The sequence below is a fragment of the Halorubrum amylolyticum genome (genome assembly GCF_004114995.1).
Taxonomy (GTDB): Archaea; Halobacteriota; Halobacteria; order Halobacteriales; family Haloferacaceae; genus Halorubrum; species Halorubrum amylolyticum.
The window spans coordinates 1-54,651 of sequence record NZ_SDJP01000012.1; the positions used below are offsets into that span (position 1 = coordinate 1).

Annotated in this window: 55 protein-coding genes, 2 tRNA genes and 1 pseudogene (1 of these 58 only partly in view); 25 read left to right on the forward strand and 33 right to left on the reverse strand. The window is 69.4% G+C overall.

What is annotated here, in order from left to right; genetic code table 11:
- Window positions 1–525: 525 nt before the first annotated feature.
- On the reverse strand, window positions 526–1,116 hold the full coding sequence (locus ESO89_RS09805) for a 50S ribosomal protein L15e (protein ID WP_128905340.1): 591 nt from the start codon (window positions 1,114–1,116) through the stop codon (window positions 526–528).
- Between the two features lie 338 nt (window positions 1,117–1,454).
- Window positions 1,455–2,069, reverse strand: a complete 615-nt coding sequence (locus ESO89_RS09810; protein WP_128905341.1) for a TetR/AcrR family transcriptional regulator — start codon at window positions 2,067–2,069, stop codon at window positions 1,455–1,457.
- Between the two features lie 105 nt (window positions 2,070–2,174).
- On the opposite strand from ESO89_RS09810, the gene ESO89_RS18780 reads away from it, so the two are divergent.
- The 3 genes from ESO89_RS18780 to ESO89_RS09820 are packed head-to-tail and all read left to right on the forward strand — an operon-like array spanning window position 2,175 to window position 6,475.
- Window positions 2,175–2,321 carry a hypothetical protein gene (locus ESO89_RS18780; RefSeq protein WP_206731745.1) on the forward strand — a complete coding sequence of 49 codons (147 nt, stop codon included), beginning with the start codon at window positions 2,175–2,177 and terminating at the stop codon, window positions 2,319–2,321.
- Complete coding sequence (locus ESO89_RS09815; RefSeq protein WP_241686186.1) at window positions 2,318–4,000, forward strand: COG1361 S-layer family protein; 1,683 nt, start codon at window positions 2,318–2,320, stop codon at window positions 3,998–4,000. Before ESO89_RS18780 ends, ESO89_RS09815 begins: the two co-directional genes overlap by 4 nt.
- A gap of 3 nt (window positions 4,001–4,003) precedes the next feature.
- Complete coding sequence (locus tag ESO89_RS09820) at window positions 4,004–6,475, forward strand: efflux RND transporter permease subunit (RefSeq protein ID WP_128905342.1); 2,472 nt, start codon at window positions 4,004–4,006, stop codon at window positions 6,473–6,475.
- An 84-nt stretch (window positions 6,476–6,559) separates the two neighbouring features.
- Here ESO89_RS09820 and ESO89_RS09825 read toward each other — a convergent pair whose 3' ends face one another.
- Window positions 6,560–6,829, reverse strand: a complete 270-nt coding sequence (locus ESO89_RS09825; protein WP_128905343.1) for a hypothetical protein — start codon at window positions 6,827–6,829, stop codon at window positions 6,560–6,562.
- 156 nt (window positions 6,830–6,985) lie between these two features.
- Between ESO89_RS09825 and ESO89_RS09830 the strand changes: the two genes are divergently transcribed.
- Window positions 6,986–7,210 (forward strand): ribbon-helix-helix domain-containing protein, encoded by a 225-nt coding sequence (locus ESO89_RS09830; RefSeq protein WP_128905344.1) that lies wholly within the window; start codon window positions 6,986–6,988, stop codon window positions 7,208–7,210.
- Window positions 7,203–7,925, forward strand: coding sequence for a queuosine precursor transporter (locus tag ESO89_RS09835; RefSeq protein WP_128905345.1), 723 nt, complete (start codon window positions 7,203–7,205; stop codon window positions 7,923–7,925). Before ESO89_RS09830 ends, ESO89_RS09835 begins: the two co-directional genes overlap by 8 nt.
- A 35-nt stretch (window positions 7,926–7,960) precedes the next feature.
- Here ESO89_RS09835 and ESO89_RS09840 read toward each other — a convergent pair whose 3' ends face one another.
- A complete protein-coding gene (locus ESO89_RS09840) occupies window positions 7,961–8,992 on the reverse strand; it encodes a WD40/YVTN/BNR-like repeat-containing protein (RefSeq protein ID WP_128905346.1) in 1,032 nt (343 codons plus the stop codon).
- An 81-nt stretch (window positions 8,993–9,073) separates the two neighbouring features.
- On the opposite strand from ESO89_RS09840, the gene ESO89_RS09845 reads away from it, so the two are divergent.
- Window positions 9,074–9,805 (forward strand): DUF5781 family protein, encoded by a 732-nt coding sequence (locus tag ESO89_RS09845; RefSeq protein ID WP_128905347.1) that lies wholly within the window; start codon window positions 9,074–9,076, stop codon window positions 9,803–9,805.
- A 31-nt stretch (window positions 9,806–9,836) separates the two neighbouring features.
- Here the strand turns inward: ESO89_RS09845 and ESO89_RS09850 are convergent, their stop codons facing one another.
- A complete protein-coding gene (locus tag ESO89_RS09850; RefSeq protein ID WP_128905348.1) occupies window positions 9,837–10,970 on the reverse strand; it encodes an ABC transporter ATP-binding protein in 1,134 nt (377 codons plus the stop codon).
- A gap of 207 nt (window positions 10,971–11,177) precedes the next feature.
- Between ESO89_RS09850 and ESO89_RS09855 the strand changes: the two genes are divergently transcribed.
- The 6 genes from ESO89_RS09855 (at window position 11,178) to ESO89_RS09880 (ending at window position 19,086) form a co-directional block, all read left to right on the forward strand.
- Window positions 11,178–12,449: an extracellular solute-binding protein gene (locus ESO89_RS09855; RefSeq protein ID WP_128905408.1), complete on the forward strand. Its 1,272-nt coding sequence runs from the start codon at window positions 11,178–11,180 to the stop codon at window positions 12,447–12,449.
- A 16-nt stretch (window positions 12,450–12,465) separates the two neighbouring features.
- Window positions 12,466–13,461 (forward strand): carbohydrate ABC transporter permease, encoded by a 996-nt coding sequence (locus ESO89_RS09860; RefSeq protein ID WP_128905349.1) that lies wholly within the window; start codon window positions 12,466–12,468, stop codon window positions 13,459–13,461.
- On the forward strand, window positions 13,458–14,525 hold the full coding sequence (locus ESO89_RS09865; RefSeq protein ID WP_128905350.1) for a sugar ABC transporter permease: 1,068 nt from the start codon (window positions 13,458–13,460) through the stop codon (window positions 14,523–14,525). Before ESO89_RS09860 ends, ESO89_RS09865 begins: the two co-directional genes overlap by 4 nt.
- A gap of 487 nt (window positions 14,526–15,012) precedes the next feature.
- Complete coding sequence (gene mutL / locus ESO89_RS09870) at window positions 15,013–17,379, forward strand: DNA mismatch repair endonuclease MutL (RefSeq protein ID WP_128905351.1); 2,367 nt, start codon at window positions 15,013–15,015, stop codon at window positions 17,377–17,379.
- Between the two features lie 79 nt (window positions 17,380–17,458).
- Window positions 17,459–18,619 (forward strand): thiolase family protein, encoded by a 1,161-nt coding sequence (locus tag ESO89_RS09875; RefSeq protein ID WP_128905352.1) that lies wholly within the window; start codon window positions 17,459–17,461, stop codon window positions 18,617–18,619.
- Window positions 18,616–19,086 carry a Zn-ribbon domain-containing OB-fold protein gene (locus ESO89_RS09880; RefSeq protein ID WP_128905353.1) on the forward strand — a complete coding sequence of 157 codons (471 nt, stop codon included), beginning with the start codon at window positions 18,616–18,618 and terminating at the stop codon, window positions 19,084–19,086. Before ESO89_RS09875 ends, ESO89_RS09880 begins: the two co-directional genes overlap by 4 nt.
- Window positions 19,087–19,114: 28 nt before the next feature.
- Here ESO89_RS09880 and ESO89_RS09885 read toward each other — a convergent pair whose 3' ends face one another.
- From ESO89_RS09885 to ESO89_RS09895, 3 genes are read right to left on the reverse strand one after another with little or no spacing between them, the layout of a single operon-like run.
- Window positions 19,115–19,891: a metallophosphoesterase gene (locus ESO89_RS09885; protein ID WP_128905354.1), complete on the reverse strand. Its 777-nt coding sequence runs from the start codon at window positions 19,889–19,891 to the stop codon at window positions 19,115–19,117.
- Window positions 19,891–21,507: a hypothetical protein gene (locus ESO89_RS09890; RefSeq protein WP_128905355.1), complete on the reverse strand. Its 1,617-nt coding sequence runs from the start codon at window positions 21,505–21,507 to the stop codon at window positions 19,891–19,893. The genes ESO89_RS09885 and ESO89_RS09890 overlap by 1 nt, the downstream gene beginning before the upstream one ends.
- Window positions 21,504–22,778: a Single-stranded DNA binding protein gene (locus ESO89_RS09895; RefSeq protein WP_128905356.1), complete on the reverse strand. Its 1,275-nt coding sequence runs from the start codon at window positions 22,776–22,778 to the stop codon at window positions 21,504–21,506. Before ESO89_RS09895 ends, ESO89_RS09890 begins: the two co-directional genes overlap by 4 nt.
- Window positions 22,779–22,953: 175 nt before the next feature.
- On the opposite strand from ESO89_RS09895, the gene ESO89_RS09900 reads away from it, so the two are divergent.
- Window positions 22,954–23,271 carry a DUF7510 family protein gene (locus ESO89_RS09900; RefSeq protein WP_128905357.1) on the forward strand — a complete coding sequence of 106 codons (318 nt, stop codon included), beginning with the start codon at window positions 22,954–22,956 and terminating at the stop codon, window positions 23,269–23,271.
- 40 nt (window positions 23,272–23,311) lie between these two features.
- Here ESO89_RS09900 and ESO89_RS09905 read toward each other — a convergent pair whose 3' ends face one another.
- Entirely contained in the window at window positions 23,312–24,340 is a 1,029-nt protein-coding gene (locus tag ESO89_RS09905) for a glycosyltransferase family 4 protein (protein ID WP_128905409.1), read from the reverse strand.
- A gap of 203 nt (window positions 24,341–24,543) precedes the next feature.
- Entirely contained in the window at window positions 24,544–24,822 is a 279-nt protein-coding gene (locus tag ESO89_RS09910) for a DNA-directed RNA polymerase subunit L (RefSeq protein ID WP_128905358.1), read from the reverse strand.
- A 113-nt stretch (window positions 24,823–24,935) separates the two neighbouring features.
- On the opposite strand from ESO89_RS09910, the pseudogene ESO89_RS09915 reads away from it, so the two are divergent.
- Window positions 24,936–25,533: pseudogene (locus tag ESO89_RS09915) on the forward strand (GNAT family N-acetyltransferase).
- A 485-nt stretch (window positions 25,534–26,018) separates the two neighbouring features.
- Here ESO89_RS09915 and ESO89_RS09920 read toward each other — a convergent pair.
- The 4 genes from ESO89_RS09920 to ESO89_RS09935 all read right to left on the reverse strand — a co-directional run bounded on the left by ESO89_RS09920 (window position 26,019) and on the right by ESO89_RS09935 (window position 28,924).
- Entirely contained in the window at window positions 26,019–26,666 is a 648-nt protein-coding gene (locus ESO89_RS09920; protein ID WP_128905359.1) for a 30S ribosomal protein S3ae, read from the reverse strand.
- Complete coding sequence (locus ESO89_RS09925) at window positions 26,663–26,992, reverse strand: KEOPS complex subunit Pcc1 (protein WP_128905360.1); 330 nt, start codon at window positions 26,990–26,992, stop codon at window positions 26,663–26,665. Before ESO89_RS09925 ends, ESO89_RS09920 begins: the two co-directional genes overlap by 4 nt.
- Window positions 26,989–28,338 (reverse strand): exonuclease RecJ, encoded by a 1,350-nt coding sequence (locus tag ESO89_RS09930; protein ID WP_128905361.1) that lies wholly within the window; start codon window positions 28,336–28,338, stop codon window positions 26,989–26,991. Before ESO89_RS09930 ends, ESO89_RS09925 begins: the two co-directional genes overlap by 4 nt.
- A 115-nt stretch (window positions 28,339–28,453) precedes the next feature.
- Window positions 28,454–28,924: a 30S ribosomal protein S15 gene (locus ESO89_RS09935; protein WP_128905362.1), complete on the reverse strand. Its 471-nt coding sequence runs from the start codon at window positions 28,922–28,924 to the stop codon at window positions 28,454–28,456.
- 377 nt (window positions 28,925–29,301) lie between these two features.
- Between ESO89_RS09935 and ESO89_RS09940 the strand changes: the two genes are divergently transcribed.
- The 4 genes from ESO89_RS09940 to ESO89_RS09955 all read left to right on the forward strand — a co-directional run bounded on the left by ESO89_RS09940 (window position 29,302) and on the right by ESO89_RS09955 (window position 33,608).
- Window positions 29,302–30,957 (forward strand): Na+/H+ antiporter NhaC family protein, encoded by a 1,656-nt coding sequence (locus ESO89_RS09940; protein WP_128905363.1) that lies wholly within the window; start codon window positions 29,302–29,304, stop codon window positions 30,955–30,957.
- Complete coding sequence (locus ESO89_RS09945; RefSeq protein WP_128905364.1) at window positions 30,954–31,220, forward strand: DUF7513 family protein; 267 nt, start codon at window positions 30,954–30,956, stop codon at window positions 31,218–31,220. Before ESO89_RS09940 ends, ESO89_RS09945 begins: the two co-directional genes overlap by 4 nt.
- Window positions 31,221–31,701: 481 nt before the next feature.
- Window positions 31,702–32,385 carry a PHP domain-containing protein gene (locus ESO89_RS09950; RefSeq protein WP_128905365.1) on the forward strand — a complete coding sequence of 228 codons (684 nt, stop codon included), beginning with the start codon at window positions 31,702–31,704 and terminating at the stop codon, window positions 32,383–32,385.
- A 5-nt stretch (window positions 32,386–32,390) separates the two neighbouring features.
- Window positions 32,391–33,608, forward strand: a complete 1,218-nt coding sequence (locus tag ESO89_RS09955) for an asparagine synthase C-terminal domain-containing protein (RefSeq protein WP_128905366.1) — start codon at window positions 32,391–32,393, stop codon at window positions 33,606–33,608.
- Between the two features lie 359 nt (window positions 33,609–33,967).
- On the opposite strand, the gene ESO89_RS09960 is transcribed toward ESO89_RS09955, so the two are convergent.
- Window positions 33,968–34,657: a uracil-DNA glycosylase family protein gene (locus tag ESO89_RS09960; protein WP_128905367.1), complete on the reverse strand. Its 690-nt coding sequence runs from the start codon at window positions 34,655–34,657 to the stop codon at window positions 33,968–33,970.
- A 347-nt stretch (window positions 34,658–35,004) separates the two neighbouring features.
- Here ESO89_RS09960 and ESO89_RS18545 point away from each other — a divergent pair, with 347 nt between their 5' ends.
- Window positions 35,005–35,178 carry a hypothetical protein gene (locus ESO89_RS18545; RefSeq protein ID WP_164932775.1) on the forward strand — a complete coding sequence of 58 codons (174 nt, stop codon included), beginning with the start codon at window positions 35,005–35,007 and terminating at the stop codon, window positions 35,176–35,178.
- A 207-nt stretch (window positions 35,179–35,385) separates the two neighbouring features.
- Here the strand turns inward: ESO89_RS18545 and ygfZ are convergent, their stop codons facing one another.
- From ygfZ to ESO89_RS09975, 3 genes are all read right to left on the reverse strand, one after another.
- The gene (gene ygfZ / locus ESO89_RS09965; RefSeq protein ID WP_128905368.1) at window positions 35,386–36,561 is read right to left on the reverse strand and encodes a CAF17-like 4Fe-4S cluster assembly/insertion protein YgfZ; all 1,176 of its coding nucleotides are present in this window, start codon (window positions 36,559–36,561) and stop codon (window positions 35,386–35,388) included.
- Window positions 36,562–36,661: 100 nt separating this feature from the next.
- Complete coding sequence (locus ESO89_RS09970; protein WP_128905369.1) at window positions 36,662–36,961, reverse strand: DUF6432 family protein; 300 nt, start codon at window positions 36,959–36,961, stop codon at window positions 36,662–36,664.
- A gap of 87 nt (window positions 36,962–37,048) precedes the next feature.
- On the reverse strand, window positions 37,049–37,570 hold the full coding sequence (locus ESO89_RS09975; RefSeq protein ID WP_128905370.1) for an archaemetzincin family Zn-dependent metalloprotease: 522 nt from the start codon (window positions 37,568–37,570) through the stop codon (window positions 37,049–37,051).
- A gap of 39 nt (window positions 37,571–37,609) precedes the next feature.
- On the opposite strand from ESO89_RS09975, the gene ESO89_RS09980 reads away from it, so the two are divergent.
- Window positions 37,610–38,083 carry a UPF0146 family protein gene (locus tag ESO89_RS09980; protein ID WP_128905371.1) on the forward strand — a complete coding sequence of 158 codons (474 nt, stop codon included), beginning with the start codon at window positions 37,610–37,612 and terminating at the stop codon, window positions 38,081–38,083.
- 74 nt (window positions 38,084–38,157) lie between these two features.
- A complete protein-coding gene (locus ESO89_RS09985) occupies window positions 38,158–39,021 on the forward strand; it encodes a TIGR01548 family HAD-type hydrolase (RefSeq protein WP_128905372.1) in 864 nt (287 codons plus the stop codon).
- 88 nt (window positions 39,022–39,109) lie between these two features.
- On the opposite strand, the gene ESO89_RS09990 is transcribed toward ESO89_RS09985, so the two are convergent.
- Entirely contained in the window at window positions 39,110–40,147 is a 1,038-nt protein-coding gene (locus ESO89_RS09990) for a tyrosine-type recombinase/integrase (RefSeq protein ID WP_206731746.1), read from the reverse strand.
- 373 nt (window positions 40,148–40,520) lie between these two features.
- Between ESO89_RS09990 and ESO89_RS09995 the strand changes: the two genes are divergently transcribed.
- Both ESO89_RS09995 and ESO89_RS10000 read left to right on the forward strand, forming a co-directional pair.
- Window positions 40,521–40,889 (forward strand): replication/maintenance protein RepL, encoded by a 369-nt coding sequence (locus tag ESO89_RS09995; RefSeq protein WP_128905373.1) that lies wholly within the window; start codon window positions 40,521–40,523, stop codon window positions 40,887–40,889.
- Window positions 40,882–41,523, forward strand: coding sequence for a hypothetical protein (locus ESO89_RS10000; RefSeq protein WP_128905374.1), 642 nt, complete (start codon window positions 40,882–40,884; stop codon window positions 41,521–41,523). The genes ESO89_RS09995 and ESO89_RS10000 overlap by 8 nt, the downstream gene beginning before the upstream one ends.
- Window positions 41,524–41,535: 12 nt before the next feature.
- Here ESO89_RS10000 and ESO89_RS10005 read toward each other — a convergent pair whose 3' ends face one another.
- The 4 genes from ESO89_RS10005 to ESO89_RS10020 all read right to left on the reverse strand — a co-directional run bounded on the left by ESO89_RS10005 (window position 41,536) and on the right by ESO89_RS10020 (window position 44,486).
- Window positions 41,536–43,440, reverse strand: coding sequence for a hypothetical protein (locus tag ESO89_RS10005; RefSeq protein WP_128905375.1), 1,905 nt, complete (start codon window positions 43,438–43,440; stop codon window positions 41,536–41,538).
- Window positions 43,441–43,596: 156 nt separating this feature from the next.
- Entirely contained in the window at window positions 43,597–43,848 is a 252-nt protein-coding gene (locus ESO89_RS10010; RefSeq protein WP_128905376.1) for a hypothetical protein, read from the reverse strand.
- A 323-nt stretch (window positions 43,849–44,171) separates the two neighbouring features.
- Window positions 44,172–44,246: transfer RNA gene (locus ESO89_RS10015), tRNA-Ile, on the reverse strand.
- 132 nt (window positions 44,247–44,378) lie between these two features.
- Window positions 44,379–44,486 (reverse strand) — tRNA-Asn (locus ESO89_RS10020).
- Between the two features lie 173 nt (window positions 44,487–44,659).
- Between ESO89_RS10020 and cca the strand changes: the two genes are divergently transcribed.
- A complete protein-coding gene (cca, locus tag ESO89_RS10025) occupies window positions 44,660–46,048 on the forward strand; it encodes a CCA tRNA nucleotidyltransferase (protein WP_128905377.1) in 1,389 nt (462 codons plus the stop codon).
- 41 nt (window positions 46,049–46,089) lie between these two features.
- On the opposite strand, the gene ESO89_RS10030 is transcribed toward cca, so the two are convergent.
- Genes ESO89_RS10030 through ESO89_RS10045 form a run of 4 tightly spaced genes read right to left on the reverse strand, consistent with a single transcriptional unit; the run spans window position 46,090 to window position 48,339 of the window.
- A complete protein-coding gene (locus ESO89_RS10030) occupies window positions 46,090–46,395 on the reverse strand; it encodes a hypothetical protein (protein WP_241686190.1) in 306 nt (101 codons plus the stop codon).
- A 51-nt stretch (window positions 46,396–46,446) separates the two neighbouring features.
- Entirely contained in the window at window positions 46,447–46,803 is a 357-nt protein-coding gene (locus ESO89_RS10035) for a fluoride efflux transporter FluC (RefSeq protein WP_128905378.1), read from the reverse strand.
- The gene (locus ESO89_RS10040; protein WP_128905379.1) at window positions 46,800–47,147 is read right to left on the reverse strand and encodes a fluoride efflux transporter FluC; all 348 of its coding nucleotides are present in this window, start codon (window positions 47,145–47,147) and stop codon (window positions 46,800–46,802) included. Before ESO89_RS10040 ends, ESO89_RS10035 begins: the two co-directional genes overlap by 4 nt.
- A 19-nt stretch (window positions 47,148–47,166) precedes the next feature.
- Window positions 47,167–48,339 carry an ATP-binding protein gene (locus ESO89_RS10045; RefSeq protein ID WP_128905380.1) on the reverse strand — a complete coding sequence of 391 codons (1,173 nt, stop codon included), beginning with the start codon at window positions 48,337–48,339 and terminating at the stop codon, window positions 47,167–47,169.
- A 147-nt stretch (window positions 48,340–48,486) separates the two neighbouring features.
- On the opposite strand from ESO89_RS10045, the gene ESO89_RS10050 reads away from it, so the two are divergent.
- Window positions 48,487–48,963, forward strand: a complete 477-nt coding sequence (locus tag ESO89_RS10050) for a DUF7382 domain-containing protein (protein WP_128905381.1) — start codon at window positions 48,487–48,489, stop codon at window positions 48,961–48,963.
- Here the strand turns inward: ESO89_RS10050 and ESO89_RS10055 are convergent, their stop codons facing one another.
- The 6 genes from ESO89_RS10055 to ESO89_RS10080 all read right to left on the reverse strand — a co-directional run.
- Window positions 48,964–49,770 (reverse strand): protein-L-isoaspartate O-methyltransferase family protein, encoded by an 807-nt coding sequence (locus ESO89_RS10055; protein ID WP_128905382.1) that lies wholly within the window; start codon window positions 49,768–49,770, stop codon window positions 48,964–48,966.
- A 99-nt stretch (window positions 49,771–49,869) separates the two neighbouring features.
- Window positions 49,870–50,502 carry a protein-L-isoaspartate(D-aspartate) O-methyltransferase gene (locus ESO89_RS10060; RefSeq protein WP_128905383.1) on the reverse strand — a complete coding sequence of 211 codons (633 nt, stop codon included), beginning with the start codon at window positions 50,500–50,502 and terminating at the stop codon, window positions 49,870–49,872.
- Between the two features lie 160 nt (window positions 50,503–50,662).
- Complete coding sequence (locus ESO89_RS10065; RefSeq protein WP_128905384.1) at window positions 50,663–51,211, reverse strand: Hsp20/alpha crystallin family protein; 549 nt, start codon at window positions 51,209–51,211, stop codon at window positions 50,663–50,665.
- A gap of 93 nt (window positions 51,212–51,304) precedes the next feature.
- Window positions 51,305–52,813 (reverse strand): stage II sporulation protein M, encoded by a 1,509-nt coding sequence (locus ESO89_RS10070; RefSeq protein WP_128905385.1) that lies wholly within the window; start codon window positions 52,811–52,813, stop codon window positions 51,305–51,307.
- Window positions 52,814–52,865: 52 nt separating this feature from the next.
- Entirely contained in the window at window positions 52,866–54,296 is a 1,431-nt protein-coding gene (locus ESO89_RS10075) for an MATE family efflux transporter (protein WP_128905386.1), read from the reverse strand.
- Between the two features lie 106 nt (window positions 54,297–54,402).
- Window positions 54,403–54,651 carry the end of an ATP-binding protein gene (locus tag ESO89_RS10080; protein ID WP_164932776.1) on the reverse strand. The gene runs 909 nt beyond the window's last position, so only the last 249 of its 1,158 coding nucleotides appear in the window; the start codon falls outside the window, past its right edge; the stop codon is at window positions 54,403–54,405.

Genomic DNA, 54,651 nt, shown 5'->3' on the forward strand with positions numbered 1-54,651 from the left:
ATTCGAGGCACGTTCGAGACGTTAACGCGCCGCGTGAGCTTTGCACAAGACTGGATTGATCGCTTCTTGAATATCCAAAAGTTATCTTGAGTACTAAGGCGACCGACGAGGCTGGGGAGGCGTGAGGCTGCGGTCTCGTGAGCGACCGAAGGGAGCGAGCGAGAGCACGGAAGTCGTAGCCCGCGCAGCGAACGGAGTGAGCGAGCAGGACCGTCTTCCGACGGTTGCGGTGCGGACGGGTGGACTCAAAGGGGCAGCCGCGAGGACGAAGCACGGCGACGCAAGCACCGCAAGGAGCGAGTGGAACGAGCGACTGAGGAGCGCAGCGAGCCGCGCGAGTCGTCGCGGCGGGGGCTTTGGAGGTGTTCACCGCGGAATTGTCGATCACGTATCGCCGAGCGGCTGGGGCTTTAGAGGTGTTCACCGCAGGTTGTCGATCACGACAGCCGAGGATCGCTTCGACGACGCCGGCGTCGTCACTCCGCGACTGATAAGCGAGAGAAGTCGATCGAGACCGCGTCGGGCTTACTTGCCCTGGCGGTCGTTGCCGGTGACGCTCGGGCGGGTCTTCTCCGTCCCCTTGCCGCGCGTGCGCTGGCCGCGGCCCTTGGTGCCGGCGGAGGTGAGCCCGCGGAAGGCGCGCCCGCGGTGGTCGTCGGACGTGATCCAGCCGAGATCGTCGTCGTTCTCGATCGCGGGGTGGGCGGGGTCCACCAGAATCACTTCGTGCCACTTCTGGGAGCCGTCCTCGCCGACCCAGTAGGAGTTGAGCACGCGGAGATTCCGGTACTTGCGGGAGGACCGCTCCTCCGAGATGCGCTGGATCGACTTGCGGCGCGAGAGCCGGTTGACACCCTGGCGCTTCGAGCGGCGGCCGGCCTTGTGGCGCTGCTTGCGCGAGCCGCCCTTGCGGACGCTCACGCGGGCGACGATGACGCCCTGCTTCGCCTTGTAGCCCAGCTCGCGGGCCTTGTCCAGACGAGTGGGACGCTCGATGCGCTCGATGGCGCCCTCGTCGCGCCACTCCTGTTTGCGCTGCCACTGCAGCTCTGCCAGTTTCCCCTCCTTGGGGGACCGCCACGCCTCCTTGATGTGCGAGTAGAAGCTTCGTGCCATATGTTGTCCGCGGACGGTTGCGATTCAGCCGCGAGGCGGCCACATGTCGTCTCGTCCCGGGGCTCGGCGTCGGCGTCGATAGCGACGCCGACGGCCGGTCCCGGCGGCGAGTGCCCGCTGTGTCCGCACCAGCGAGTTGCCCGTACTTCCCGCGGTTCGCCCTTAACCGCTTCGCTACGGCGTTCGCGTGCGGAGTGATGACACGCGGGGTGCTGGCAGGCAGAGCGATGGCCTGCAAACGGGACGGAGCGCGAGGTGATGGCCTGCGGACGGGACGGAGCGCGGCGGCCTATCCGTCGAGCCCCTGACGGGGACGCTCCGGCCGGAGACGGTCCGTCTCAGTTCGTGAACAGCCCGTCGACGATCGTCTCGATCAGCGCGTCCTCGACGCGCTCGGCGGCGGCGTCGCTGTCCGCGCCGATCGGGGCATTTCTCGCGCGCGCGGTGAAGACGAGGGCGACGAACAGGCCGTTGATCAGTTGGGGGTCGTCGTACCGGAACGACTCGGTCTCGGCCCACCGGCTTGCGTACGGGAGGTCAGAGTCGTGCGCGTGCGGGGCGATCGGTTTCCCGTCGTCCTCCACGGCGGCGATCCGGTCCTGCAGCTCGCGCAGCTCCCCGTCGACGATCAGCGTCGAGATGAGGGGGTTCGTCCGAACCTCCGCGAACAGCGTCGACAGGAACGCGCGCACCTCCTCCCGGGGCGTGTCGACCGCCCCGACAGCCGCCTCGATGCGCTCGTCGAGCTCCGCGCGCTCCGCGAGCAGCACCTCCACGTACAGCGCCTCCTTCGAGTCGAAGAACTGGTAGAACGTGCTCGTGCCGATCCCGACCGCCTCGGTGACATCTCTGATCCGCGTGCGATCGAACCCGAACTGCTCGAACAGCTCCCGGCCGGCCTCGATCAGCCGAGTTCGAATACGCTCCCGATCGCGGTCGGTGAAGCGGCTCATGAGTGTGGCGAGCAAACGGTGGTCGGCGAGCGGTTTGCGTCCATCGATCGCCGGTTCGGAATACAGAAACAAAATGTTTATTGATTCGTGAGCGTCAGGGACCCCATGGACTGGCCACGAGATTCGTCCGACGACGGACCGTCCGATCGACAGCGGCGGTGCTGCGGCGCGGCGCGCGATCCGACCCGGATCGCGCCGGTGCGCGGGAGCGCCGGCGCGCGACCCGTTCCCTCGGGGAGGGGGTCGGCGTGAGACGGACGCGGGTCCTCGCCGTGATCGCGGCCGCGCTGCTGGTAACGAGCGGGACCGTCGGGTTCGTCGCGGGCGCGGCGCCCGGCGGGACCGCCGCCCCGGACGGCTCGGCCGCGGCCCTCGACGGCGCGGCGCCGACCGACCCGACCGCGCGACCGCAGACCGGAGGACTCGTCCGCGGGTCGCCCGACCTGAGCGTGACCACGACTTCGCCGCGGGTCACGCCGGGCCGGACGAACGAGGTCACTCTTCAGGTCTCGAACAGCGGGGACATGGATCTCGGGACCGCACAGACGCGGGACATCGTCACCACCGCGCGAAACGTCCGCGTGACGGCCGAGGCGGACGACAACGCCCTCGACGTGGAGACCAGAACGGTCGCGATCGGCGCCGTCACCGAGAGCGCGCCCGGCGAGACGCCGATCGCCGTGACGGTGCCCGAGGGGGTCGAGGAGGGGACCTACGAGCTCGACGTAGAGCTGGAGTACTCGTACACCCACAAGCAGTCGAGCGGCGTCACCAACGACCGGGAGCGGACCGTCACCCGCGAGGTCAAACTCGAGGTCACCGACGACGCCCGCTTCCGGATCGTCAACGTGACGAGCGACGCGCAGGTCGGCGACGGAGGGACGCTCGAAGCCGAGATCGAGAACGTCGGCGCGAGCGCCGCACGCGACGCGGTCGTCTCGCTGGAGTCGTCGAGCGCCGGCCTCCGCTTCGGCGAGAGCACGTCCGACGCCGCGCGGATCGGCGAGCTGGACCCCGGTGAGACGACGACCCTCCCGTACGAGGTGACGTTCGCGCCCGACGCCCCCGTGCGGGAGTACGCCGTCAGCGGGTCCGTCCGGTTCGACACCACCGACGGGGTCCAGCGGGTCGACGAAGGGCTCGCGGCCGGCGTGACGCCGCTCGGCGAGCAGGCGTTCACCGTGAGCGACATCGAGTCCGACCTGCGCATCGGCGAGGACGGCGCGGTCTCGGGCACCGTGACCAACGACGGCCCGGTCGAGGCCCGGAGCGTCGTCGTCCGGTACGCCGGCGACGACCCGTCCCTGATCCCGATCGAACGGTCGACCGCGGTGGGCTCGCTCGGGTCGGGTGAGTCGACCGACTTCGAGATCCCCATGGCCGTCGGCGGCGAGGCCGAGGCCGGCCTGCGGTCGGTGGACCTGGCGGTCGGGTACCGCAACGACGAGGGCGAGCGACGGGTCGACGAGACGCTCGCGCTCGACGCGTCGGTCGCGCCCGAGCGCGACCGGTTCGGCGTCGAGGTCGCCAACCGCACCATCGAGTCGGGAGGGACCCGGACCGTCGACGTGGCCGTGACGAACAACCTCGACGAGACGGCCACCGACGTCGAGGCCCGGCTGTTCGCCGACGACCCGCTCGACGCCGGCGACACCGACAGCGGCTACGTCCAGTCGCTCGATCCCGGCGAGACCGCGACCATGACCCTCGAACTGACCACGACGGGCTCCGCGACGCCGGGCAGCACGTACCCGATCTCGCTCGACTTCCGGTACGACGACGCGGACGGCGACAGCCACTTGACCGACACCTACCGGGTCCCCATCGACGTCGTCGAGGCCGAGGGCGGCGGGCTGCCGCTCCCCCTGATCGTCGTCGTGCTCCTGATCGTCGGGACTGGCGGGCTCGTCGCGTACCGGAGGCGGCAGTAGCCGATGCCGCTCGGTGAGCAGATCGAGGCCGGGACGAGGCGGCTCAACGACGCGATCGTCGACAGTCCGCGGCGAGTCATCGTCGCGTTCCTCGTCTTGACCGTGGTGTTCACCGGCGGAATGGGCCTCGTCAGCACGGACACCGAGGCCACCGATTCGTTCACCGAAGGCCTCGACGAGCAGGAGGCGCTCGACGCCGTCAACCAGGAGTTCGAGGACCCGTTCGTGGCCGGCGACGAGTCCACGCAGGTGATCCACTCGGGGAGCAACGTCCTCACCAAGGAGGCGCTCGTCAGGAATCTCCGGGTCTTAGAGGAGGTCGAGTCGCGAGACGACCTCCGGGTGGCCTCGACGAACGGACCGGCCACGGTGGTCGCACAGGCGATCGATCCGTCGGCGACCACCGCGGCCGAACAGCGGCGCGTCTTGGAGTCGACGAGCGAGACCCGCGTCCGGCAGATCGTTCGTGACCTCTCCGAGAACCCCGGATTCACGAGGCCGCTGTCGACGGACTTCAACCCGACGAGCGCGAGCGCGTCGGCGTCGATTACGGTCGTCACACACGACGTGCCGGCGGGGTTCTCCGACGGCGACCTCCAGGAGATCCAGACGACGATCCGGACGATCACGGCGGACCATCCGGGGGAGATCACGGCGTTCGGGGCCGGCATCACGAACGCCGAGACAGCCAACGTCATCGGCGACTCGCTCACCATCGTGATGCCCGTCGTCGTGCTGTTGCTGCTGTTGTTTCTGATCGTCGCCTACCGCGACCCGATCGACCTCGCGCTCGGGCTGTTGTCGCTTCTGATGACCGTCATCTGGACGTTCGGGTTCCTCGGGTTCTCCGGAATCCCCTTCAACCAGCAGATGATCTCCGTCCCCGTCCTGTTGCTCGCGGTCGGGGTCGACTTCGGGATTCACATCATCAACCGCTACCGCGAGGAGACCGCCGAGGGGTACGAGGCCACGGAGGCGATGCGCGAGGCGAACAACCAGCTGATGATCGCGTTCGTCATCGTCACCGTGACCACCGTGTTCGGATTCGGCGCGAACGTGATATCCGACCTCACGCCGATCCGGAACATGGGGATCGCCTCGGCGATCGGGATCGTGTTCACCTTCCTGATCTTCGGGCTGTTCCTGCCGGCGGCGAAGCTGGTCGTCGACAGGCTGCGAGAGCGGTACGGGGTCCCCGAGTTCAACTCGGCCCCGATCTCCTCCGAGGACTCGGCGCTCGGGAAGCTCCTGACGTTCCCGGCGCAGATCAGCCGGTACGCGCCGATCGCGTTCGTAGTCGTGCTGCTCGTGACGGGCGGGATGGCCGCGGCGTACGGCAGCGGCGTCGACACCTCCTTCGAGACCGAGGACTTCCTCCCGCCCGAGGAGCAGCCGGACTACGTGACCGGGCTCCCCGAGCCGTTCGCGCCGAGCGAGTACACCGTCACCGAGACGCTGAACCTCCTCGAAGACCGCTTCTCGACCAATCAGGACCAAACGGTGAAGTTGTACGTCGAGGGGAACTTCGAGGAGGGCCACGCGCTTGAGGCCCTCGCGGACCCGAACGACGACCCGCCCGAGTCGCTCGCGGTCGGCGACGGCGGGGCCGCACGGCCGACCAGCATCGTGACGGTGATGCAGTCGCACGCCGACGAGAACCCGGAGTTCGCCGAGCTGGTCGCCCGCAACGACGTCGACGGCGACGGGATACCCGACCGCAACCTCGGCCGCGTGTACGACGCGCTGTTCGCCTCGTCGTCCGGCGACAGGGCCGAGCAGTACCTCACGCCGGATCGGCGGAGCGCGCAGATCGACTACTCGATCGACTCCGGGGCCTCGCAGGCCGAGGCCGCGGCCGACACTCGGGAGTTCGCCGAGGAGTTCCGGTACGAGACCACCGCCACCGGCCAGATCGTCGTCTTCGACGCGGTGACGGACATCATCTTCGACTCCGCGATCCAGGGGCTGATCCTCGCGATGGGACTGACGGGCCTGTTCCTCGTCGTCTCGTACGCCGTCTTGGAGGGCAAGCCGCTCCTCGGGATCGTGAACCTCTTTCCGATCCTGATCGCGATCGCGTTCCTGCTCGGAACGATGCGGTACCTCGAGATGTCGCTGAACGCGCTGACCGCGACGATCCTCTCCATCTCGATCGGGCTCGGAATCGCCTACTCGGTGCACGCGACCCACCGGTTCATCGACGAGTTCAACGCAGGCGCGGACGCCCACGAGTCGATGATCATCACGCTCTCTGGGACGGGCGGCGCCCTGCTCGGGAGCATGCTCACCACCTCGCTCGGGACGGGCGCGCTCGCGCTCGCCATCACGCCCGTCCTCGGGGACTTCGGTCTCCTGATGGCGCTGAGCGTGGTGTACTCCTTCGCGTTCACCGTGATCGCGCTCCCCCCCGCGGTGTTGTTGTGGGAGCGCTACCACGACGCGTTGCCCGGGATCGGGACGCCGCGACCGCAGTGAGGCGGCCGGGGCTCCGCCCCGCGCCGACGCGGTCGCGGCGTTCTCGCGGCGAACGCCGGGCGAGGACCCCGGCGACCCGCCCTCTCACCCGTTCATTCGTTCGCGAGAGGTGCCGATGACCGCCCAGAGCGCCAGCCAGACGAACAGGAAGGCGAACACGAGCCCCATCGGCGACAGCGATCGGAGCGGGCTCGTCAGCTCGACCAACGCCGGCAGCGAGAGCAGGAAGAGGACCGCCGCGGCGCCGCCGCCGACGAGACACTCCAGGAACCGGTAGAGCGCGTCAGCGTCGGGGGCCGCGCCCGCGATCCGGCGGCGGTACCCGTTCTCCCGCCCGCGGTTTGGTGTGGTCACACATACCACCATCGAATACTACATGATAAATAGTTATAAATCCGTCGCAGTTCGAGACGGACGGTCGGCATCGGGCCGCGCTCGTCGCTATTCGATATTCTTCGTGGAATATCCGAATAAGAACGCTCTTGTCGGTCCGGCGTCGACCGGCTCGGTATGCCCAAGATAAGCGTCGAGATCCCGGGCGAGCTGCTCGACGACCTCGACGAGCACGTCGGCGACGACGGGAAGTTCGTGAACCGCAGCGACGCCGTCCGCGCGTCGATCCGCAAGACGCTCGACGTGCTCGACGAGATCGACGCGCGCCACGATCGGCTCGACGACGAGTCGGCCGAGAGCGCCGCCGACCCCGCCGACCCCGCCGGAGGCGACGATGAGTGAGGCGACGGCGCGGCCGGGGGGCGACGGCCCGTTCGCGGCCGACCCGCTGGACCGCACCGCGGTGGCCGCGGTCGGCCTGATCACGCTGTTCGTCGTCGCCTTGGCCACCGCACAGCTCACCGCCGCGAAGGTGATCGCCTTACCGCTCCCGTTCGCGCTCCCGGTCGTCGGTCCCGAGATCACGCTGCCGGGCGCCGCGCTCGCGTACGCCCTGACGTTCCTCGCGTCCGACTGCTACGCCGAGCTGTACGGTCGCCGCGCCACGCAGGTGGTCGTCAACGTCGCGTTCGCCGCGAACTTCGTCGTGCTCGCGTTGGTCTGGTCCACCCTCGCCGCGCCCGGCGTCGACCCCGAGATCGCCGCCGCGTTCGACACCGCCCTCGGCCCCGCGGCCAACGTCGTCGCCGGGAGTCTGCTCGCGTACGTCGTGAGCCAGAACTGGGACGTGTTCGTCTTCCACGCGATCCGCGAGCGCACCGGCCGCGGCATGCTGTGGCTGCGCAACCTCGCGTCGACAGCCAGCAGTCAGGCCATCGACACCGCGATCTTCGTCGGCGTCGCGTTCTACGCCGCGCCGCTCCTCCTCGGCGGCGGGGACCCCCTCCAGCCGGGCGTCCTCCTCGCGCTCGGACTCGGCCAGTACATCCTCAAGCTCGCGATCGCTCTCCTCGACACCCCGATCGTCTACCTCGTCGTCGGCGCCGTTCGGGAGTAGCCCGGGTCGGGGCGCGTCGACGTTCGCTCGCTTTCTCAATCGACCGCGAGCGCTCGCGCGGGCGACGCCGGGAGGTCCGCGGGAACCCGCTCGAACGACCCGCCGGCGTCGCGGGTCCGGTAGAGCCCCTCGTCGTGCACAGCCCAGATCGTCCCGTCCGTCCGTCTGCTCGCGAGGACCGCCCGGTAGGTCCCCTCGCCGGTGGGGATTCCGCGGTCGTCGAGCCGTTCGAAGCGGAACCCGGAGTCGAACGCCGACCGCCGATAGAGGGACGCCTCGCCGCGGCGGTGCGCCGCTCTCGCCCCCGAGGCCGCGCTCACGAGCGCCGTCTCCGGGTCGCCGGGGTCGACCGCGAGCCCCCAGACGTACCCGTGATCGAGCCCGCGGTCGACGACGCGCCACGAGTCGCCCCGGTCGTCGCTCTCGGCGAATCCGTCGCCCGCGGCCGCGTACACCCGGTCCGGCGCGTCCGGGTGCGTCGCGAGCGCGTGGTTGTCGCGCCGAGAGCCCTCGGGCCGGTCCGTCCACGTCTCGCCCCCGTCGGGCGTGACGACCAGCGCGCCGGCCTCCACGCCCACGAACCACCGGTCCGGGTCGGCCGGACACGGCTCGATCCACCGGACGTGGTGGGTGTCGGGCCGGGGCGGGAACGACCACTCGGACGCCGAAGGAACGTCGTTCAGGCCGCCGATTCGCTCGACGGTGCGCCCGCCGTCCGTCGACCGGTACACCCGCGAGGGCTCCGTACCGACCCAGACGACGGCGGAGTCGTGGGGACTCGTCGCGACCGCGGTGACCGCCTCCGGCCCGGAGCCGTCGGGACCGAGCGTCTCGGCGGCGACGCGCTCGAAGGACTCCCCGCCGTCGGTCGAGCGGAACAGCCCCGAGTCGAACGTCCCGGCGAGCACTCGGGCGTCGGCAGGGTCCCCGGAGGCGGAGTCCTCGCCGCCCGAAACGACCGAGAGGCACTCGACCGCGCGGTCCGCCAGCCGGAGCGAGACCGATCCCGTCTCCGGGTCGACGATCCGGAGCCCGTCGTCGTAGGCCGCGTAGACGCGCGTGTCCATGGCCCGGCGTTCGACGCCCGGCGGCAAAAGCCTTCGACGGGCGCAAGAGACTTACCCGCCGCTCCCGTGCGAACTGTACGCATGGATCTCCGCGTGCAGGGGGATGTCCCCCCCGACCCGTTTCTCGGCGCCGCCGACCTGTTCGAGACCGAGTGCTCAATCGACGCACCGGTCCGCGTGAAGGTGCGCGAAGACCCCGACGAGCGGACGTGGGCCGGCCACTACGACGGCCACCACGTCCTGAACGTCTCGAAGCGCGCCGCCACCAGCGCGATGGCCCGCGAGCTGGCCGTCCACGAGCTCTCGCACATGGCCCGCCACGAGGAGGGCCACGCGTCTCACGTCCAGTCGACGGAGGAGGCCCTGTATCTGGGGCTCGCCGGCGAGCAGGTGGAGCGCCGCAAGCTCGCTCACTGTTACCAGATCGCAAACCACATGAAGGACATCTACGCCGACGACATCACGCTCTCGGTCGCGCCCGCGGACAAGCTCCTCGGCTTCCTCGAATCGACCCTCGCCGCCGCGGTCGCCGACCGCCCCGCGGTTTCCCGGGACGGCACCCCGCCGGTCACGGGCGGCGCGGACCCGGAGATCACCGCGGTCAACGCCGCGTTCGCGCTCGCCTTGGTCGAACGCCACGACATCGCCGGCCCGGACCACCGCATCTACGACCTCGCGCGCGCGGCCGGCAGCGACACCGACGCCGTCGACGTCGACGCGTTCAAGCGCCGGTTCCTCGAACTCGGCCCCGACCCCTCCGAGAGCGACTACCGGAAGGCGCTCGTCGCGGCCGCCCGCGCGTACGCCGTGTGAAAAACGCGATTACCGAATCCCCGACGGCCGATCAGGCCACCGCGGCCGCGATCTCCTCCTCGGTCAGGAACACGTCCTCGCCGGTCTCGGCGTCGAACAGGTGAATGTCCGCCTCCTCGAACACCACCCCGACCTCGTCGCCGGCCTCGGGCAGGACGTCCGGGGGCGACCGCGCGAGGAACTCCTCGGTGATCGCGAGGTGGACGTAGTTGTCGGAGCCGATCGGTTCGACGACCTCGACGGTCGAGGTGAGCGTCTCGTCGCCGGTCGGGTCCTCCACGATCCGAATGTTCTCGGGGCGGATACCGAGCGTGTAGGGAGCGTTCTCCAGCTCGTGACCGGCGACGTACTCGTCGCTGAGCTCGAACGCGAGTCCGGCGTCGTCGCCGCGGATCGTCGCCGACGAGCCGTCGGTCTCGACCGCAACGTCGATGAAGTTCATCGAGGGCGAGCCGATGAAGCCGGCGACGAACTCGTTGACCGGGTTCTCGTACACCTCGGTCGGCTTCCCGACCTGCTGGAGCGTCCCGTCGTTCAGTATCGCGAGGCGGTCGCCCATCGTCATCGCCTCCTCCTGATCGTGGGTGACGTACATCGCGGTGACGCCGAACTCCTTCTGGAGCTTCTGGATCTCCGCGCGCATCTCGGTGCGGAGCTTGGCGTCGAGGTTCGAGAGCGGCTCGTCGAACAGGAACACCTCGGGCTCGCGGGCGATGGCCCGTCCGAGGGCGACGCGCTGTTTCTGTCCGCCGGAGAGCTCGTCCGGCTTGTCGTCGAGTAAGTCTTCGATCCCCATCATCTCGGCCATCTCGGTCACGCGCTCGCGTCGCTCTTCCGCGGTCATATCGGTGCTCATCTTGAGCCCGAACGCCATGTTCCCAAGCACCGTCTTGTGGGGGTACAGCGCGTAGTTCTGGAACACCATCGCGACCGGGCGCTCCTTCGCGTGGACCTCGGTGACGTCCTCGCCGTCGAACCGAACGGCGCCCGACGTGGGCTCTTCCAGTCCCGCGACCATTCGGAGCGTGGTCGTCTTCCCGCACCCAGAGGGGCCGACGACGGTCACGAACTCACCGTCCTCGATCTCCAGATCGATGTCGTCGACGGCGACGATGGTCCCCCTGTCGAACTCCTTCCGGAGCGTGTCGAGCGTGACGTCCGCCATTCGTTGACGCAACTCGGACACCGGGACTAATAATCCTTCCTCATTTTTCCAAACTGTGACGAAATATGTATTCATACCTGTTTCACGAAGTTTCACATATAATATATAACGAACAGCGGTGTGCATCCCAAATACTAAACGTGTGAAAATATAATTCATCAATTGTTACCAACCATGGACGCGACACGTCGACGGGTACTCAAGACGATGGGCGGATCGACCGCGATCGCGGCGCTGGCGGGGTGTGTCAGCACCGGCGGAGACGGCTCGGACGACTCTGGCGGCTCCGACGGGGCAGGGGGCTCTGACGGGTCGAACGGCTCCGACGGGTCCGGCGGCTCCGACGGCGGAGCCGCGGGCAGTGCGATGGTGTGGGCCGACCTCACCGACGCCGAGGACGAGGACGTCGACGCGTACATCGCCGACTTCGAGGAGGAGACGGGCTACGCCATCGACAAGGAGGCGCCCGGCGGCGAGCTCGACCAACAGCTCGAAACGGCGATCCCGGCCGGCGACGGTCCTGACTCGTGGATCTGGGCGCACGACTGGGTGGGCCGGTTCGCGGTCCGCGAGGACCCGCCGTTCCTGTACGACGCGCGCGACGACGTCGACGTCTCGCTCGACGACTACACCGAGACCGCCCAGCAGGCGGCGCAGTTCGACGGCGGGCTCTACGGGCTGCCGTTCGCGTCCGAGACCGCCGCGCTGTACTACAACGCGGACATGGTCGAGGAGCCGCCGGAGACGCTGGCGGAGATGGTCTCGATCATGGAGGAGCACCACGATCCCGACAACGGCCAGTACGGCCTCTCCTTCCCGGGTATCGACCCGTATCAGGCGAGCGGCTTCATTCAGGCGTACGGCGGCGACCTCTTCGACGAGGAGAACCTGGAGGTCACCGTCGACAGCGACGCCTGTAAACGGGGGATGGACGCGCTCGAAACCCTCTACGAGTACATGCCCGCCGATCCGGGCTACGAGTCGCAGATCGTCGCGTTCGCGGACGGGCTCGCGCCGTTCGCGATCAACGGCCCGTGGGAGCTCGGCAACCTCCAGAGCGAGGTCGACGACCTCGGCGTCACGACGCTGCCGACCGTCGACGGCAACAACCCGCGGTCGTACTCCGGTGTCCAGCTGTTCTATTTCAGCGCGATGCTGGCCGACGCGGACCAGTCGACGGTCGACGCCGCGACCGGGCTCGCCGAGTGGTACACCACGAACCCGGAGATCATCCGGAGCAACGCCGAGTCGCAGGGGTACATCCCGGTCCTCGGCGAGGTCGTCGAAAGCGGCGACGTCGCGGACGAGGTTCAGGCGTTCGCCCAGCAGGTGGAACACGGCGTCCCGATGCCGAGCCACCCGGACATGGACAGCGTCTGGACGCCCGTGGAGGACGCGTTGGAGCGCGTCTTCAACGGCGATCAGGAGAGCGACGCCGCGCTCGACCAGGCCGCCTCCGAGATCCGGGAGGCGCTGTAGGCACCGACTCGGAGCCATGGCCTCTTCGCAAATCGGCACCGACGTCAGCGGGCTGTCGCGCCTCCGCGCAGCGCTGCCCTTCTCCAACCGCGACTGGGGGCTCCTGCTCGTCGCCCCCGGCGTGCTCCTCTTCTCCAGTTTCATGCTGTACCCGATCTTCTACCTCTTCTACATCTCGCTCACCGACGCGACGTTCGCCGGGTCGGTGATCGGGGGCGGCGCCGAGCTGATCGGGCTGGACAACTACGTCCAGCTAATCTACGACTCGCAGTTCTGGACGTCGATGACGACGACGTGGCTGTTCGTCGCCGTCTCGCTCGTGCTCAAGGTCTTCCTGGCGGTGGGGATCGCCCTCCTGTTGAACCACGTGCGCGTCGCCGGCAAGCGGTACATGCGCGCGGCGGTGATCGTCCCGCTCGGGTTCCCGGGCATCTTCACGATCACCGTCTGGCGCGGCATGTTCAGCGACGCGCGCTACGGCGTGTTCAACACGGTCTTGGGGCGGTACAACGAGTTCATGTCGTCGCTGTCGGCGCCCCCAGCCCTGCTCTTCGACGTGCCGATCGGCTTCCTCAGCGGGCGCTGGGAGGCGTTCTTCGCGTACGTCACCACCGAGGTGTGGCTGGCGTACCCGTTCATGGTGATCATCATCGTGAGCGCGTTACAGGACGTGCCCCGATCGCTCCACGAGGCCGCGATGGTCGACGGCGCGGGGGCGCTCCAGCGGTTCCGCACCGTGACGCTGCCCGCGATCAAGGGGCCGGTGCTGTTCGCGTCCATCCTCACGGCCGCGACCTCCTTCCAGCAGTTCCTGATCCCGTGGGTGTTCAATCAGGGCGGGCCGTCGCGACAGAACGAGCTGATCATCGTGTACGGCTACCGCGAGGCGATCACGTTCAACCAGTTCGGCCTGTCGGCCGCAATCCTGATCGTCGGCATCGCGTTCGTCGGGCTGTTCATGTACGCCGCCGTCCGTTACGGCGGCCTCGCCGAGGGGGTGGGTGACGAATGAGCGCGCTCGCCTCCCTCCTGGCGCTGGTCCGTGCAAAGCTGGTCGCGTTCGCGACCGCTCCGCGGCGGTTCGTCGTCATGATCCGGCGGGCGGTGTACGACGTTCGCACCGGGAAGCGCACCCCGTGGGACGTGACGAAGAGCGTCCTGATGACCCTGTTCGGGCTCGCGATGGTGTTCGTGTTACTGTTCCCGCTGTTCTGGATCACGACCGCGTCGCTCGCGGAAGGGACCCGGCTGTTCAACACGAGCGGGATCGTCCCGGACCCGGCGACGTACAACCTCGACGCGTACCGGTGGGTGATCTTCGAGTCCGACTTCTTCTTCGTCGACGGCGACTGGGGGTACCCCCAGCTCGTCATCGGCGGGGGAGGTGGACTCCTGCCGGTCAGCTTCCGGTGGGCCGGCACCGAGACCGGCCCCGGCGCGCTGTTCAACAGCCTCTACATCGTCAGCGTGACGCTCGTCGCCGGGTTCGGAATGATCGTCCCGGCCGCGTACGCCTTCTCGCGCCGCCGGTTCGTGGGACGCAAGCGCATCCTCTACGGTTACGTGCTGTTCACGCAGATCGGCGCCGGGCTGTCGATCGCGACGCTCGTGGCGCTGTACTCGCTGTTCAGCACCTACGGGCTCACGAACAACCTGTTCGTCCTCGGGCTGTTCTACGCCGCGTCGGCGATCCCGTTCAACACATGGCTGCTGAAGACGTACATGGACAACATCCCCATCTCCTACGAGGAGGCGGCGATGGTCGACGGCGCGAGCTTCCTCGACACGATCCGGGAGGTGATCCTCCCGCTGACGAAGCCGGGGCTCGCCGTCGTGCTCATCTTCGTCTGGCTCGCCGGCTGGAACGAGTTCATCATCGCGCAGACGCTGCTGCGCCCCGAGAACTACCCGCTCTCGGTGGAGCTGTACAACATCGCGACCGAGGGCCGGTTCTCGACGCCGTGGACGCGGTTCGCGGCGTTCGCAAACCTGTTCGCGCTCCCCGTCGCGATCGTCTACTTCGCGGCCCAGCGCTCCGTCGAAGACGGGCTGTCGTTCAGCGGAATGGAGGGATAGGCGGGGATCGACCCGGTTTCCCTTCGATCTTCGGTTTCTCGTTCTTCCGGTTTTTCGGACTTATAGGTCGCTAACGACGGATCGGCGGTTATCTCCTCCAAAGCCCCAGCCGCTCGCCAATACGTGATCGGTGACTCGCCGGTGAAGGCCTCCAAAGCCCCAGCCGCGAGGACTCGCGCGCTTTGCTGCGCTCCTCGGTCGCTCACTTCGTTCGCTCCCTGCGGTGCTTGCTGCAGCGTGCTTCGTCCTCGCGACTGCCCCTTTGAATCCCACCCCGACCGCACCGCAACCTCACACCTCCCCAGCCTCGTCGCTCCCTTCGGTCGCGACTCCCTCGCGCGTGCGACTCGCGCCCTGCGGGCGCTCGTCGGCACGCGCCACCGCAGTTCGACTTATAATTAGTGCCATCTCTCGACACATCCTCCCTCTCGCGTCACCGTCAGCGACAACGGGTTCAAGTGCGCGCTCGCCCGACCGGAGGGTAGCAATGGAGCCGCCGAACATCGAGCGGTTGGACGAGCAGACCGTCCAGCGCATCGCGGCCGGCGAGGTCGTCGAGCGCCCGGCCAGCGTCGTCAAGGAGCTGATCGAGAACAGCCTCGACGCGGGCGCGACGCGCGTGTCCGTGTCGGTCGAGGCCGGCGGCACCGAGGGGGTCCGCGTCCGCGACGACGGCGTGGGCATCCCCCCCGACCAACTGGAGGCGGCCGTCGCGGAACACGCCACCTCGAAGATCGGCGACATCGAGGACCTCGACCGCGGCGTCGGCACCCTCGGTTTCCGCGGCGAGGCGCTGTACACCGTCGGCGCGGTCTCGCGGCTCACCGTCCGATCCCGCCCGCCCGGCGCCGACGCGGGCGCGGAGATCACCGTCGAAGGCGGCGAAGTCGGTGAGGTGCGCCCCGCGGGCTGTCCCGAGGGGACGACCGTGGCGGTCGAGGACCTCTTCTACAACACCCCCGCCCGCAAGAAGTTCCTCAAGCGGATCGCGACCGAGTTCGACCGGATCAACACGGTCGTCACCGGCTACGCGCTCGCCAATCCCGATGTGGCCGTCTCGCTGGAGCACGACGGGCGGGAGACGTTCGCGACCGAGGGGAACGGCGACCTCCGGTCAACCGTCTTGGCCGTCTACGGCCGCGAGGTCGCGGCGGCGATGGTGGACGTGGAGTGGGAACCGGACGGGGGCGAAGCGGACGGATCGGACGCTACCGCCGAATCCGCCGACCCTCCCGTCCGCGGCGTCACCGGCCTCGTCTCGCACCCGGAGACGACCCGGTCGACCCGCGAGTACCTCGCGACCTACGTCAACGGTCGGTTCGTCACCGCGAGCGCCCTCCGCGAGGCCGTCCTCGACGCGTACGGCGGCCAGCTCGCGCCCGACCGGTACCCCTTCGCGGTGCTCTTCGTCGAGGTCCCGCCCGGCGACGTCGACGTGAACGTCCACCCGCGCAAGCTGGAGGTCCGGTTCGACGAGGAGCCGGCGGTGCGCGAGGCCGTCGAAGACGCCGTGGAGGAGGCCCTGCTGGACCACGGGCTGATCCGCTCGACGGCTCCCAGGGGGCAGTCTGCACCGGACGAGACGGCGGTCGCTCCCGAAACACCCGAGACCGAGGCCGTCGGCGGCGCCGGAACCGACCACGAGCGCGCGGCTCTCGGCGACAGGAGCGACGGCGACAGAGAGGGCGGCGTCCGGAACGGAGACGACGGTTCGACCGCCGGCTCCGCGGCCGACGCGTCCGAACTCGATCCAACGGACGAGGAGGCGTGGGCGGTCGGCGACGTGGGCACAGATACCGCAGCCGATCCGGACGAACCGACGGCCGACCGCGCCGCCGACTCGATCGGTTCCGGCGGCTCCGCCGGTTCCACCAGCCCCACCGATCCCGTCGATTCCACTAGCCCCACCGATCCCGCCGGTTCCGCGACCGATCGTCCCTCGCCGCGGAGCTGGCAGTCGGACCCGGACGATGGTGAGGGGGGGACGGGGGACGACGACGCTGGAGCGGTCGCCAGCGCCGAGGCCGACACCGAGAACGACACCGGGCGGGCGGGCGGACTCGACCGATTCAACAGTTCCGGGGGCGACGACTCCGACTCAACCGACGCCGATACCGCGACGGAGCCCACCCCCGGCGGGTCGGAGGAGGGGCGAGCGCCGGCGGCCGACTCGCGCTCGACCGCGACCGCGCAGCGGACCCTCGACGGCGAGCCGACGAGCGCGGAGCGCACCTACGACTCGCTCCCGCCGCTGCGGGTGCTCGGTCAGCTCCACGAGACGTACGTCGTCGCCGAGGCGCCCGACGGGCTCGTGTTGATCGACCAGCACGCCGCCGACGAACGGGTGAACTACGAGCGCCTGCAGGCCGCTTTCGCCGACGGCGCCGACGCGCAGGCCCTCGCCGAGCCCGTCCGTATCGAACTCACCGCGCGGGAGGCGGCGCTGTTCGAGGAGTTCGTCGAGGACCTCGCGGCGGCCGGATTCCGCGCCGAGCGCGCGGGCGAGCGAGAGGCGGTCGTCGAGTCGGTCCCGGCGGTGTTCGACGCCGCGCTCGACCCGGGGCTCGTCCGGGACGTGCTCTCCGCGCTCGTCGGCGACGCGACCGCGGGCGACGAGCCGGTGACGGACGTTGTCGACGAGCTGCTCGCGGATCTGGCGTGTTACCCCTCCGTGACCGGGAACACCTCGCTGACGGAGGGATCGGTCGTCGACCTCCTCGACCGGCTCGACGCCTGCGAAAACCCGTACGCCTGCCCGCACGGCCGCCCGGTCGTGATCCGGCTCGACCGCGACGAGATCGGCTCGCGGTTCGAGCGCGACTACCCCGGTCACGCCGGGCGCCGCGCGGAGTGAGCGGGAGGGACAGGGGGCGGTCGACCGCCCGGCGACCGCAGAGAGGTACCCTTTAGGCGGGCGCCGTGGACCCACGCGTATGGAACGCGTAGCGATCATCGGCGCGTCGATGACCCGGTTCGGGCAGCGCGACGCCTGGGTGCGCGAGCTGCTGGCCGAGGCGGGCGCCGCCGCGCTCGACGACGCCGGGATCGGCGGCGACGACCTCGATCACCTATACGTCTCGAACATGGCGAGCGGCGAGTTCGAGGGACAGACGGGCGTCCCGAACGCGCTCGCCCACGATCTGGCGGCACAGCCCGCCTACACCGCCCGGATCGACCAGACCTCCTCCTCGGGGGGCGCGGGCGTGTACGCCGCGTGGCAATCGGTCGCCTCCGGCGCGAGCGACCTCACCATGCTGGTCGGCGGCGAGAAGATGACCCACCGAACGACCGCGGAGGCGACCGACGTGATCGCGTCGCTCACGCACCCGGTCGAGTACAAACAGGGCGTGACGCTCCCCTCCTTCGCGGGGCTCACGGCGCGACTCTACCTCGACGAGTACGACGCGCCGCGCGAGAGCCTCGGGAAGGTGGCGGTGAAGAACCACGCTAACGGCGTGGACAACCCCCACGCGCAGTTCCGGAAGGAGGTCGACCTCGACACGGTGCTCGACTCACCGATCGTCGCCGACCCCCTCCGGCTGTACGACTTCTGTCCGATCACGGACGGCTCCGCCGCGCTCGTGTTCTGTCCGGAGTCGGTCGCCGCGGAGTACGTCCCCGAAGACGAGTACGCCGTGATCAGCGGGATCGGCGGCGCGACCGACACCCACGTCGTCCACGAGCGCGCGGACCCGACGACGATGGGCGGGGTCGCCGACTCCTCCGACATCGCCTACGAGATGGCCGGGATCGGTCCGGACGACGTCGACATGGCGGAACTCCACGACATGTTCACCATCCTCGAGTTCCTCCAGAGCGAGGACCTCGGCTTCTTCGAGAAGGGCGAGGGCTGGAAGGCGGTCGAGGAGGGCGTCACCGACCGCGACGGCGACCTCCCGATCAACACCTCCGGCGGGCTCAAGTCGAAGGGACACCCCCTCGGCGCGAGCGGGGTCGCACAGGTGTACGAGATATTCGAGCAGGTCACCGGAAACGCCGGCCCTCGGCAGGTCGAGGCCGACACGGGGCTCGCCTGCAACGTCGGCGGGTTCGGGAACTGCGTGACCACGACCATTCTGGAGGGCAACCAATGAGCGACAACGAAGCGACCGACACCGACAGCGCGACCGGAAGCGACGATCAGAGAGACAGCGCCGAGCCGACCTTCGAGGCCGCCGAGTACGCGGACGGTGCCGTCACGTACCCGCCCCACACCGTGAGTCCGAACGGCGTCGAGCGCGTCGGCACGGTCGACCTTCGGGAGTTCGAGGGGCGCGTCCTCACATGGACGACCTCGACGGCGACGCCGCCGGGCGTCCGCGAGCCGAATACCCTCGCCATCGTCGAGTTCGACATGGGCGACGAGTACGACGGCCCCGCGGTCCGCGCGCTCGGACAGATCGCGGAGCGCGAGGACGGCTTCGGGGAGACGTTCGACGTCGACATCGGCGACCGCGTCGAGCCCGTCTACGCCGGCGAACTCCGCGAGCCGGGCGCCGGGATCCGCGAGCCCGAGAGCCAGGAGTGGGACGGATTCCGGTTCCGGCCGGTCGAGGAGTAGCCGCGCGAGTTTTTCCGTTGTCGTCGGTTCACACCCGTCGGTAGTCCCCGAGCCGCGTCCCGTCCAGCAGGTACGCGTCGCCGGACGGCAGCGCCTCGGGGAGGAACGGCGCGAGGAACGACTGGCCGTCGACGTTGACCCACGTCCCGCCGGAACGCTCGTTGAACGCGGGGAAGACGACGAGTTCGGGCGGGTCGGAGCGATCGCGCTCGCCTCCGTCCTCCTCCACGAACGCCCCCGGATCGAGCGCCCCGCGCAGCCACGCGCGCTCGACCCGCGAGCCGCCGACCGCGTCCTCCAGCCTGACCTGCGGGTGCTCGTGGCCCATGCAGATCACGTCGGCGTCGAGCAGCTCCGGGTTCGGCCACGTGTGGCCGTGGAGGACGCCGACGTTACCTCCGAGCACGCCGCCGCCGGCCCCGATCACGTCCAGATCGTCGACGAACGCCTCGGCGACCCCCCCGTCGTGGTTCCCCTCGACGAGCGTCATCGGGACGCGGTCGGTCACCGCCCGGATCAGCGTCTCCAGCTCCTCGCGCTCGTCGCCGTCCGGCGCCGCGATGCGGTGCGCGAGGTCGCCGAGAACCACCAACCGGTCGGCGTCGGTCTCGGCGATGAGTGCGCAGAGCCGCTCGCGACGCTCGTCGGCGCGGCTGTCGAGTTCGACGCCGCGCTCGTAGCGGAGCCCGACCTCGATGCCGGCGTGCACGTCGGCGACCAGCAACGCGCGCTCACTCCCGAGGTCGGCCACGGCCGCCGGTTCGTCCACCACCGGCTCGACGGCGGGCGACGCGCCGGAGCCCATCAGATTGGCTTGAGCACGCCGTCGCCGGGCTCGTAGCACTTCCCGCCCATCAGCGCGTCCTGGATCGCGTCCTCGACCGCGTCGGCGGCGACGCCGTGATCGTCGACGACCGCTTCGACGACCGCCTCGCGCCCGGCGCCGTCGCCGTCGTCGAGGGCGTCCATGGCATCGATGACGGCGGCTTCGAGGTTGATATCCTCGGCCGGCTCGCTCGCTTCGCCGTCCGCCGGCTCGGCGCTCTCCGGTTCCGGACCGGTGGCGGCAGCCTCCTCGGCGTCCGGTTCCGCCGCGGTCGCGTCGGCGCCCCCGTCAGCGGGCGCATCGGCCTCGGCGGACGCCGAGGCGCCCTCTCCGGCCGAAGGCTCCGCTATCTCCTCGGGGTCGGGCACGTCGATGTCGGCCTCGCCGGGCTCGTCGACCTCGGTCCCGGTCGAGAAGTCGGTGCCGAACTCCGACTCGATCTCCTCCCGCTCCTCCTCGTCGAGCTGATACATCTCATCGGAGTCGGGGTCGGGCGACGGCTCGTCGGAGTCGGGGTCGGCGTCGTCGATTCCGGATTCGTCAGCTTCGGCGTCGTCCGCCCCGGCGTCGAAGTCGCCGAGCCCGCCGCTCTCCTCATCGGACTCGGAGCCGGACGGTCCGGATTCGACAGGGGCGGCATCGGTAGACGCAGAACCGATCGCGTCGGCATCAGCCGATTCGGGTTCGGTCGTCTCGGCCGTCTCGGCCGCCTCGGTCGTCTCGGCCGTCCCCTCGTCTGGTACCGCAGATTCGGGTTCCGATATGGACTCCGACTCGGAATCGGGTTCGTCCGACTCGGGCGCGGCCGATTCGGACCCCGATTCTGCCGTCGCCTCGTCGCCGACCGGCTCCGGCGGCGCCTCGATCGTCACGTCCGTCTCCGGGAGCGAGCCGATCGCGGCCTCGCCGCCCGCGTCTGGCGCGATGTCGAGAGCACGCACCCCGTCGCGGTCGCCGGCGATCAGCTCTAAGGCGTCGACTGCGAGCCGGCGGAGCGCCTCGACGTAGGCGGTCGAGGTGTCGTAGTGGGCGATCGCCTTGGGGATTCCCGCCGCCAGCGACGCGGGCGCGCCGCCCGATTCGAGGGCAGCGCGGAGTTCCTCGCCGCGGAGATCGGAGTCGAGGGCCGTCGCGAAGACGGCGAGCCGGTCGAAGGTGGCTTCCGCGGCGGAGACGACCCACCGGTCGCGGGTGTCGGCGTCGACCGCGTTGAGGCTCTCGGGGCGGACCGAAGTGAACACCCGGTCGGAGTCCTCCGGCTGGAAGGTGCGCGCCTTGCCCGTGAGCGCGACGAACGCCGGCGGCTCGGCGCGTTCGAGGAACGTCTGCGCCTCGGGCTGGTACTGGCCGGCGTAGGTGACGAACGCGCCGGAGGGGTCGACGACCCGCCCGCGGCGCGTCTCGTCGTTCACGCGCTCGACCTCGGTGAGCACGCCCGCGACGAACAGCCGGTTCACGCGCGCGCCGGTCGGCGTGACCACGTAGTTCGGGGCGCGCTCCTCGTCGCTCTCGGAGTACGAGAGGGAGGCGTCGTCGAACTCGGTGGCGAACACTCGGTGGGCGACCTCGCGGGCGCCCGGTCCGTCGTCGCTCATTCGCCCACCTCCGCGAGCGCGGCGCGGGCGTGCTCGGCCGGGTCGTCCGCGGCGAGTTCGAACTCGACCGCGTCGAGGTTGGCGCCGTAGTCGTCGACCGAGAGGTTTCCGCGGACGCGGTAGGCGCGTCCGACGAGGGAGTCGGCGATGTCGTCGGCGACGACCTCCTTGTCCATGGCGTCCTTCGCGGCGTCGAGGGCGTCGTCGAGGTCGCCCCCGTACACCTCGGCGGTCAGTTCGTCGTCGAGGACGACGGTGACGGTGTCGGTGCCGTCGTCGACGATCGCCTTCACGCGGAGGTCGTCCTCGCCGTCCACGTCGCCGTGGCTCCGGCACTGGCCGTTCTGGACGACGCGGCCGCACTCCGGACAGCGCTCGATGAGCCCGGAGCCGTCCCGGATCTCGAGGACGTTGCCGACGACCTCCACGTCGAACATCCCGCCGGAGGCGACCGCCTCGGCGATCGACAGCCGGGGCGCGTCCTCGGCGACCTCGACGGGGTCCGGAAGCGGCGTCACCGTCGAGAACTCGGTGAGGTTAATCGACGGCACGCCGCGGAACTCCCGGACGTACACGTCTTCGATCCGGAGGTCGGCGCCCGGTTTCAGCTCGGAGCGGGGCTGCCAGTCGGTGAAGGGGAGCTTCGCGGTGGCGTCGCCGACGACGCCCTCCAGGATCTCCGTCTCGCCGTCCCGGCCGGAGATCGTCTTCTCGTCGACCTCCAGCACGCAGACCTCGACGTTGCGGCCGCGGTCGCCCGCGTCGATGTCGACGAGGCTGCGGTCGCCGCCGACCTCCCGATCGACCTCGACCTCCTCGTCGGCGATGGCGACGGTAGTGGAGTCGTTGAGGTTGAGCTCCGGCTCGCCCTCCCACTCGCGGACGCCGGCGTTGCCGATCGTCAACGAGTCGCCCGGCTCGAACCCGAAGTCCTGCCACGCGGTGTAGGAGATGACGCCGGTCTCGTCGGCGATCTCCCCCTCGCGGATCGTGAGGTCGTCGCCCTGGTACCGGATCGTCCGCGTCCCCTGCGTGAGCACGCGGACGGTGACCGTCACGCCGTCGTGGTCGGTGGTGATCTCGCCCACGTCGACTGAATCGGGCGTCGGCGTCGAGCCCCCGCCGCCGCCCCCGTGCTTCCGGCGGACGCTCTGTTTGGCTTCGTCGATCGGGACGCTGTACTCCAGCAGGTTCTGCAGGTCCTCTTTGACCTCCTCTTTGTCGACGCCGAGGTCGGAGGCGAGCTCCTCGGCATGGCTGTTGACGTCCATCGGGTCGGGCTTCGACGCGACCGCACAAAAGGGTTCACCACCCCTCTCGGATCTCGCCTCCGCGACGCCGCTCCTCCCGACTCCCTCCGCGACGTCGCTCCTCCCGACTCCCTCCGCGACGCCGCTCCTCTCGACCGCCGGTAGGGCTAAACCGCCCCCGTCCGCAACGTGGGGCATGGACGACATCGACATCGACGCGCGCGTCACGGGGGAGCGGACCGTCATCGACGTGACCGGGACCCGCGACGTCGCCGTCGTCGTTCGCTCCGCGAGCGGCGAGCGGATCTACCTCCCGCCGGCCGGCTTCGACGAGCCCGTCTCGGAGTCGTCGTACACCTCGCCGTATCAGGGCGGCAGCGGAATCGACGGCGAGGAGAGCCCGTACGGCGGCGGGTCGGGGAGCACCCGGGGCGTGATCGAGACCGCGGACGGGTTCCGGGTCACCCACCCGGAGACGGCCACCGAGTTCGACGTGTACCGCGGCGACGAGTAGTCGCGGTCGAACGCGAGAAACCGAGCGGCTCTCGGGATTCCTACGCCACGTCTTCGTACACCGCCAGCGTGTCCTCGGTGACGTCGGACCACTCGCGGCGCTCGTACTCCGGAGGCTCCTCGCGGTCGAGGGCGGTCGCGATCCCGTCGACGATCGACTCGGAATCGACCTCGACCTCGACGAGGCAGCCGTCGGGGAGCACCTCCGCGACGCCCGACCGGGTGGCGACGACCTGCGTCCCGGACTCCAGCGCCTCGGTGATCGTGATCCCGAACGGCTCCGCGTACGAGGGCGAGACGAACGCGTCGGCGGCGGCGTAGTAGTCGCCCAGCTCCGCTTCCGGGACGTAGCCGACGAACTCGACGCGGTCCTCGATCCCGAGCAGCTCGGCGAACCGCTTCAGCTGGTCGGTCTGGTGGCCCGATCCGCCGACGACGAGGGTCACGTCGGGGCGGTGGAGCTTCCGCACCGCGTACAGCAGGTGCGAGATCCCCTTCTGGTCGGTGTGGCGGCCGACGAAAAAGAGCATCTCGCCGTCGATCCCGAAGTCCTCGCGGACATCTTTCCCGGAGAATTTCGGCGTCGAGAAGCCGTTGTACACGACCCGCGAGTCGGCGTCGTACAGCTCGCGGATGTCCTCGCGGACGATCTCGCTGACCGCGATGTTGGTGTCCGCGGCGTTCGCGAGGCGGCGCTCGGCCTCGACCTCGCGTTTGGGGGGGTCGATGTTGCGGTCGCTCGCGAGCGAGTGGAACGACGAGACCCACGTCGCGCCCGACGCGCGGGCGGCCTGCCGGCCGGGGCCGTAGCCGAACCAGTCGTGGGTGTGGATCACGTCGTGGTCGGGGGCGAGCTCCGCGAACCGGTCGCTGAGCCGGTCGACGCGCGCCGCGACGTCCCCCTCCCCGGTCTCGACGGGCTCGATCCCCGGCTCGTCGTCCGGGGCGAACTCCGCGGGCAACACGAGGGTGGCGTCCACCCCGAAGTCGTCGCGGAGCCCCGAGAACAGTTCGCCGACGTGGACGTCGAGTCCGCCGGTGATGTTCGGCGGGTACCCCCATCCCAACATGAGTACGCTCGGCGGCATACTTTCACGTTTCGGGAGTCGGTACTTAGGTATGACCCTCGTTCGCGCGCTCGATGGGGAAGACAGAGACGGGTGTCGGCGAAGGGAGAGAGAACCGGGAAGAAGCGGAGAGAAAAGAGGACGGGGAACGAAGAGAGAACCGAGACGAAGAGAGAACCGGGAACGAAGAGAGGGTCCGCGGCCGATCAGGCCGCCTTCACGGCGTCGCGCAGCGCACCCGTGCGGTCGGTGATCGAGCCGGCGGCGTCGGCGAGCACGTCGAGCGGGTCGCCGACCTCCGATTTCACCGTCAGCACCGGCTCCGTCTGCCCGCCGGACTGTTCGGGGTTCATGTCGTAGGTCGCGGCCGCGACGTCGTCGGTCTCCAGCAGGACGCCCTTCAGCACGTTCATGAACGTGTGGTCCTCGCCGGCGATCTCGATGCGGAGTTCCGTGTCGGTCTTCTCGATGACCCGCAGTTCCATGTTCGTGAGGTCGAGCGAGCGGCGTTTCAAGCTTTCGTCTCCCGGATATCCGGGGATGTGGACGGACGACACTCGACCCGAAATCGTATGCCGCCGGCTCCGGTGGCCGCCGTGTGGAGATCCGACGCCTGCCGGCACCGAGGCCGCCGCCGAGCGCTACGCGGCGGCACTGTGGCTCCCCTATCACCGCGACCTCGCGGCGAGCGGCGCGGCGCACGCGCTCGCGGACCGACCCGACGAGGAGCTGATCGGCGCGGAGACCGAGTTCCGGCTCGACCTGCTCCGGGAGACCGACGACTATCGGACGTGGGTCGTCGCGGTCGACGACGGGGTCAGAGCGGGCGACGTCGACGCCGGGGTCAGCGCCGGAGGTGTCGACGCCGAGAGCCTCGACCCCGAGGACCCCGCGCCCGTCGGCGTTCCGGACCCGGACCGCGACCTCGTCGCGTTCGTCTCGACGAGCGTCGACGAGTGCCCGGAGGTGTTCGACCGACCCGACCGGCTCGTGGTCGGCGACATCTACGTGACGGAGGCGTATCGGAGGACTGGGCTCGCGAATCGGTGATCGAGCGGGCCGTGGCCGATGCCCGTGAGCGGGACTGCGGCGAACTCCGTCTCGATGTCGGCGTCGACAACGAGCGAGCGATGGGGTTCTACGAGAATCACGGGTTCGAGCCGTATCGCAAGCAGTTGACGCGAGACGTGGAGTGAGTCCGTTTATGAGTGTTCGACAGCGGATCTGCGGTGAAGGCCTCCAAAGCCCCAGCCGCTCGCTTATAAGTGGGTGACTGTCGATCGGCGGTGAACACCGCAAAGCCCCAGCCGCGCTCGGCTCCCACAGCTCGCCGCGCTCCTCGCTCGCGTTGCTCGCTGCGGTGCTTACGTCGCTGGGGTTCGCCGAGCGCGGCTGCCCCTTTGAGTCCACCCGACCGCACCGCAACCGTCGGAAGACGGTCCTGCTCGCTCGCTCCCTTCGGTCGCTCACGAGACCGCAGCCTCACGCCTCCCCAGCCTCGTCGGTCGCCCTCCGCGTCGCTCCGGACCCCCGACTCCCTCGCACGCGCTCCTCGCGGCCGCCGGGGGCGGCCACGAGGAGGCGCGCGCCACGACATCCGACCTCACTTCCTCTATCCTGCGCCAGCGCCGCCGCTACGCGACTGATAAACGGGAAAACTGCGGGTCCGCTCGGCGAGTCGTTACTCGTCGGCGTCGACCGCGACTTCGTCGGCGTCGACGTCGACGGCGGTCTCCTCCTCGGCGGCGACCTCGGACGGGCGCGCTTCGAGGGTCAGCTTCTGGACCTCGACGCGGCGGAGGGGGTAGATCTCCTTGGCGTCGCCGTAGATGGCCGACGAGAGGTTCCCCTCGACGATGGCGTCGACGAACGACTCGAAGGTGCGGTCCTCGGCGGCCGCGTGGACCTTGTCGATCATGACGCGGCGGATCGCCTTCTCCTGCGAGCGATCGGCCTTCTTCGTCGTCAGCGCGACGGGCTGGACGCGGATGCGGTAGTCGTCCGTCGTCAACACCGTGATCGACGCCTCGACCTTCGAGGCGCCGCGGCGGACGAGCGAGCGCAGGTAGTCCCGCGTGAGCTCGTACGTGATGAACTCGGTGTAGGCCGTGTCGCTGCCCACGTCGGTGATCTTGAACGTGAGCTTCGTGTTGTTCGCGCCGGAGTCGCCGGTCAGCTCGCCCAGCGTCGTCGTGATCGTGCGGCCGACGACCTGGTCGGGCTCCTCGGCGAGGGTCTCGCCGAGCTCCTGCCGGTCGAACTGTTCGGGCGCCAGCACGGAGTACCAGCGCTTCTGTTCTCTGCTCTTGGATACGGATCGTTCGCTCATGTGTTGGTGGTGTCGCCGTTGGTGTCGGAGCGGCGCCCTCCGTCGTCGGCCGCGAGGTGGTCCCTCGCGCGCTCGACGAGTCGGTCCGCGATGCGTAGATTCACGACGTGGTCGTCCACGGTCGACCGCAGTCCGCCGGCGGTGGGACGCTCGACGACGCACTCGATCGCGTCGCCGTCGACGCGGGTGGTCATCGAGTCGGTCTCGTCCGGGGCGAGCGCGGCGGCGACGAGGGCGGCGTCGGCGTGGGTCGTCCGGACGGTCGCCGTCCGGGTCGACGCCTCGCTCCGAGCGGGCGCCCCGTTCCGAACGGAGTCCCCGCTCATAGCGCCTCCCTGAGCGCGGCGAGCGCGCCCGTGATGTCGCCGTCGGTCGCTTCGCTCTCGTCGACCCCGTCCGCCTCGGCGGCGGCGCCGACCGCGATCCCGCCGCGGTCGGCGGTCCCCCAGCCGTCGCCGCCGACTTCGCCCGCCGCCGACCGGCAGGCGTCGCCGAGCCCGATCGGCTCGGTGGCCGCGTCGTCAACTGCGCGGCCACCGCCGGTGCCCGCGTCGTCAACTGCGCGGCCACCGCCGGTGCCCGCGTCGTCAGCTGCGCGGCCACCGCCGGTGCCCGCCGCCGCCAGTCGGCCCGCGGCCTCGTCGACCGCGACCGCGACCGGTTCCGGCGACCGGAAGTCCCGGACGAGCCGGGCGACCGTCGGGAGGACGGCGGCCGCGTCGTCACCGTCCGCTGAGTCGTCTCCACCGTCGGTGCCGTCCCCCGCGAGGTCGACGCGCACGACGACACAGCCGTCGTACCGGCCGGTCGTCGCGGTGTCGAGCGCGCGGTGCGCGGCGAGCCCGTGGGTCCGCCACGCGTCGAGCGCGGCGGTCCGGAGCCCGTCGCTCGGGTCGGCGTCGAGCGCCAGCGCGATCCCCGTGCCGGGGGCTCCGCGGGCGAGCGCGTCGAGGGCGTCGGCGTAGCCGCCGACCGTCTCGAACGGCGCCGCGTCTCCGACCGTCGCGTACGGGCGGAGCGCACGCTCGACCGCCGAGGCGGCCCGCGTGCTCGCGCCCTCCGCGTCCGCGACGTCGACGGCGACCAGCGACGCGAGTCGCCGGTGCGCGTCGTCGTCGAGGTCGGCCGGAAGCCCGAGCTTCGCGAGCGCGGCGCGAGCCGCCTCGGTGTCGCCGGAGTACGGCGTCCGGACGAGCGTCGAGGCCGCGAGTCTGTGCGCCAGATCGGCGGTCGGGAGCGCGACACCCGGGCGTCTGCGGACCCGGTCCGCGCGTTCGGCCGCCTCCAGCGCGTCGCCGGAGCCGTCCGTGCCGGGCACGGAGCCGGCCGCGACGACGCCCGCGAGGGCGACGACCGGGTCGGGGTCGTCGCCGAGCGCGCGCGCTGTCGCGAACGCGTCCGTGCTCGCCGGGCGCCCCGTTCCGGGGATCGCGTGCGGGCCGCGGTCCGCGCCGACGGTCACCGCGACGGCGTCGTCGCCGGCGTCGGGGACCGGGTCACGGGACACGCGGACCTGGAACGGCGTGTCGACCGCCCGCAGCGCCTGCGCGACGAGCGCGGCCGCCGCTATCGCGTCGCCGTCGTCGGTCGCGACGAGCCGAACGAACGGCGCGTCCGCGAGGACGTCGACGAGCGCGTCGGGGGCGGGCGTGGGGGACGTCGCTTCGGTCATTGCTTCGGTCGTGTGGTCCAGTCGCGTGGTGCGGTCGTGAGTCGGTGCGTCGTGAGTCGGTGCGTCGCGTCAGTTCGTCGCGACTCGGTGTCGCGTTGGTTGGTCGTCGGTGTCGTTACTCGTCGCCGAGGAGTTCGGCGGCGTTCTCGTAGGTGTACGTGAACTCCTCGTCGATCTCGTCGCCGCGGTAGTAGTCCGCGAGGCGGCGGATCTTCGACTCCGTGTTCTGGAGCGCGCGTTTGTTCTGGTGGTCCTGCCCGTTCTCCGCCATGTGCTCGCGCAGGCGGACGGCCTGACTCATCAGGTTGCGGAGGTCCTCGGGAATCTCCGAGTCGGCGTCGTGCTCCTCGAGGATCTCGGTGATCTTCTTGCCGGTGGCCAGCTTCACGTCGGGCACCGGAACGCCCTTGACGCCCTCGTCACGGAGCTTGAGTCCGATGATGCTGGGGTCGTGGCCCTGCTCCGCCAGTTCGACGACGCGGGACTCGATGTCCTCGGCGTCGACGTCGCTCCACTCCGGGTTCTCGTCCGTCGCCGGCTTGTCCGAACCGGACGAACCGCGACGGCGCGTGTGCATTCGTGCCATTGTGTATCTGGTTGGAACGGCACAACCGCAACGTGACCGCGACTCCGCGCGACGCGGCTGACGGACGCTCGCGGATCGAGCCGTCCGACCGGACAACCCGCGCAAGCGGATCGTCCGACCGCGACGCCGGAGGCGTCGGCGCACTGCTACATTCCCAAGCCGAGGGCGAAAAGACCCCGGCGCGTCGGATCTGCAGCTGTGCTGTTCCCGTCTGTGGGGTCGTCGCCGGGGTTCTTAAGCGTGTTCTTGTGGGCTGCTCGGGCGACCGCGGGAGCGGCAATCGGTGACGCGAGCGACGGAGGGAGGCGAAGCGCCGACGGAAGCAGGACACGAGGGTTTACGTAGGTCGTCGATCACCGGATGCGTGGGAAAGACACATGACCGACGAATCCGACGGCAACCCGATCGATCGGACCGGCGACGAACCACCCGACGGCGCCCCGCCCGGCGGGGGCGACTCCGACGCGTCCAACGCCGGACTCGCGGCGGGGGGCGAGTTTGAGGCCGACGACGAACTCGTGACCGACGGAGGACTCAGCGCCGGGGCGGAGACCGACTCCGAGCCCCGGATCAGCTTCTACGGCGGGAAGTGGGCGAGCACGATCCCGCTCGCCTTCTTCATCGTCTGGGCCATCTTCCAGAGCGGCGTCCTCGGCATCGGTGACACGAACGGGCTCGTGATCGGGGCGCTGCTCGGGACGATCCTCGGGATGTTCTTCGTGCGCGGCGACTGGAAGACGTACGCCGACACCATCTTCGAGGGGATGACCCAGCGCGTCGCCGCGACCGCGATCGTCGCGTGGCTGTGGGCCGGCATGTTCGCCGAGACCCTGCAGGTCGGCGGGTTCGTCGAGGGGCTCATCTTCGCGGCCGACGCGTTGAACGTCGGCGCGGCCACCTTCCCCGCGGCCGCGTTCGTCCTCTGCGGCCTGCTCGCGACCGGGATCGGGACGGGGTACGGCGCCACCGTCGCGTTCGTGACGCTCTTTTTCCCGGCCGGCGTGCTGATCGGCGCGAACCCGGTGCTGCTGTTCGCCGCGATACTGTCGGGCGCCGTATTCGGCGACAACCTCGCGCCCGTGAGCGACACGACGATCGTGAGCGCAGTAACGCAGGACGCCGACATCGGCGGCGTCGTCGCCTCGCGGTTCAAGTACGCGATCGCGGCGGCGATTCCGGCGTTCGTCGCGTACCTGATCATGGGATCGATCATGTCCGGCGTGAGCCTCGAGGGCGCAGCCGCGCTCCGAGACACGGCGACCGCGCCGGGGCTACTCCACCTGCTCTCGATGGGCGTCGTGATCGCGACCGCGGTGGCGGGCCGACACATCGTCGAGGCGATCTCGTGGGGCATCGTCGTCGCTGTCGCGTTCAACCTCCTGTTCGGGCTCTCGTCGGTGAGCGACATCCTCGCGTTCACCGTGACCGAGGGCGGGACGTTCACCGCGCTCCCGTTCGTGCAGGTCGGTGAAACCGCGGGCGTCGGCGGCAGCCTCTACGCCGGCGCGATCGGCTTCTTCCCGCTCATCGTCCTCACGCTTCTGATCGTGTCGATGGCGCAGATCATGATCCGGGGCGGCGGCTTCGCGGCGATTCAGGAGTTCCTGTTGAACTCCGTCGCGACCAACGTCCGCCGGGCCGAGCTGACGATGGTGCTCGGCACGGCGACGATCAACGGAATGATCACGATCAACACCGCCGCCGAGATCGCGATCGCCCCGTACATCGCGCGGATCGGTGAGAAGTTCAACATCAACGGCTACCGGCGCGCGAACATCTTGGACGCCAACACGTCGGCGCTCGGGTACATCTTCCCGTGGGCCGGGGGCGTCCTCGTCGGCTATCAGGTGATGGTCGGTCCCGAGGGGCTCGGCGCCGAGTACGGCCCCGAGATGGTGGTCAATCCGATAGAGGTCGTGCCGTACGTGTTCCACGGCTGGTTCCTCGTGATCGTCTTCCTGCTCGCCGCGATCACCGGGTTCGGGCGGGAGTACATTCCCGACCGCACCTCTGAGGAGGTGTCGCGCGCATGAGCCGCTTCGAGAAGTTCTTCGCTGGACTGTCGTTCCGGGGCTCGGCTCCCGACTACGACCCCGGCGACGTGATCGAGGTGATGGTCACCGGCGCGGAGGGCGGCGAAGCCGTCGCCCGCATCGGCGACTCGACGCTCCGGATCGAGGACGCCCCGACCGACGCCGTGAACACCCGCGTGCTGGTCGCGATCGACACGTGGGACGTGGCGGGCCACCGCGGTACCGGAACGTACCGCGAGACGGTCGGCGAGAGCGCGTTCTGATCAGTTCGCGCGAATTCGTTTTTTCCGAAGTCGTTGCCGGCGGCGACATGGGGAACACCTCCACAGTCCCAGCCGCTCCGTACTACGCGATCGACGACTCGGCGGTGAACACCTCCACAGCCCCAGCCGCGACGGCTCGCGCGACCCGTTGCGTTCCTCAGTCGCTCGCGTTGCTCGCTCCTTGCGGTACTTACTCGTCGTGCTTCGCCCTCGCGGCTGCCCCTTTGGGTCCCGCCCCGCACAGCAACCGCAGCCTCACTCCTCCCCAACCTCGCCGCTCGCTTGGGGCTCCCTTCGGTCGCCCACGTCGCTCGCGGCGTCCCTCGCGCGTGCTCCTCGCGCCCGGTGGACGCTCGGAGGCACGCGCCACCGTACGTGTTCCTTTAAGTATCACGTCGCCAGCAGCAGTACCGAACGCAGAGCCCGACGCGAACCGCCGCGGACCGGGGCGCTTTTTAAGACGACGCTCGAACCCCAGCGCGTGCTATCGGTCGAGCTGCACGCGCACTCCGCGCTGTCCTACGACGGGCGCGACCCGGTCGACCTCCTCTTGGAGCAGGCGGCGGGGGTCGGGCTGGACGCGCTCGCCGTCACGGACCACGACGAGATCGACGCCAGCATCGAGGCGGCCGAGAAGGCCCCCGACTACGGGCTCGTCGGCATCGTCGGCATGGAGGTAACGAGCGCGGCCGGCCACGTCCTCGCGTTCGGCATCCGCGAGCGCGTCGAGAGCGGGCTCCCCTTCGACGAGACGCTCGATCGCATCCGCGACCAGGGCGGGATCGCGGTCGTTCCCCACCCCTTCCAGAAGTCCCGTCACGGCGTCGCCGCCCACATCAGCGACGAGCAGCTGGCGAGCGCCGACGCCCTCGAAGTGTACAACTCCCGGCTGTTCACCGGACGCTCGAACCGACAGGCCGAGACATTCGCGATCCGCAATCGGCTCCCGATGACCGCCGGCAGCGACGCCCACATCTCGGAGATGGTGGGGCAAGCCGTGACCGAGGTCGGCGCCGACGAGCGCTCGGCCGAGGCGATCCTGGAGGGGATCGCCGAGGGACGAACCAGCGTCGTCGGGAAACGGACCCCGTGGCGCGTCTCACTCCGCCAGTTCGGCGGCGGCGCCAAGCGCCGCGCGCTCCGGGCGCTGGACGCGCTCCGCTGACCGCGATGGCAGGCCCTTCGTCCGCCGACCTGTGCGGCGCGCCGCCCGACCGCGTCCGAGACGCCCTCCGCGACGGCGACCCCTTCCCCGGCGGGCGCGGCTTCGCCGGCCTCCTCCGCGACCCACCGGACCGGGAGGGGCCGGCCCTCGTCCGAGACGCCCTCGGCCGCCAGCCGCTGTTCGTCGAGCGGGGCGCCGCGGAGCCGGCGTCCGGGGGCGAGTCGGCAGCCACACGCGACCCCACACCCTCCAGCGCGTGGAGCTTCGACCGGACGGACCTCGACGACCCGGAACCGGTTCCGGCCGGTGCCCTCGTGTCGGACGCGGGGACCGAGCGCGTCTGGTCGCTTCCGGACGGGGAGCCGGTCGATCCGGCGTCCGGACAGGCCGCGGTCGACGAGGCGCTCGACGCCGCGCTCGGCGGTCGCGACGATCGCGGCGCGGGTGGCATCGAAACCGAGGCGGAGAGCGACGGAAGCGACCTCGCGGTCGCCTTCTCCGGCGGCGTCGACTCCGGAGTCGTCGCCGCCGCGGTCCCGGACGCGCCGTGTTACGTCGCCGGCTTCGAGGGCTGTCACGACGTCGCGGCCGCCCGCGAGGCCGCCGCGGCGATGGACCTGAACCTCCGCGTCGTCGAGATCACCCACGACGACCTCGTGCGCGCGGTCCGCGATGTCGCCGCGGCGACCGGGCGGCGCAACCCGATGGACGCCGCGATCGCGGTCCCGCTGTACCTCGCGGCGGAGGCGGCCGCGGCCGACGGAATCGACCGGCTCGCGGTGGGACAGGGCGCCGACGAGCTGTTCGGCGGCTACAGCAAGGTCGCCGACCCCGCCGGCGACGACCGCGTCGCGGCCGAGACGGTGCGAGGCGCGCGGACCGAGACCGTCCGAACGCTTCCGGGACAGCTCGAACGCGACGTGCTCGCGCTCCGCGCCGCCGGGGTCGAGCCGGTCGCGCCCCTGCTCGACGACCGGATCGTCGCGGCCGCGCTCGCGCTGCCGGGCGAACTGCTCGCGAGCGACGGCGAGCGCAAGGTCGCGCTCCGCCGGGCGGCGGCCGGGCGCGTGTCCGAGTCGGTCCGGACGGCCGACAAGAAGGCGGTCCAGTACGGGACGTACGTCTCCCGAGAGCTCGATCGGCTCGCGCGCCGGGCGGGGTTCAAGCGACGTATGGACGACCACGTCGGGCAGTACCTCGACGCGCTGCTGGCAGGGGAGTAGACGGGGACCGAGCGGCGCGAAAAACGGCCCGTGAGGGCCGGTGCTGACCAAGCCGCCGTATGGAGTACCAGTCCTACGGCCGACGCCCGATCGGTCGGGCGCCTACTGACGGATAACGGGGACCGATATAAAATTCGGGGAGTAGCGACAAATATGACACCCGGCTCCCGCGTGCGAGTGACGTTCGGACAGTAATCCGACGGATTCCGCTCGAACGATCCGATCGGGATCGCGCAGACGCGCCGGAACCGCACAAGCATCCGGCCGTGGGATCGGAACGGGAGGCGAGTGAACCGAACCGCCGCGGAGAACGGACCGAACCGTCGCGGCGGACGGTGACCGTCCGCGCCCGCGACGCATCACCTGACGAGGTACGGGTCGCCGCCGGCGATGAACCGTCCGAGGTCGCTTTCGCGGCGGAAGTCCGTCGATCGGAGCTCGCGCAGCGCCGCCGCGAGCCGGTCGCCGTCGCCAGCGGTCCACTCGGCGGGCTCTTTGATCGGGAGGACGAGCCACCCGGACCCGAGCAGCTCCTCGGCGTGGAGCGCGTCCATGTCGATCGCAGTCTTGTGCGCCCGCGAGGTGTACTGTCGGAGGACGTGGTCGGTCGCGCGGGCGCCGACCGGGAGGAGGACGTGGGCGGCGATCGCCCGGAGCTCCGCGTCGAAGAACCGCTCCATGTCGTCGTACGACGCCTCGTCCGGGACGCCGTCGGCGACGCACATGTGGAGATACGAGAAGAACGTCCGGTCGGTACGGATCGGGTCCGCGGCCTCGTCGTCGACCGTCGGGTTCTCGACCATCGAATCGGCAGCCGGTACCGCGTCGTCGAACCCCGCGATCAGGCCCCCCTCGACCAGCGCGGAGAGGAACGCGGCCGACCACGGGTCGCCGGTGAACGGGACGCCGGCGTCGGCGCCGCCGTGGACCCCGGGACGATCGCCGATCACGTGGAAGTCGGCGTTGGCGTCGCCGTAACCGGGGACGAACGACTTGCAGTCCGGGCGCATCCCGAACGGGTTCCGCGTTCTGTCCGTGACGTTCTGCACGCGGCGTGATAAGCGACGGACCGGTTAAATCGCGTTCGGTCCGGGTCGACCGGCGGCAGTGCGCCGAGAGAAGCCGGAGGTTCCGCCGGGCGCCGCAGGACTCGGCGAGGGAGACAGAGGGCTCTGCGAGCCCCCAACGCGAGGCGCACGAGCCACGGTTGATTCGCATAACTTATGCAAACGAGCCGCGTCCGCCCCGCCGTCGATATGCCGCGATCGGCGGAGCGGGGCAAAAACATCAGGAACGATGACCAAGGACGAGAGATCGCACGACTGCGTCGGGGTCGTGCCGAGCGCCCGGGCAGAAGATATTTATATACGCCTCCGTTCAAGTCGCTCGAAGACCCATGTTCGACCGCATCCGCACGGCGGCCCTTTTCGGGCTGCACCAGGCGACCGTCGCCGTCGGGATCTCGCTGTTCCCGGTGGCCGTCTTCGCCCGCAAGCGACTCGGCATCAACGTCCCCATCGGCCGGCTCGTCGAGACGACCGGCGAGGTGTACGAGGCCACCGAGGAGTGAGCGCGCCGACGCCGTCGAACACTTTTCGAAGCCGCGCGTCGAGTCCCCCGCCGATCCGCACCGGAACCGCACCCCGGCGTCTCCCGGACCCGTCGCCGGACTTCGTCCGGCTGTGCGTGGCGCCACGCCGCCACGCCGCTACGCAGCCACCGGCGCGCAACACCGATTGCGAGCGGGAGCGAGGGCCTCGCCCTGTCGCCGGCGGCACTACCCCTCGTTCGGGTACGTCGGCAGCCGCGCGGAGCGCGCGCTCCCGTCAACGGACGCGAACGGGAGGTCCGCGTGCGCCGCCGCGACCTCCTCGCCGTCGACGCGCACGGCGGGGTCGGTGAGGTCGGTGAGGTCGGTGAGGTCGGCGTCGAACCGGACGAGCGCCAACGCGATCGGGTCGCCGGCGGGGCCGACCGCCGCGCGGGTCACCTCGCCGACCGCCTCGTCCCCGTCGAACACGGCCGCGCCGGAAGAGGGCAGAATCGCGTCGTACCCCTCCGGATCGGCGTCGCCGTCGATCTCGGCGGTCGCGTCGGCGAGCCCGTCGAGGTCGAGCCCCACGAGCCGCCGGCTCGGTCGCCCCTGGTTCTCGACGCGGGAGACGACCTCCTGCCCGACGTAACACCCCTTGTCGAAGTCCAGGGCGTTGCGGAGCCCGAGGACGTTCGGCACCGTCCCTTCCAGTTCGTACTCGAAGAGGGGCGTGCCGGCTTCGAGCGAGAGCGCGTCCCACGTCCGGTAGCCGAACGGGGCCGCGTTGAGCCCGCGATTGAGCAGGGTGTCGAGCACCTCCTCGGAGTCCTCGGCCGCGCAGACGACCTCGTACCCCTCCTCGCCGAGGGGCGCGTCGCTCGCGATCACGGTGACGCCGGCGTCGACCATCGACCCGCGGACGAAGGAGAGCGGCTCCTCGGGCGCGCCCGGCCCGCCGAGCACGGAGGCGATCTTCTCGGTCGACTTGGGGCCGTGGACGCCGAAGACGCCGAGTTCGTCGGAGACGTCGTCGATCGCCACGTCTTGGATGAACACCTTGCTCGCCCAGTCCTCGGCGACCGCCTCGGCCCGCTCCGGCGGGAGGAAGACGAGCAGTCGCTCGTTCGCGTTGTACACGTACATGTCCGTCTCGATGCCGCCCTGCGGGTCGAGCAGGAGCGCGTACACGCCCTGTCCGTCCTCGTCCGGGACCCGATTGGAGACGGCGTTGTCGACGAACGCGACGCGGTCCTCGCCCGTGACGGCGAGCACGCCGTACCCCATCTCGATCGCGCCGACGACGTTGCGGACCGCCTTGCCGACGCGCTCGGGCTTCCCGTAGTGATCAACCACCCGACGGCCGCCGCGGTCGCGGTACGTCGCGCCGTGGGCGCCGTGGGTGTCGGAGACGAGAGTCATACCAGTAGGGAGTCGGGGGAGCGGCAAAAGGTCGCTGGCTTCGGCGGGCGCGGGAGTCGATCTCGTCTCACCCCTTCCACCGTCCCGTACGCACCGGTCGCTACAGTCCGAGCCGGTCGCGGACGGCGTCGACGAGGGTACCCGTGCCGTTCTCCATCTGGTCTTCGGGGTCGGGGACGACCCGGTCGTGCGGGTACACGCGCACCTGCTCCGCGCTCTCGACGGTGATGAGCGAGTCCTCCTTCAGCGCCGACAGCGCCTCCTCGACGGCGTCGATGTCGGCGTCGACGGCCGCGCGCAGCTCCAACACCGTCATCCCCTCGTCGCCGCGATCGACGAGCGCGTCCAGCAGCGCGACCTCGACGTCCGGCCGGTCGCGGTACTCCGGCTTTGCGGCCATGCGCGGTAGTTGGACAGGATACGGTTTACGTCTACCGGCGGCAGCGAGTCGCCCCCGATTGACGGGACGCCACGACTGACGGGACGCCTACCGAACGAGCCGCGAACAGGAGCCGCAGAGGTTCTCCTCTTTCACGTCGACCTCGCGGACGGTCGGCGAGAAGGACATGACGCACTTGCTGTTGTCGCAGTGCTCCAAGCCGAGCGTGTGGCCGATCTCGTGGACGACCTCCTTGCGGACGCGGTCGGCGAACACGTCGACCGCGGGCTTGGTGGAGACGCCCCCGTCGGAGGAGGTTCGGAGCCGGTGAGTCGAGATGACGGAGCCGTTGCCGTTGAGGTACGCGAGCCCGAACACGTAGTTCCGGCGGCGGTAGTAGAGGTCTCGCGGAGTGATCCCGATGTTCTTGTCGCCGCCGCCGACGCGGCCGACCGTCTCGATCAGGTCCTCGGCACGGTACTGGTCGCGCCCCCCGTCGTAGGCCGTCTCGGGGATCGGCTGGTCGTCGTGGACGGTCACGTCGCAGTCGTACACCGAACGGAGCGCGGCGGAGGCCTCGCGTTTCACGCGGGGGGTGACCTCCCCGACTGGGACGATGTCCACGAGCATGGAACCGCTTATGACCGCCGCAATCATAAAGCCCGCGCCGTGGTCTCATCTCCCCGTCGTACGCTGGTCGACGAACTCGCGGACCACGACCGCCTCGTCGAGGTCGGCGTCGGCGACCGACCGGCGGTCGCGCGAGCGCTCGCGGAGCGGGGCTGCCGCGTCGTCGCCGTCGACATCGAACCGGGAGATCGAACGCGTTCGACCGCACGAGAGACCGAAGACGAGCCAATCGCCGGCTCGCTCCGTGTTCGGCGGGGTGACGTACTGGGGCTCGCGAAGGACCCGGACGAAGGCGAAATCGGACCGATCGATGCGGTGTACGCGTGTAACCTCCCGGCCGAGCTGCAGCGACCGACCGTCGCGCTCGCCGACCGCCTCGACGCGGTCTGCGTGTTTACTACCCTCGGGTTCGAGGAACCGGTCGTTCCGGTCCGGCGGCGCTCCGTCGAGGGAGCCGCGTGGTACGTCGCGCGCGGCGGAGAGCGCGGGAAGCGGTCGTTCGGCCCCGACTGAGGCGGCGTGGACCGAGAGTCGGCCGGTTCGGCGAGAACCCGAACGTTCTTTCCCGCTCCTGCCGGCGTACGGGTATGCAGGTCGACGCAGTCGTCCTCGACATCGACGGGGTGTTGGTCGACGTGGCGGACTCCTACCGGCGGGCGATCATCGAATCCGTCGAGCGGGTGTGCGACAAGACGATCGATCGCGACGCGGTCCAGTCGTTCAAGGACGCCGGCGGGTTCAACAACGACTGGGAGCTGACGAACGCGGCCGCCCTCTACGTGCTGGCCCGCCGCGAGGGACTCGGATTGGACGTCGAGACGTTCACCGACCGGGTCGCCGAAGGCGGCGGCGGGCTCGACGCCGCGAAGGAAATCGTCGGCGACCTCCCCCGGGTCGCGCAGGCGCGGGTCCGCGACCAGTGGGACACCGACCGCCTCCGCGAGACGTTTCAGGCGCTGTACCTCGGCGCGGAGCTGTACCGCGAGCTGGAGGGCGATGCCCCCCCGCTGTCGGCGCCGGGGTATATCCACGACGAACCGACGCTGGTCGAGCCGGCGACGATCGCCGACCTGACCGACCGGTTCGACGTGGGCGTGTTGACGGGGCGACCCGCCGCCGAGGCGGAGATCGCCTTAGAGCGCGTCGGCCTCGACGTGCCCGAAGACCACCGGTTCACGATGGACGACTGGGAGGAGGGGAAGCCGCACCCGCGGGCGCTCGTCGAACTCGCGGGGCGGTTCGACGCCGACCGGGTCGCCTTCGCCGGCGACACGCTCGACGACGTGCGGACCGCGCGCAACGCCGACGACGAGGACGCGAGCCGCGTCTACTACGGGATCGGCGTCCTCACCGGCGGCCTGACCGGCGACGAGGGGCGACGGAAATACACCGAAGTCGGGGCCGACGCGGTCGTCGAGGACGTGAACGGTCTCGTCGGGCTGTTGGAGTGAGAAGATGGGCCTTGCCGGTACCCCACTCTGAAGGTTGCGCCGGCTCCCGATGGGCGACCAGTCGCTTGTTGATGTGACTCTCGATGTATCATAGGTCAGGAAGGTAGTCGCGGCGCTGTTCGGATTTCTCGCGCGCGCTCCGCCGATCGTAGTGCTCGTCGAGGATGGTGTTGCTCGCGTCGAGCCGATCGGAGACGACGCGCCGGGGGACGTCTTCGCGCCGGTACGCGGTCACCCGACCGCTCCGAACGTCGTGCGGAGAACGAGACGAGGGGCAGGTACTGGCTTTGACCATCGCCGTCGCCTCGCAGGTATCTACGTCACGATCGTGGGGACAGTCGGCACCGCGCCAACAGGGACGGGTGATCCGATACAGGGTGTCCCGAATCGTCGATACGGACGCGCGCCCGTACTCCGTCGAGATGAGAGGGTCGCGGCCGTAGTCGTCTTTCACCTCGTTGCGCGGACCATCGATGAAGTCCTCTAGAACGCGAGCGACGTGCGGACTGATGGCATTCCACCGCTCGCCTTTCTCCTTGTTTTTGAGAGGCGTATCGACTTCCGGCCGGTGACGGAACTGGACGCCGGGCCGGTCGGTATCGAGGTCGAGGTCGCCCAGGTCGAGCGAGCGAACGGCACCGGCTCGCGCGCCGGTATGCCACATCAGGAGCAGCGTGACGTGTTCGCGGCTCGCGTAATTGTACCGATTCAGGTACTCCAGAATGTCGCCGACGCGCTCGGGTTCCAGCGTCGTGTTGCTCACGTTCTGCCCGTTGCTGACTGTCGGGAGAGGTACGTCCTCGCGGAGACCACCGCGGACCGCGTCGATCTCCTCAGCGAATCGGAGGAACGAGCGAAGCGTCGCCAGCTGGCCGCGGAGGGTCACGGGGGCGATGGGATCACGACCGTCGCCGTTTCCTTCCCTCCTCCAGACGCGGTATCGGTAGAGATCTCGACCGGCGAGTTCGTTCAGATTCTCGATACCCTCCTCGGCACACCATTGCTGGAACGCGTCGAGCCGGTACCGCTGACTTTCGAGCGTCCGTTTGCTCAGCTCGTCGCGGCGGGCTTCGAAGTACATCTCGATACCCTCCCCCGGAGAGAGAGGTTCGAGGTCGTCGCTCATCGCCGACCCCCATCGTCGTCGAGGATGTTCGCGCACCGCTCGCACACCGGCTCGTCTCGATCGGCGTCGTAGCCGTCAGCGTAATTCTCGCAGTAGGAACAGGTGCCGTCGGAGTTTTCACTCGGCGTTACATCTGACCGTCTGGGGCCTAGGAGCCCCGACATGGTTCCGTGCATTTGGATCACGGGAACCACCGTGGGGCCGCGCTGCCACGCGGCCCTTCTTCACTAACCGACCAGAGTCATCAGGAACCAGCTGATAGTCCCCAATTCAGGAGTATATCCTATGCTACTTAATAGTTGTTCTAATTGTGTTTCTAATTAGTAACTGCTTTTCCGTTATTACTATCCGATCAGAGTGTTGGTTAGGGAATATGACTGACAAAGAGCGACCAGAACCACCGGAAGGGTACGAGAGGTACGACCAAGGAGATCGGGAGCTTTCAGAAACGGAAAAAGCATGGCTGGAAGAGGAACCAGAAGATTACGAATGGATGACCGAGATGGACAAGAAGATACTCCGTGTTTTAATGACAAATCTAACGTTGACACCATCAGTCATCGCAGATAACATCGGCCATTCACGTCAGGCGGTCTCACGACGTTTGAACATGCTGCGAGCAGGAGGGCTAATTGAGAAAGAAGAGCGAGGGAAATACACCATATCAAAGAAAGGTGTCGGATTCATGGAGATCGGGGAACTACCTGAAGACGGCAATAGCGAAAATAAATCAGATGGGTAACATAGCGATCAACACCATTATCCCGGTATTCACTGCTTTTGGCGGTGTTCTTCTCACCTTTTGGTTCAGAGAAAAACAAGAGACATTAAGCGCCCTTCGCGCAATAAAGACGGAATTGAAACACAACGACGATTTAGGAGAAAGTACTCTTCATGACCTATTTTCTGAGAGACCAGCTGGATATGACAAACTCAGTAAGTTGGATACTGTCCCGCTACAGACATCCGCTTTTGAACACTTCGTGAATTCAGGAGTCGCAGTTAAGATATCTGATGATATTGAAGATTCTATTTGGTATCATTATCTAGTTGTCAGGAGTATAAATCGAGATATATCGCGACGATTAGACGCGTCCGACCAGACAGAAATATCAAGAATTGATGATGAAATATTAAATGGGATATTGTATTTGAGTGGTGCTGATCGATTAGAGGTCATGAAAGCAAATATCAGAGGGAACCGAAGTGTAGAACAGGAGATCACGGAGAAGCTTGAAAGCCAGAAAAATCTAGAGGATGGAGGATGGGGGGATGTAACGAAGCACACTTTTGATGCAATTGAAGATACTTTAGAAAAAGAGATTCGCGCGCGTCACCCGGCCCCTGTATTCATTTTGAAACTGGCTGGAAGATAGACCCAAGCATATTCACCCGTTGGCAGTAGCCAGTCTGTCTGTAGAGTGTTTCATACATGGACGCTCATGACCGTGGTAGTCGTCGACACTCAACAGATACTCAGCGTAACGAACCGTTTCAACGCCGTGTTCGATGAGATGAGCGGCCATCACACCTGAATCATGAGTCGCCATATCGCACTTCCTACATCGGAATTTCTCGCCACTCTTCAGCTCGTACTGGAGTCGCGTCTTCTGTAGGAGACGAGCCCTCGGTAACTCCAGCAAAACCATATCGACGCCGCCACTACCGGGCGAGTGTTCGGTACCATCTTCCTCGACGATAGCTTTCAGTCTGTAACCATCGTCGGCTCTCTTACGCTCAAACGATTCAGAAGGAGTCGAGGTTTGCCCGTCGACGATCTCCTCGACGAACTCGCGCCGGGTCGGGTCGATATTCAGATGACCCATCAGAGCAGGAATCGACACGTCCGAGCCGTTGACATCGAGGTAGGTCAGTACACGGTCGCGGATGACCGCCTCCTGGTGCGTTTCACCGATGGACCCACCAGCGTCCGCAGTCGGCCAACGAGACGCGAGGTCGTCCGGCCGATCCTCTAGTTCAGGCTCGTCAGGAAGCGCGTCATGCAGCTGCTCGTCGGTCGGTGGCTTGTCGAGCCGGGACTGGTCGATACTCCACCCCGACTCACAGCAGGAGCAGACGACATCGGGGCCGCGCCCCTCGTTCCATCGGACGTGTTCGCCGTGGGAACGTGACTGGTTCGCGGTCTCCGACTCATATCGCTGATGGCACCGATCGGCGCGGATGGACTCGTTGACGAGTTTCGATCGGGAGGTCCGTCGACGCGCCGCAGACCAGTAGAGCGCACCCCACGCGATGTACTCAATCGGCTTGTCAAGCAGCGACTCGGTGTAGCCACCCATGTACGCGGCCATGTACGAACCGAGGTTTTCCACGTCGGCGTTCAGCGAGATGCACCCGTCCTCTTCGCGCAGGTAGTCGCCGATCTCCGTGTAGTCGTGACCGGCGAATCCGGCCGGATCGCACTCCTCAACGTGTTTGTCGATGACGCGCTCGAACTCCGAGCCGACCGAGTTGAGGTCGAGCGAGGTCGCACCCGCGTCGAAGTAGACGCCGACGTGTAGGTGCGTGTAGCAGGCGTTCGGACCGGACCGCTTGTCATCGTCCGCGGCCGAACCCATGCCGTGCGGTTCGCCCTGGAGCCAGTAGCCCCAGTCGTCGGAGTCGAGCCCGAGATGATACTCCATCGTGTTTCGCAGGGTATCGCGGACGCCGTCGTAGCTGAACGCGTCGTGAATCGCGTCGAGATGGTCGACAGGAGAGAGCCGGCCACCGGAGGGGACAGACGACGCCGTGAGCGTCAACATCGCGGTCGCTGGGTCGTCCCACGTCGGAGTAGCCTCACCACCGGTCGGACGCTCACCGCCGCCCATCTGTCGCTGGAGCGCGCGGGCGCGGGCGTACTGCTTTTGACTGTACTCTTCGCCCCACGCGTCGACAAGCGGCACATCGAACTCGTCACCCGACTCGCGGTCGGCGAAGCGAGCGACCAAGCCCTCGTAATCGACGTGCGAGCGCAGGAACGCGTGGATTGCGTCGGTCCACGTCGCCGCGGTACGCCGGTCGAGCGTCCGCACCGAGAAGGCGTCTTCAAGCGGTCGCTCAGGCTCGACCCACTCCTCGGAGAATTCAGGGTCAGTAACGATACGCCGGAGTTTCCGGCCATCAGTCATCGACAGAGGAAGATCGGCGAGGTCGGGGTACTGGGATGCGAACTCAGCGACCCTTTCGACAACGCGATCCTCATCCTCCTGAAAAGAAGAGGTAGAGCCCTTTACAGAGTTAGTCTCCTTGGAAGGCCAAGACGCAGACCGAGGCGAACTCTCACTACTCATCGCCCGACCTCCGGTGAGTCGCACCCGCACCGCCACTCGTTCGGCTCCCTCCGGTCGCCGTGCGCGGCCGGCGCCGTTCGGTCCGCGTCCGGCGGACCTCACGGACCACAAGGTCGCCGGCCGCTCGGAGAGACTGACGGGCGGGCGCGAAACGACTCATTTGTCCGCTTCGCTCCCCCCGTCAGCGACGAGGTCGCGGTCGAGGCAGTTTTGGAGCTGGGTGGTTCGGTTGGAAGGCTGCCGTCCGCCGAACCGTGGAAGCTCTCGGTTCGGGCAGTCGACGTGATGCCCGTACTCGGTGGTCCCGTCGGGCGACTCAGTACACCGAGCGCCGCAGGCGGGACACCAGAACTCCCCTGGTCTGTCCGTCCCAAGGGTTCCCCCACCAGATTGATCGGTGAGGCTCACCGCAGATCACCCCCGTCGGGACGATCGCGGCCCGCCTGCCCACCCCGTAAAGGGGTAGGCAGGCAGGGCAAATCGAGAGCGTCGACGGTCCTAATCGCACCACGGAACGGGGTAACACCTACACCAATGGGTGGGTAGGTGGCCGGGTGGATCGACGTAGCGGCGACTACGGAATTCGCACGACAGCAGGAACCCGGAACCGACCGCTGGTCGACATACGGCTCAGAAGCCGATTTTCCGGAACGTCGAGAAGGGCGATACCGGGCGTTTGAGCCACCGAGAGAAGCGTTTCGGAGAACACCCAGTAACGGGTTTAAATACGATGGGCCTTGCCGGATTCGAACCGGCGATCAACTCGTTATGAGCGAGTCGCTTTAACCAGACTAAGCTAAAGGCCCGTAATTCGGGGTAAACGGGACGAACCCTTTAGCGTACCGAATCCGTGCGATCGCAAGACGGGACCGGCGGTGGAATCGACGACGACAGCCGGAAGCGACACCGACCGCTACGTGGTGTAGGAAACGGAGAGGCGCCGAAGCCAGGACTCGAACCTGGGACCGCCTCGTGACTGTGACGTTCGGGGGAAATCCGCCGAGCGTCGTAACAGCGAGGCGCTCTACCAACTGAGCTACTTCGGCTCATCTTCCGATACTCGATTCGTTTTGATAGGGCTTTCGTTTCCGCCCGACTCGAGTGCGATCAGTTACCGCGCCTCGATCTCATCGGCCTGCCGTCTCCCGATCACCTCCCGGAGCATGCCGCTCTCCCGGTGACCGACACGTTTTCGGCCGGACCGCGAGAAGCCGACACCATGGACGATCTCGAGGCGGTGCTGTCGCGCGTTCGCGACCGGGTGGTCCCCGAGCCCGCGGAGCGCGACCACCTGCGGGCGGTCGCCGCCGATCTCGCCGACCGGACGCGCGAGGCGATCGCCGACCTCCCCGTCGACGCCGACGTGGTACAGGTGGGGTCGACCGCCCGCGGCACGTGGGTCTCCGGCGACCGGGACATCGACCTCTTCGTGCGGTTCGACGCCGGCCTCGACCGCGAACAGCTGGAGGAGTACGGGCTCGCCGTCGGCCACGCCGTCCTCCCGGACGGTCACGAGGAGTACGCCGAACACCCCTACGTGAAAGGAACCCACGAGGGGTTCGACGTGGATCTGGTCCCCTGTCACGACGTGGCGACCGCCGGCGACCTCGTCTCCGCCGTCGACCGGACCCCCTTCCACGACGCGTACCTCTCCGCGCGGCTGGACGACAACCTCGCCGACGACGTGGTGCTCGCGAAGGCGTTTCTGAAGGGGATCGGCGCGTACGGCAGCGACCTCCGCACTGAGGGGTTCTCCGGGTACCTGACGGAGCTGCTCGTCTTGGAGCTGGGCGGGTTCGTCCCGCTCGTGGAGTCCGCGCGGAGCTGGCACCCGCCCGTGGAGTTCGACCCCGAGGGCCACGCCGAGCGGACCTTCGACGACCCGCTCGTGGTGGTCGATCCGACCGACCCGACGCGGAACGTCGCGGCCGTCCTCTCGGCGGCGAACCTCGCGCGGTTCCAGCACTACGCCCGCGAGCTGCTCGCGTCGCCGAGCGGGGAGCTGTTCGAGCAGGCAGAGCCGACCCCCCTCGGCCCCACCGACGTTCGCGACCACCTCGATCGACGGGAAACGAACCCAGTGGCCGTCGTGTTCGACGCTCCCGATGTGGTCGACGATCAGCTGTGGCCGCAGCTCCGGCGCTCGCTCGACGGGATCGTCGGGGGGCTGAACGACCGCGGTTTCGACGTGCTCCGCGCGCGGGCGATGACGGACGCCGCGGGTCCCGGAAGCGCCGAAGGCGGCGCCAAGCGCGCCGCGCTGTACGCCGAGCTGGAGGTCGCAGAGCGGCCGGCCGTGGTGCGCCACGAGGGGCCGCCGGTCGCGGTGCGGAAACACGCCGCGAACTTCTACGAGTCGTACGCCGACGACGTGGACCCGGAGACGTACGGCCCGTTCATCGACGGCGACCGGTACGTCGTCGAGCGAGAGCGGGAGTTCACGACGGTCCGTGAGTACCTCGAAAGCGATGCCGCCGGCGACGTCGCGCTCGGCGCGCAGGTGGAGCGGGAGTTCGCCGAGCGCGACGTGTTGGTCGGCGACGCGGTGGCGACGCTCGCGCCCGCGTTCGGCGTGCCGCTCAGGGAGTTCTACGAGCCGCATCCGTGAGTCGCACAGCGGGACGCGAGAGTTGAGACCGATGGACCGACCTACCGCGAGAGCCGGTCCGAGATGAGATACACGAGCGCGACGAGCGCGAGCAGGACGACGCCGACCGCCGACAGGAACGCCGCGACCCGCGGGAAGACCAGCCAGAAGGCGACGTAAAACGAGAACGCGAAGGCGAGCAGGCCGACGATCACGACCCCGCGGGTCGGGTTCTGGACGGCCGCGACGAACGCGCGCTGCGGGAGCGAGAGTGTTCCGAAGTCGACCGGCACGTCGGGGTCGTCGGGGTCGTCGAAGTCGGAGGGGTCCTCGGGTGCGGCTTCCTCGGGCGAGGCGTCGTCGGTCACGCGAGGCGGTACGGTCCGAACCCGCCTGTACCTGTCGCTCCCCGAGCCGCGTCAGGCGACCCCGCCGCCGACCGCCGCGCCGACGAGGAACGCGAGCAGCGCGGCCGCCACGTTCGTGGCCGCGAACCGGGCCGCGGTTCGGCCCTCGCCGTCGGCCGCGGTCGAGACCGTCTCGACGGCGAACGAGGAGAACGTCGTGAAGGCGCCGCAAAAGCCGACGGCGGCGAAGAGGGTCGCCCCCGAGCCGACTGGCGCGGCGAAGAGGCCACCGAGCGCGAGACTCCCGAGCGCGTTGACGGCCACGACCGAGCGGCGGCCCTCGATGCGGAGGCCGATCGCGTGCCGCCCCACCGCGCCGGCGGACCCGCCGAGACCGACGAGGAGGGACGCGACCAAGGGATCGGTCACAGCCGTTTCCCGATGAACAGCCCGGCCGCCGCGGCCGCGAAGCCGGCGGCGTAGCTCGCGGCGACGTACGCGGCGCCGGCCGTCGTTCCGAGCGTCACGGCGTCGGCGACGAAGGTGCTGTAGGTGGTGAACGAGGAGAGCGCGCCGGTCCCGACGAACAGTCGCGTCCGGCGGCGCGCGGCGCGCGTGAGCAAGACCCCGAGCGCGAAGGAGCCGAGGACGTTCGCGAGGAGCGTTCCGGCGCCGGTCGCGTCGCCGACGGCGACGGCGACCCCGTGTCTGGCGACGGCGCCGACGAACCCACCGAATGCGACGAGGAGGAACCCCAGCGGCGTCCGTTCCATACAGGGGCGTCGCCGGCGCTTATCTTGGGTCTTCGGACTTCGCGGCGGCGCCCGTGGCTGCCTTCGTCCCGCTCGCCCGTGGACTCCCGCCGCCGTGCGGAGTCCGGCGCTCGCGGACTCGAACGGTGTGGGCCGTCTCCGTCGCGTCGTCGACGACAAGCGCCTCGCCGGTCCCGGTGGGGAGCCGCGAGGCGAGGTCGCCGGCGAGGTAGGTCGCCTCCGCCTCGGCGAGCCGGTCGAGGTCTCGCTCGGCAGTGAGCCGGTGGGCAACGAGCAGGTCCGACTGCGAGACGGCGACGCTCGGCAGCGCACCGGGGCGCTGCGTCGCGCAGACCAGCGAGACGCCGGGCGCGCGGCCGCGGGTCAACAGCGTCCTGAGGGCGGGGTCGGCGACGCCGCCGAAGAAGGCGTGCGCCTCGTCGACGAGCAGCCACGGGAGTCGGTCGAGCTCGCCGTCGATCCGGGCGTCGTAGAGCCCGCGGGCGACCGCCCTGACGACCGCGGCCGCGGCCGCCTCCGGAGCGCCAGCGAGGTCGATCACGGTCGGGCTCCCGTCGCCGGCGAGCCGCGCGACCGGCGGCGCGTCCGCGTCGAACACGTTCCACGACTGTGCGAGCCGCAGGTGGTTCGCGGCCGCGCGACGGTCCGCCGGGGGCGCGTCCGCGGCGTCAACTCGGTCGCGGAGCGCCGCGATCGAGGGCGACCCGTCCGAACTCTCCGAGCCACCCTCGGCGGTAGCGTCGCGAGCGTCGGCGACGACGCGCCACAGCAGGCTCCCCGGGCCGCTCGCGGGGTCGAGCCCGAGTAGGTCCGGCCACGCTTCCGGCGGTATCGCCGCGGGGCGGACTCGCGGTTCGACGACCCGTCCGCCGGCCGCCCGGAGCCCGCCGAAGACCCCCATCGGGTCGATCACGACCGGCGCGACGCCGCGGGACTCTGCGAGGCCTTCCGCGAGAACGCCGAGCGTGTACGACTTCCCGGTCCCTCGCTTGCCGAAGACGACGCCTGCGTGCGGGCCGTCGGCGTCCACGCCGACCCCGACCCCGGCGCTGCCGTCTCGCGCGAGGAACGACCCGAGGCGGACGGTCGGCGGCCGTTCGCTGTCGACCTCGTCGCCCGCGTCGGGCTGGCTGACCCCACCGTCCGAACCGGCGCTGTCGCCCGAACCGGAATCGCGCCCGAGAACGTGCATAGCCGCGATGGTTTCGGTATCGTACAAAAGGGCCGGGGCGGACGCGGAGCCTCCGTCCGGTGGCGGCTGCCGGTCGAGGGATCGGTGGGGTCGTCGCTCGACCGGCACGTCCGACCCTTTATCGGAGATACCGCGGCCAGCGACGGTATGCCGCACTCGAAACGTGACGGACGCACCGCGAATCAGCGATCTTTTCGCGCGGACCGTCGGGCGATCGAGGGCCTGCCAGTCAGGCTGGTCATCGCGCTCGTCGTCGGCGTCGCGAGCCTCAGCGTGATGATGGGAATGATCGGCGATATCGACGGGCTGGCCGCGACAGAACTCGACGCACAGCCGCAGCCGGAGGTGACGACGCCGGGCGAGCAGTCGCTCGACGTCGCCGTCCTCGATCCCGACGGCTCTCGCGTCGCGGACGCGACGGTGATCGTGCGAAGCGGATCGGCACAGATAGACGGCGTCGCCACCGGAACGACCGACTCAGACGGGACCGCGACGATCGACGTCGACCCGAAGCTCGGACCGAACCAGCCGGACGGCACCCTCACCGTCGAGGTGAAACCGCCGGCGGAGGGGGACTACGTCGACGAGCGCGGGAACACCGAGGTGCTGGTGGTCGCGGAGTGATCAGAGGCGGTCGTCCCAGTCGATCCAGTCCTGCTCCCAGCCGTGACGCGCGAAGTGGCCCTGCTCGGCGCGCTCGGCGTCCTCCCGTCGCGTTCGGTTCCGCTCGACGCCGCGCTGCTCGCCGTCGACGAGCATCGGCTGGAGCCGCGCCGGGCCGGCCGTCTCGACCGTCCGGAACCCCGTCGGTGCGTCATCGTCGTCGGCCGCGGCGTCGGACGCGACCCCTTCCGAGTCGGGCTCGATCGCGGCGATCGTCTGGACCGCCGTCCCGCGGGGGTAGACGATCCGGCCTCCGTCGGCGAGCTGCTCGCGGAGCGCGCGCGGCGGCTCGGCGACCGCGGCTTCGAGGAGGACCCGGTCGTACGGGGCGTACTCGGGGAGTCCGTTCGCCCCGTCGCGTCGGTCGACGAGGACGGCGTCGTATCCGGCCGTCGAGAGGTTCGATCGGGCGATTGCGACCGCCTCGCGGTCGATGTCGACCGCGTGGACGCGTCGCGCGCCGGCGATCTCGGCGAGCAGCGCGACCGAGTAGCCGACGCCCGCGCCCACGACGAGCACTTCATCTCCCTCGTCGGCATCGAGCGCGGAGAGCAGCCGCACGACGGTCGCTGGCGCGAGCGATCGGTCTCCGTTCCCCCCGCTTCCGCCTCTCGGGGTGGTCTCGCCCCCGGCCGCCGTCGAGGCGTCGTCGACGAACGGGTCCCGAGAGACGCGCTGGAGCGCCGTCAACACGGGCTCGTCCAGCGTCTCGCCGATCTGGTGTTCGAGCCCCTCGATCATGTCGGCCCGAAGCGATGCCTCGTCCATAGCCGGACTCGGTGCTCGGTCCTCTAAAAGCGCTCGCTCGTCACTCCACGTTCGTCATCGCATCGGTCGTCGTCGCATCGATCGCCACCGCACCGCTCCTCACCGCATCGGAACGAACCGGACGCCGCCGTGGTCCTCGCGGTCGACGCCGTCTTTCCCGACCGTCAGTCGGACGAGTCGCTGCGCGCCGGCGCGACCGATCGGCGCGACGACCCGACCGCCCGTCCGCACGCGGTCGACGATCTGGTCTGGGACTCCGTCCGCCGGCGCGCAGGTCAGGTACGCGGCGTCGAAGGGGGACTCGTTCGGGAACGCCGTCCGCCCGTCGCCGGCCCGGACGGTCACGTCGTACCCGAGCCGCCGGAGCCGCTCGCGGGCCGCCTCGGCCAGCTCCGAGACGTACTCGACGCTGTAGACGTTTCCCGGGCCGACGACCTCGGCGACGACGGCGGCGTGGTAGCCGCAGCCCGTGCCGACCTCGAACACCCTGTCGCCGGGTCCGGCGTCGAGCAGGTCGGTCATGACCGCGACCATGTGCGGCGCGCTGATCGTCTGATCGTGGCCGATCGGGAGCGGTCGGTCCTCGTAGGCGCGCGACCGATGACGATCCGGGACGAACGCGTGACGCGGCACCGACTCGATCGCCGCGAGCGTCCGCTCGTCGACGTCGAGCCGGCGGCGGAGCCCGGCGACCAGCTCGCGGCGCGCCGCCTCGTGATCGGCGTCGTCCATGTGCTGATCTAGCACGCGACGAGTGGAGAAACTGTCGGCGGAGGGAAGAACGGCGACAAGGAGAAAGAACGGCGGGGGTGTTAAAGACGAAAGGATAGCTCGCGGCAGCCGTGCGGAAAGTGCGAAACGATGGCGACGAGCGAGTCCGATCGCCGGCCGGTCAGTTCACGTCGATGCTGTGGCCGGCGGAATCAGACGACGACCGCTTCGGGAGGGTGACGGTGAGCACGCCGTCGTCGTACGAGGCGGTCGCACCGTCGCTCTCGACCGGCTCGGGGATCGGAATCCGGCGCGACACCGCGCGGCGACGCCGCTCGCGGCGGTGATAGCGAACGTCCGCGTCGTCCGCGTCGTCGGTCTCGGTCTCATCGCCGTCGTCCCCAGCCGCGTCGCCTCCGCCGATCGTCGCCTCCGAGTCATCCCCGCCGACCGTCGCCTCCGCGTCCCGCGCCTCCTCGCGGGTGGCCGCGATCGAGAGGGCGTCGTCGTGGAACTCCACCTCGATCCCGTCGGCGTCGAAGCCGGGGAGGTCGGCGAGCACGGTGATCGCCTCGTCGTCCTCGATCACGTCGACGGCGACGTCGCGGGCACCCGGGAATCCGGGGACGCCGGGTCCCGGCGCGTCGAGCGTGCCGCCGAGTTCCTCGAATTCTCGTCCCATCCGTTCGAGCAGGTCCTCTATCTCGGTGAAGGGATCGCGTCGCGTCATACAGGTCAGGATTCGAGGCGGAGAGACTTGAACGTACGGGCGGGAGTCGTCGACCGAGAGGAAAGCGACGGAGGGGGACGACGAAGTCGGTGCCTAGAGGAACGGCCGCCAGTAGTACGGGCTCACGAACCCCTCGATGAACGCGGCGACCGCGATCAGCACGCCGATCCCCATCAGCACCCAGAACGCGTTTTCGAGCGCGTCGGCGAACGCCTCGCGGGACAGGCGGCCGCGGAACGCCCGCCACGAGACGATCCCGAGGTGGATTCCGAGCGCGCCGGAGACGAACAGCGCGGGAATTTCGAGAATTCCGTGGGGGACGACGAACGCGACCAGCGCGGCGAGGTTCCCCTCTAACGCCGCGGTGGCCCCGAGCGCGAGCCCGTTGAACGCGATCGACGAGAGCGCCGGGACGACGAGCGCGGCGCCGGCGAACGAGGTCGCGATCGCGACCGACCAGTTGTTCCCGAAGAAGTTGAGCGCGGCCGCCGGCGGGATGTGGCCGACCAGCCGCGACTCGATCGACGTGGTGACCGCGCCGACGAACGGGTCGACGGCGAGCCAGCCGACCGCGCCGAACCCGACGCCGACGAGGACTGCGATCGCGTGCAGGCCGGGGGTTCGCCGGACGAAGTCGGTCATCTCGCGCCAGCCACGACGGGCGCCGCCGACGAACTGGTCCCGGACGCGGGCGTCGATCGGCTCGACGGGGACGAATTCGCCGCGGTAGTCGCCGTACAGGACGGTTTTGAGCAGATCGAGCGCGGGGGCGGCGACGACCGCGCTGGCGAGCGCGACGACGGCCCCGCCCCCGAAGAACGCGAGCGCGGACGCGGCCGAGGAGATCGCCACGAGTACGCCGACGGCGACGACGAGGTACGCGAGGGCGTCGACGGGGTTCGACCGGATGAACCCGCCGGCCCCTTCGACCGCGCCGACCACGCCCGTCTCGTCGACAACGACCGCGGCCGGCGCGAACGCGAACACCGCGCGGACGACGAGCAGGACGACCAGTCCGACGAGCAGCGCGAGGAGCGCGACTAGGGCACCGAGGAAGGGATTGACGAGGAACGCGCCGCCGATCGCTAGGGCGGCGAGCAGCGACACCCCGATCCACAGCAGGAACTCGGCGACGTAGAGGCCGAGGAACGTGAGCCAGCGCCCCCGCACGCCGGCGATCCCGGCGGTGAGCCCGCGGCCGCCGCGGACCCGGCCCGCGACCGCCGACATCTGTCCGGCGGAGACCGCGGCGTACGTCAGGAGTGCCAACAGAAGCGTTACCGCCGTACCGACGGTCAGGAGGAGGAACGCGGTCGGCGACGCGAGCGGTTCGAGCGCGGGCGCCACGCTCTCGGCCCACGCCTGAACCGCCTCGGGGTCCTGCGCGTCGGGCGGCGTCAGGTCCAACTCGGCGAGCGCCCGCCGGGCGTCGGCGAGCCGGCCGGTCAGCTCGTAGTGGAGGTACGTCCCGGCGAGCGCGACGAAGAGGCCCATCCGGGCGACGACGGGGACCGCCGTGCCGAGGAGGTAAAACGGGAGCAGGTCGGCGGGGCGTCGGCGGAGGGTCGACGCGGTGGCGGAGACCGCGGATGACAGGTCCATGCGAACCGGTTCGGCCGTCGGATACTTAAAAAGACCCGAGCGATCCGGGCGGTCACTCGGAAGGCGGGTCCGCCGGGCCTTCGGTCACCGAGGAGTCCGCATCGGTGCCGCTCCCGCGTTCCGCCATCATCTCCGCGGCGCGGTCCGCCCACCCCGAGTAGCGGAAGCCGGCGATGACCACGAGCGCCATCCACGCGTACGCGAGGAACACGCCGACGTACGCCCCCGGCGGCCCGAGCCCGGCCGTGCGCCCGAGTAGCCACGAGGCTCCGAGGAAGAGGCCGAACATCCCGGAGACGCGGGCGACGAGCGGGACCCGGGTCTCGCTGGCCCCCTGCAGCGCCCCGGAGAGCGCGGAGAAGCAGACCAAGACGGCGCCGGCGAGGCCGTAGACGCGGGCGAAGTCGATCGCGTACGCGATCGTCGGACCGTCGTCGGTAAAGAGGGGGACGAGCCGAGGCGCGAGCGCGACGAGGGCGAGCCCGATCGTCCCGACCGTGAGCACGCCCAGTCCGGCGACGGCCCACCCGTTGAACCGGGCCTCGTCGGGGTCGCCGGCGCCGAGCGACTGGCCGACCAGCACCGAGGCGGCGACGTTGTACCCGCGCGAGAGCGGGCCGGTCACCTGCTGGTACACCCGTCGCCCGATCTGGAACCCGGCGTTGACCGGCTCGCCGAAGCCGAGGAGCAGCGCGTTGAACGGAAATTCGGCGATCGCCGAGCCGAACCCTTCGAGCACACGGGGGGCGCTCACCCGGAAGAGCTGGCTCGCGATCGTGAGGTCGCGGGGGCGCGCGAACGACGCCTCGGTCCACGGACTCCGGATGGCGAGACACAGCAGTCCGGCCGTGAGCACGTTGGCGCCGGCGGTCGCGAGGCCGACGCCGACGACCTCCAGCCGCGGGAGGCCGAACAGGCCGAGTCCGAGGAGGACCGACCCCGCGATGTTGACGGAGTTGGCGGCGGCGTTGACGTACATCGGGGTGCGGGTGTCGCCGGTCCCCTGCAGCGCGCGAGCGGCGACGAGGGCGACGTGGCGCGCGGGGGCGGTCGCGAAGACGATCGCGAGGTACGTCGAGCCCAGATCGACGACGGCCGGCGAGGTCCGCTCGCCGACGAGCCGCCCGAACACGTCGATCGCGTACTCGCCGAAGAAGAGGCCGAAGAACGCGAAGGGGAGTCCCGAGAGCGCTCCGACGAGGATCGCCTGCGTCACCGCCTCGTCGCGCCTGTGAGTCGCGCCCGCACCGGTGTCCTGCGAGGAGAGCGCAATCGCGCCGCCGCCGAGCCCGAGCCCGATCCGGAGGGGGAACCGGGCGTAGAGGTCTGCGAGCCCGATCGCGACCACGGCCGCCGGCGAGAACAGCGCGGTGACGAGGACGTCGGTCGTCCGCATCGCGGTGCGGAACGTCTGTTCCGCCATGACCGGCCACGCGAGCGAGAACACGCGCGTCCAGACGCGCCGCAGCCGCGGGAGGTCCATGTGTCACCGCTGAGGGACGGACGGGGTTTTTACGTATCGGAGCCGGCGGCCCCCGCCGGATGCGACCGGCTCGCCGCTTCGAGAAACGCTCGCTCGCCGAGGCCGCTCACGACCCCTGTCCCGGCTCCGCCCGCGGGAGCGACACCTCGACCCGCACCCCGCCGAGGTCGGACTCGCCGATCGCGAGGTCGCCGCCGTAGCGGTCGACGAGCGTCGAGACGATCCGGAGGCCGCCGACCGCGTCCGCCTCGGTCTCTTCGTCGCCGGAGCGGTCGTCGCCGGGGGCGACGCCGGTCGCTACGGCGTCGGCCCCGGCGTCGCCGAGCAGCGACTCGCGGCGCTCGGGCGGGATTCC

What these genes read in the sequence shown, in the direction of transcription:
- ESO89_RS09805 (WP_128905340.1), bottom strand. Translation starts at nt 1,116, where the DNA reads ATGGCACGAAGCTTCTACTCGCACATCAAGGAGGCGTGGCGGTCCCCC.
- ESO89_RS09810 (WP_128905341.1), bottom strand. Translation starts at nt 2,069, where the DNA reads ATGAGCCGCTTCACCGACCGCGATCGGGAGCGTATTCGAACTCGGCTG.
- ESO89_RS18780 (WP_206731745.1), top strand. Translation starts at nt 2,175, where the DNA reads ATGGACTGGCCACGAGATTCGTCCGACGACGGACCGTCCGATCGACAG.
- ESO89_RS09820 (WP_128905342.1), top strand. Translation starts at nt 4,004, where the DNA reads ATGCCGCTCGGTGAGCAGATCGAGGCCGGGACGAGGCGGCTCAACGAC.
- ESO89_RS09830 (WP_128905344.1), top strand. Translation starts at nt 6,986, where the DNA reads ATGCCCAAGATAAGCGTCGAGATCCCGGGCGAGCTGCTCGACGACCTC.
- ESO89_RS09835 (WP_128905345.1), top strand. Translation starts at nt 7,203, where the DNA reads ATGAGTGAGGCGACGGCGCGGCCGGGGGGCGACGGCCCGTTCGCGGCC.
- ESO89_RS09840 (WP_128905346.1), bottom strand. Translation starts at nt 8,992, where the DNA reads ATGGACACGCGCGTCTACGCGGCCTACGACGACGGGCTCCGGATCGTC.
- ESO89_RS09845 (WP_128905347.1), top strand. Translation starts at nt 9,074, where the DNA reads ATGGATCTCCGCGTGCAGGGGGATGTCCCCCCCGACCCGTTTCTCGGC.
- ESO89_RS09850 (WP_128905348.1), bottom strand. Translation starts at nt 10,970, where the DNA reads ATGGCGGACGTCACGCTCGACACGCTCCGGAAGGAGTTCGACAGGGGG.
- ESO89_RS09855 (WP_128905408.1), top strand. Translation starts at nt 11,178, where the DNA reads ATGGGCGGATCGACCGCGATCGCGGCGCTGGCGGGGTGTGTCAGCACC.
- ESO89_RS09860 (WP_128905349.1), top strand. Translation starts at nt 12,466, where the DNA reads ATGGCCTCTTCGCAAATCGGCACCGACGTCAGCGGGCTGTCGCGCCTC.
- ESO89_RS09865 (WP_128905350.1), top strand. Translation starts at nt 13,458, where the DNA reads ATGAGCGCGCTCGCCTCCCTCCTGGCGCTGGTCCGTGCAAAGCTGGTC.
- mutL (WP_128905351.1), top strand. Translation starts at nt 15,013, where the DNA reads ATGGAGCCGCCGAACATCGAGCGGTTGGACGAGCAGACCGTCCAGCGC.
- ESO89_RS09875 (WP_128905352.1), top strand. Translation starts at nt 17,459, where the DNA reads ATGGAACGCGTAGCGATCATCGGCGCGTCGATGACCCGGTTCGGGCAG.
- ESO89_RS09880 (WP_128905353.1), top strand. Translation starts at nt 18,616, where the DNA reads ATGAGCGACAACGAAGCGACCGACACCGACAGCGCGACCGGAAGCGAC.
- ESO89_RS09885 (WP_128905354.1), bottom strand. Translation starts at nt 19,891, where the DNA reads ATGGGCTCCGGCGCGTCGCCCGCCGTCGAGCCGGTGGTGGACGAACCG.
- ESO89_RS09890 (WP_128905355.1), bottom strand. Translation starts at nt 21,507, where the DNA reads ATGAGCGACGACGGACCGGGCGCCCGCGAGGTCGCCCACCGAGTGTTC.
- ESO89_RS09895 (WP_128905356.1), bottom strand. Translation starts at nt 22,778, where the DNA reads ATGGACGTCAACAGCCATGCCGAGGAGCTCGCCTCCGACCTCGGCGTC.
- ESO89_RS09900 (WP_128905357.1), top strand. Translation starts at nt 22,954, where the DNA reads ATGGACGACATCGACATCGACGCGCGCGTCACGGGGGAGCGGACCGTC.
- ESO89_RS09905 (WP_128905409.1), bottom strand. Translation starts at nt 24,340, where the DNA reads ATGTTGGGATGGGGGTACCCGCCGAACATCACCGGCGGACTCGACGTC.
- ESO89_RS09910 (WP_128905358.1), bottom strand. Translation starts at nt 24,822, where the DNA reads ATGGAACTGCGGGTCATCGAGAAGACCGACACGGAACTCCGCATCGAG.
- ESO89_RS09920 (WP_128905359.1), bottom strand. Translation starts at nt 26,666, where the DNA reads ATGAGCGAACGATCCGTATCCAAGAGCAGAGAACAGAAGCGCTGGTAC.
- ESO89_RS09925 (WP_128905360.1), bottom strand. Translation starts at nt 26,992, where the DNA reads ATGAGCGGGGACTCCGTTCGGAACGGGGCGCCCGCTCGGAGCGAGGCG.
- ESO89_RS09930 (WP_128905361.1), bottom strand. Translation starts at nt 28,338, where the DNA reads ATGACCGAAGCGACGTCCCCCACGCCCGCCCCCGACGCGCTCGTCGAC.
- ESO89_RS09935 (WP_128905362.1), bottom strand. Translation starts at nt 28,924, where the DNA reads ATGGCACGAATGCACACGCGCCGTCGCGGTTCGTCCGGTTCGGACAAG.
- ESO89_RS09940 (WP_128905363.1), top strand. Translation starts at nt 29,302, where the DNA reads ATGACCGACGAATCCGACGGCAACCCGATCGATCGGACCGGCGACGAA.
- ESO89_RS09945 (WP_128905364.1), top strand. Translation starts at nt 30,954, where the DNA reads ATGAGCCGCTTCGAGAAGTTCTTCGCTGGACTGTCGTTCCGGGGCTCG.
- ESO89_RS09955 (WP_128905366.1), top strand. Translation starts at nt 32,391, where the DNA reads ATGGCAGGCCCTTCGTCCGCCGACCTGTGCGGCGCGCCGCCCGACCGC.
- ESO89_RS18545 (WP_164932775.1), top strand. Translation starts at nt 35,005, where the DNA reads ATGTTCGACCGCATCCGCACGGCGGCCCTTTTCGGGCTGCACCAGGCG.
- ygfZ (WP_128905368.1), bottom strand. Translation starts at nt 36,561, where the DNA reads ATGACTCTCGTCTCCGACACCCACGGCGCCCACGGCGCGACGTACCGC.
- ESO89_RS09970 (WP_128905369.1), bottom strand. Translation starts at nt 36,961, where the DNA reads ATGGCCGCAAAGCCGGAGTACCGCGACCGGCCGGACGTCGAGGTCGCG.
- ESO89_RS09975 (WP_128905370.1), bottom strand. Translation starts at nt 37,570, where the DNA reads ATGCTCGTGGACATCGTCCCAGTCGGGGAGGTCACCCCCCGCGTGAAA.
- ESO89_RS09985 (WP_128905372.1), top strand. Translation starts at nt 38,158, where the DNA reads ATGCAGGTCGACGCAGTCGTCCTCGACATCGACGGGGTGTTGGTCGAC.
- ESO89_RS09990 (WP_206731746.1), bottom strand. Translation starts at nt 40,147, where the DNA reads ATGAGCGACGACCTCGAACCTCTCTCTCCGGGGGAGGGTATCGAGATG.
- ESO89_RS09995 (WP_128905373.1), top strand. Translation starts at nt 40,521, where the DNA reads ATGACTGACAAAGAGCGACCAGAACCACCGGAAGGGTACGAGAGGTAC.
- ESO89_RS10000 (WP_128905374.1), top strand. Translation starts at nt 40,882, where the DNA reads ATGGGTAACATAGCGATCAACACCATTATCCCGGTATTCACTGCTTTT.
- ESO89_RS10005 (WP_128905375.1), bottom strand. Translation starts at nt 43,440, where the DNA reads ATGAGTAGTGAGAGTTCGCCTCGGTCTGCGTCTTGGCCTTCCAAGGAG.
- cca (WP_128905377.1), top strand. Translation starts at nt 44,660, where the DNA reads ATGGACGATCTCGAGGCGGTGCTGTCGCGCGTTCGCGACCGGGTGGTC.
- ESO89_RS10040 (WP_128905379.1), bottom strand. Translation starts at nt 47,147, where the DNA reads ATGGAACGGACGCCGCTGGGGTTCCTCCTCGTCGCATTCGGTGGGTTC.
- ESO89_RS10045 (WP_128905380.1), bottom strand. Translation starts at nt 48,339, where the DNA reads ATGCACGTTCTCGGGCGCGATTCCGGTTCGGGCGACAGCGCCGGTTCG.
- ESO89_RS10050 (WP_128905381.1), top strand. Translation starts at nt 48,487, where the DNA reads ATGCCGCACTCGAAACGTGACGGACGCACCGCGAATCAGCGATCTTTT.
- ESO89_RS10055 (WP_128905382.1), bottom strand. Translation starts at nt 49,770, where the DNA reads ATGGACGAGGCATCGCTTCGGGCCGACATGATCGAGGGGCTCGAACAC.
- ESO89_RS10060 (WP_128905383.1), bottom strand. Translation starts at nt 50,502, where the DNA reads ATGGACGACGCCGATCACGAGGCGGCGCGCCGCGAGCTGGTCGCCGGG.
- ESO89_RS10065 (WP_128905384.1), bottom strand. Translation starts at nt 51,211, where the DNA reads ATGACGCGACGCGATCCCTTCACCGAGATAGAGGACCTGCTCGAACGG.
- ESO89_RS10070 (WP_128905385.1), bottom strand. Translation starts at nt 52,813, where the DNA reads ATGGACCTGTCATCCGCGGTCTCCGCCACCGCGTCGACCCTCCGCCGA.
- ESO89_RS10075 (WP_128905386.1), bottom strand. Translation starts at nt 54,296, where the DNA reads ATGGACCTCCCGCGGCTGCGGCGCGTCTGGACGCGCGTGTTCTCGCTC.